Here is a 46127-nt window from a genome sequence, read left to right on the forward strand (position 1 = left end):
CGACCATGGCGGCAGCTTGACAGACGCGAAGGAGCACGTTCGACGCAAATGCCACAATCCTGACAGCCGTAAAACTCGCATATAAGCACGAACCATCTCTGAACGCCCACTCAGTGGACGGTTCGTGTTCTGGTGGTCCGGTATGTCTTTGGGTGTGAGGGTTGGGCCTGGTGTGTCCGCGTCGGCGGCGGCTTGCGCGTTGTGACGAACGCCGGATCGAGGTCGTCAACGCCTTCTTCGACTTCGCGGATACCGTCATCACCGTGCGGAGCCTTATCCGCCGAGCCTGGACCACCCACCGCTGGGAGGGACGCCCCGGCGCCGACCGTGAATGACCACATACCTTCTGTGGGCGTTCAGACAATTCCCCGCCGGCGGCACCCTTCGGCTCCACGTAATTCCCCAGCTGGTTGAGGCCGGTGACGGGCCGTCCGACTGCTGAGTGTGGGGGCTGGACAGTGCCCTCAAGGGCGCCTGTGGCGGAGCTTCGCGCTGGGCATTCGCCCACCCTTGATCCGCCCTGACCAGCCCTGATGATCGGCGGCTATCAGGCGGCCCGGCAACCCTGGCGACCCTGGCCACCGTGGGGAACGAGGAGCGGCTCCGTTGTCCGCATGGCGACGCAGGCGTAGGCGCCGCGATACCCCTGGCCCATTCCGCGAAGCTTCAGGGGAGGAATTACGCGACGTTCCACACCTTCCCCCGCAGTGTGGATCGAGCTGCTGAATGGCCTCAGCGCAGTCCGCTCCGCTTGCTCTCGTTCACACCGCGCCCGGGGCGGCTTGATTCTCCTGGTTGTCTGCCAGGAAGTCGGTGATCCGGTGGTTTGTCTGGGTAGGCAGGGCGGTGGGCATAGCGAAGTGGGTGAGTTCGGCGAGGATCTCGATCCGGGCGTCCGGTACGGCTTTGCGTGCGTAGGCTGCGACTTTGGCGGCGTCGTGGGCGTCACTGCGGCCGGCGAGAAGGACCAGGAGCGGAACGCTCAGCGCCGTGGGGTCCGGGCGGCGGCCGACGACCAGTTTCCGGTTCGCGAAGCCCGAGGCCGCCAGGGCATAGAGCCGCTTCCAGCCCAGGTCAGTGTCGGTCCCTGCGGTCTCGCGGTCCAGGTAGGCGCGTGCGCGGGCTTGCGTCGGGCGGAGCAGTACCGGCAGCGAGCGCACCAGGAAACCCGGGCGGAAGTTGGCGAAGCACTGGGTCGGGTCGAGCAGTACCAGCCGATCGACCCGTCGCGCGGCGTGCAGGGCATAGGTCAGGGCGATCCAGCCGCCGTAGGAGTGGCCCAGCAGGTGCGTGCGGGACACGGTGAGGCCGTCGAGCAGCGCATCCAACCAGGCCATCAGGTCGGTGGTTGTGCGCAGCGGGCGCCCGCCGGGGACGCTGTGTCCGGCATCGCCCAGGATGTCGACGGCCAGCACCCGGTGGTGCGTGCCAAGAGTTGGGGCATTGGCAAACCAGACCGCGCCGGTGGAACCGCCGCCGTGCAGAAGGAGGACGGGAGTAGCGTCAGCGGGGCCGTAGGCGTGGACGCGGGTGGTCCCGTACGGGGTGGGAACGTCGATCTCGGCGGTACCGGTGGGCCAGCGAGCGAGCAGTGCGTCGTAAGCGGCGAAGAACTCTTGGGATGAGGACACGGTGAACCCCCGAGGAATTGTCTCGTTGACCAAGTATCTCGCTTGGCGAGATACTAGCCCGGTGAGTGATGACATTGACCCCGCGATGCGGCTGGTCCATCTACTGCGCGCAGTGACCGTGGAACTCGATCTGCGCGGCGCCGAGTTCGCCGCGCGAAACGGCCTGCACCCGACCGATCTACGGGCCCTCATCCATCTGCTTGACGCCGACCGGGCGGGTTCCGACGTCACCCCGGGACGGCTCGGTGCGGCGCTGCGGCTCAACTCGGCCGGCACCACCGCCCTGCTCGACCGGCTGGAGCGCCTGGGGCTCGTCCGCCGCAGGCGCGATGAGAACGACCGACGACGCGTCGTACTGACGGTGGAGCAGAAAGCCGTGGAGCTGGGGCGATCGTTCTTCGGCCCGCTCATCGCCCACCTGGTCGAGGGGGCCGAGGACTTCACCCCGGGCGAACTGGACATCGTTCACCGCTACCTGACCGCCGCTCTTCGCGTAGCCACTCCCGGCTACGACGCGTCGACGCCCGCAGCCACCGCCGGGATCTCGCCAACACCACAGCCGTTCCCACAGCGGTTCAGTCAGCCATGATGGCAGCGCAGGCACAGGATCTCCGGTGGTCACGGAGCGTCGTAACTCCGTGATCACGGAACCGTGCCTGTCCCCGTCTGCCGACCGCCTGTCTGCGCGACCGCTTACGCCCTGACCCCATAGCGCCCGCTGGCCGCACCGGACGCGCTGCACGACCTTCAGGCGGAGATCGACCCCCAGATCACCGTGGCTGTGGCCAAGGCCCGGCACATGGGCGAATCGAGGCAGCAGATCGCCAACCCCCTGGGTGCTCTGGCCAGTCCGCATGGGAGAAGTGCCGGTTCGCCGGCACCACCGAGGACGTCGAGGCCGCCTACCCGAAAGCCGGACCGCCCGCCTCCTGACTCCTCAGCGCCGTCATGAAGCGGTCCGGCCCGGATTCCCCGACCGCCCCGGCCCGAACTTCGCCGCACCGTACGACCCGTGCACCTACCCGCACACCATCTGGTGCTGGGCCGGGTGCGCGTAGCGGTCGTCGTCAGGCAGTCGCACCATGCGGGCGAGGCCGGGCTCGGGCCCGGTACAGCGCCATCGCGTGGGAGGCTTCGGCCGCCCGTCGGCGCTCGGCCTGAGCGGTCTCAAGCGACGTCGGTCCGCTCCCGGAGGTCGCTTGGTTGTCGGTGAACGCGCGCTCGCGCAGCTGGCGCAGCTGGCGCAGCTGGCGCATCGCACGGTTCCGCCGATCCACTGCCCCCGTGATGGCCGGGTTCACTCGGCGTGGCGGTGCGGTTTCGCGGTGGGCTTCGAGGGCGCGGCGGTAGCCGTCCGGCGGGGTCCGTCGATGCACCGGCGCGGCGGGGCGCGGTCGGCTGCGGGTCCGGGGCGGCGGCCACCGTGGCGGGGCCGGCCTTTCCGGGCGCGGACGGCAGGACGTGCAGGGCGCGGACATTCACGCCGGGCTCCTTCGCCTTGGCCGCCGCGATCAGCTCCGACGCGCTGTAGCGCAGCTTCGTTCCGTACGCCGGGGCGTCGGGGCGTCGGGGCGACGTCCAGGCGGCCGGTGTCCGCGTCGAACACCACCGCGCGGGCGTGCCCGGCGAGTTCGGGCGCGGCCGCGGCGAGGACGCCGTCGAACTGGGCCAGGACGCTGCCGCCGGCAGCCGGGTCGGCGAGTCCGCGCTCGGTCATCATCGGGGTGATCGCGGTGACGAGTCCGAGCGGCCCGCGCCCGTCCCGTCGGCCCTTCGAGGACTGCACCCACTGCGGCCGGCCTCTTCCCGAACGAGAGCCCGGCCTGTGCCGGCAGCGCGGGCAGACGTGCCAGGACGCCTCCGATCAGCGCGAGCGGAAGACCGCCGCCGCCCGCGCGAGGGCGGAGCGCCTCCGACGCCCGGCTCTTGTGGCTGAAACCGGGCGCAGCAAGGAGGGAGAACGAGGGTGCGCCCGCAGTCGAACTCGGCGGCCGGGCCGGCACAACGCTGGAAGCCGGTCGGCACCGGGCCGGCCCGGTCGGCGGGGCATGGCCGACGTCGGCGGCCGGGCGACGACGGTCCAGCAGCCGAGCAGCACAGGACCGCGGCGCCCGCCCGGACAGCACGGCGCGTCCGGCGCCAGTCCGCGGGGGCCTCCGTCGGCGTGGGCCACGGCCTCGACGTACCCGGCTTGCTGCTGCGCACCCGGCCGTAGCGCGGCGTTCGAATTCGCACGCCGTCCTGAACGCGCGCTGCTCAGGACAGCGGTACCCAGCCGGGCAAGATGTGGCCGGCCGCTCCGTGGCGCAGGACGTCGTTGGGGCCGGTCGCGGAGGTCGGCTCGCGCGCGGTGGAGATGCCCACACCGACTGTCCGCGTGCCCCACGGGCAGCGTCCGGACCGCACAGCGACCGGACATGGTGGCCCGTGGCCTGGGGGGGGACCACAACCGGGTCCACGACGCGTCCGGCACAATCTGGACCTACGCTGGCCCGCCGGACTGCCACACGGCCGACCGGTGCACGCCACGTGCCGAAGGCCCGGAAGCACTCGCGGCTGAGGGGAAGGCGTTCGGGTTCGGCGGGGGGCGAGGCCGTCGACGGTGCCGGGGACGTATCGACCACGGCGTCGGTGGTGGCCTCCAGGCATCTTCGGCGGTCCTGCTCGGTGACCCACATGTGCGCTGCCCGGCCGCGGTGGCCGGGCTGGGTGGGCAGGTAGAGGGGGACGTACCCGCCAGCGGCGCAGGCGAGGTCAGCCGGTTGGCCACCAGCGCCTCGATCACCTGCCCGTGGGTCAGATCCACGCTCGCACCCCCAGGACACGCCCCGTCGACAATTCCGGCGACATCCAGCCGGCGCAGAAACTCGGCAGCGACAGGCAGAGCGCCCAGAGGCTTCTCCACCAGGGACGTCACCACCACATCAAGGCGCTGACGGACAGACCGTGGCCGCGGGGACCGGGAAGAAGCCGACGCACCCCACCCGACGCCACGCCCCGGCCCCGGACACCCCCAAGCCCGGTCACACCATGCGAATCAACAACCCCGCGAAGTACGGCACTAGACCGCGGTGAAGCCGCCGTCAGCGGCGACCACGGCACCTGTGATGAAGCTGGAGCGTGGTGAGACGAGGAAGCACAGGACTTCGGCGATCTCTTCGGGCTGCGCCACTCGGCCCAGGGGCTGCGCGTTGGCGAAGGACGCCAGGTACGCACGGCTGTCGGACCGGATCGTGTCGAGGAAGTCGGTCTCGACGACGCCCGCAGCAACGAGGTTGGCGCGGATGCCCAGTGGCCCGCCCTCGACGGCGAGCACCTTGGTCAGCTGGGCCAGAGCACCCTTCGACGCGCTGTAGGCGGCGCCTTCGGGCAGGGCGACGGTGCAGGTGTAGGAGCCGGTACTGACGATGGCGCCGCCGCCGCGGGTCTTCATGGCCCGGAAGGCTTCGCGGGCGCAGAAGAAGGCGCCGCGGGCGTTGACCGCCATCACGGCGTCCCAGTCCTCGGCGGTGGTTTCGGTGACGGGCTTGTTGAGGGTGCGTCCGGCGTTGTTCACCAGGATGTCCAGTCCTCCGAAGGTGTCCAGGGCCGATCGCACCGCGCGGGCGGCGGTCTCTTCCTGCGTGATGTCGCCACTTATCGCGAGGACGCCGGGAAACTCGTCCGGCAGAGTCATGGTGTCGGGGCGTAGGTCGATGGCGACGACGCGGGCGCCGCGGGCGTGGAGGAGCGCCACGGTCTCCTTGCCCACGCCGCGCGCGGCCCCGGTGACGAGGGCGGCCTTTCCGGCGAACTCGGCGAACTCGGCGGCTTCGGCGGCTTCGGCGGCTTCGGCGGACGGAGTTGCAGGTGTCATGGTGCGTTCCGTTCCCTGGAGAAGGTGCGTGCAGGCGCCGGTGCGGGGCACCTGAAGTGCTGTGCAGTGGCGCGGTGAACGGGCCAGGTGGGCGAAGCCGTTGACGCGCTCACGGGGGCGCGGCGTTCACGGCAGGCCGTTGTGGACGTCGCACGGCCGGGCTGTTCAGTACGCGGTGAGCCCGCCGTCGACCACCAGCTCCGAGCCGGTGACGAACGAGGAGTCGTCGCAGGCGAGGAAGAGGATCGCGGGTGCGATCTCGTCGGCGCGGCCGGCTCGGCGCATGGGGGTGCGTCGGATGTCCGGCTGCTGGTCGCCCTGGTCGTCCAGGAGTTCCTGGATCATCGGCGTGGCGATCACCCCGGGATGCACCGAGTTGATCCGCACTCCCTGCCGGGCGTACTCGACCGCGGCGGTCTTGCTCAGCAGGCGCACGGCCCCCTTGGACGCTTGGTAGGCCGCGGCCGCACCGCTTCCCACCAGGCCGAGCACCGACGACGTATTGATCACCGACGCGTTGCCGCTCGCACGCAGGAGCGGCATCGCCGCCTTCATGCCGAGCCATGTGCCTTTCTGGTTCACGTCGATGACGCGGTCCCAAGCCTCTTCCCGCGTGTCCTCGATACCCGGCCAGTCCAGGATGCCGGCGAGGTTCACGAGCACGTCCAGCGTTCCGAACCGGTCGCGTACGACGGTGATCACTTCGTCCCACTCCCGCGCGGAGGAGACATCGAGGCGGGCAGCGACGACCTCCGCGCCACGTGCCCCGATCCGGTGGGTCAGGTCCCGCAGGGGACCTTCGGCGACATCGGTGATCACTATCCGGGCGCCTTCGCGGGCGAAGAGTTCGGCGGTCGCTGTGCCGAGGCCGCCGGTCGCGCCAGTGATCAGCGCGACCTTGCCGTCAAGTCGTTGTCCTGCCATGGATATGGTCCTTGATTCTCGTCGGTGCTGACTGCTGCATCGGGACTTCTTCGTCCGCCGACGGCGAATTTCGCCCCCGGTGACCAGGGCGACCGCGGCGGTCTCCGTTACGACGACTTCTGCTCCCGGTAGAGCACGAGGTGCTCGTGATAGAGCACTCCGTCCCGGATGTCGCCCGTGGCGGTGAACCCGGTGTCGTCGACGTAGTCCAGGTGGCTGCCGGTCACCGTGTACCGGCCGGTGTACGCGCTGGGTCGCTCGCCGCGGGCTTCGTCGTAACGGCCGTCCGGCAGCAGCTCCTGACGGATGTGACCGTCCCTGGTCACCCACATACCGATCACGTCAACGTTGTCGTCTCCAGTGGTCCCGGTCATGGCGGACTCCTTTCCCCGGTCGGCGCGGTTCTGTCCCGCTCCAAACGAGTCTGGGCAGGCCGGCCGCTGTCAACCAGGACGCGTGCTGCCTGGGTGGGGCACACCCAGGCAGCACACCGAGCCACCGCCTGGCCTGAACGCATGGACGACAACCACCTGGGAGACTTCCTGCGCGGACGCCGCGCCGGCCTGCGGCCGGAGGACGTCGGCACGGCGGGCTACGGCGCCCGCGGAGTTGCTGGACTTCGCCGTGAAGAGGTCGCCGTCCTGGCCGGAGTGAACGCCGACTGCTACCCCCGCCTGGAACAAGGGCGCGAGCGCCACCCCTCACCCCAGGTGATCGACGCCCTCAGCCGCGCGCTGCGCCTCGACGCGGACGCCCGCGCGCACCTGTACCGGCTGGCCGGGGCCACGCCGAACGACCGGCCCTCCGTCCACGCCGCCGAGCGGGTCAGCCCGGCGCTGCGACAGCTGATGGACGGCTACCCGAACACTCCAGCGTTCGTCATGAGCCGGACCCTGGACCTCCTCGCCGTCAACGCCCTGGCCGATGCCCTCTACGCCCCGTTCGGGCCGGCGGACAACCTGGCCCGCATGACCTTCCTCGACCCCGCGGCCGACACTTCTACCCGGACTGGGACCGGGCAGCACAGGCCACCGTCGCCAACCTTCGCGAGGCCACCGGATTCGACCCGGACAACCCACGGCTGCGCGAACTCGGGGGACGCGGGCGGGCCCCCGGCTGCTCGGCGCGCACCGGGACGGATTCTGGCTGCGGCGCCTGCTGGAGGACGAGGGGGAGCTGTCGGCGGCCGCCGGCAAGCCGGTCATCGACCGCAGCGGCACGCACCCCTCGGTGGACTGGAACACGACCAGGCTGCTGATGCGCTCCCGGCCCGGGGCGCTGAAGTGCTCCCGCAGCGAGATGGCCGTGCTGGAGGCCGCCGCGTCGCTGGTGTCCCGCTGCGTGGTGCAGCTCGGCGCGGTCGTCCAGGCCGCCGACGAGGAGGAGCTCCGGCTGATCCTGCGGGCGGTGGAGGAAGCCGCGTACGGCGAGGCGCTCTGACGGCGGCAACCGGCTGGCTACCGGGGCGGCAACGCAGGTCGGGCAGGACGTACGGACTTTGGCCGAGTGGATGGGCCCGGCCTTGTCAAGCTGACGGGCATGCGGGAGTGCCCCGCTGTGGGGTACTTCGCCGGGCGTGGGGCGAGCATTCTGTCGCTGTCGGCGATGACGGCGACGGCCGGGCAGCGGGCACCGACATCCCGTGGAGCAGTCCGTCGGACCAGGTTTGCCGTGCGTCGCCGGCTTCCTTTCCCGGCCTCCGGTGGCTCCCTCCAGCGGCGGCCGGGAACGCCCACCGCCGTGGACGCGGCGGCCGGCCGGCCTGGGGTGGGGGTGGCTACAGGCAGATGCCGAACGGGAGGTAGTCCCGGTTTTCCCTGGACGAGCGAGAGAACACTCTGCATGATCAACTGGTGACCACCCCAGAGACCATCGTCGAACGCCAGCTCGCCGCCTACAACAGCCATGACCTCGAAGCCTTCGCGGCGACGTACGCACCCGACGTCTGCATCAACCGCCGCAGCGGCGACCGCCTGCTCGGGCGCGACGCCGTGCGGGAGGCGTACGCCGACATGTTCGCCGAGGGCCGCTGCCGGGCCGAGATCGTCGGCCGACTCACCGAGGGCGATTGGGTGGTAGACCACGAGATCGCCCACGGCATCACGGACGACCCGCTCCGCGTGCTGGTCGCCTACCGGGTCCGCGACGGCCTGATCGACCACGTCGACTTCCTCGGCTGACCGGGCACGGCCGGTGATGGCGCCGGCGACCAGGAGCCGGCCGCCACCGTCTACGAGCGGATCCAGCCCGGCCTGACCGGCCGCTCCCCGCACGGCCGGCCGGTCACCATCACCCTGGACGACCGCTCCGCGCCCACCGGCACTGTGTCCCCCGGCGACGCCCCGGCACCGGCCACGGACTCTGCGGCACCAGCCGATGACCGTGAAGACGAGCGTCAGGCGGAGCCGCCCGGCGAGCACCCCGCGGGAACCGGACCCGGCCGGTGCCGGCAACCGTCCGGCCCGCCCCGTCGGGGAACTCCTCGGAGGCGAGATCAGGGGTGTTCGGGTCGGGCACGACCGCGAGTCGAGGACGTGACCGACCCGCCGCGGGGTCTCGCCCCCGAGGCGGGAGCGGTCGCACTCCGGCCCGCCCTCGTTCTCCACGCTGGCCAGCACGCCTGGCCAGCGCGGGTGCCGGTCGGTCACCGGCACCCCGCAGCCGGCACGCGAGCGAGCGGACAGGCCGTGCTCGCGGAACAGGGCGAAGGTCTCCTCGGGCAGCGGTTCACAGATCCCGCCGGGGCCGTCGGCGAGCGGTGCCAGGTCGAACAGCACCAGTTCCTTCTCCGCCAGGCGCACGTCCTCCCAGGTCCGCATCCCGGCCACCACCGAACGGACCGGGCAGGGCCCGGTTCAGCGCACAGGGCGAGTCGACTTCGTGGATCGCGTCCCGCTCGGGGCCGGGTGCCGCGTACGGTCGTTCCACAGATGGCGACCGGGCGGTGACGCCGGGTCAGGCGTGGGAGGGGATCCGAGGATGGTCAATGCCCGTACGTACCCGCTGTGGCGGGAGCTTGCGATGAGCGAGGACCTCCCCAAGGAAGCCCTCAAGACGGTGATCGAGGCCCTGTGCACACCGGCAACGAGTCCGCACGGCTTCGACACCCGGGCCGACCAGTGGCGGGAGGAAGCCCTCCGGGCCGCGCTGCCCGCGCTGCTGGCCCGGACGTCCGCCAAGCGGCTGCGCAGCCGGCTCCTGGTGCATGCCGACGAGAAGTCGCTGGCCGCCCTGGCGGCCGAAGGCACGGTGACCGCCGCCGACCTGCCCGCCATCCTGCGAACCCGCCGGGTCTGGGCCGGGCTGATCTCTGCTCTGGCACGGCACCCCGGCCAGGTCGAGGCAGCGATCGCTCTCCTGCCCCGCCTCCCCAGCCACGAAGTGGAACGGGTCGTCCGAGACTGGGATCCCGACCGCTACACCCGCGCCGAAGGGGCCGCGCCGGCACCGCCCCTGCCGCAGGCACTCTTCGACGCCGTCCTGGAAGCCTGCCTCACCCCGCTCGCCGCGTACCTGCTCCTCCCGGAACCCGAAGAGGGGGGGGCGGCCGTGTCCGCGTTCTCGAAGGACTGGTCGCTGGAGCTGGGAGGCCACAGCGGCTGGGCGATGCTGGCCAGGTGCCCCGGGCGGTGGGCGGAACTCACCGCACACCCCACTCTCGGGGCGGCCGTCCAGCACCTGCTGCTGGACCAGGCCGAGACCCATGCTCTCGAAGACGCCCGACTCCACGCCGCCACCGCCGACCCGGACGGCGAAGAACTTCCCGCCGAAGACCCGGCTCCCGCCCTCAACGAGAACCTGCTGCTGGCCTGCCTCCCGGCTCTGTGCCTTCCCGAGCTCGCTGAGCTGCCCAACCCGCAGGTGGCGGCGCGCAGGACCCTGCACCACATCGCCCACCGATTCCACAAAAACCCGCGCCTGGCCGACCTCGCCGCCGACCGGCTGCACGCGGCCGCCGACGCTCTCGTGACCCGTGGCCAGCTGCTCGGCCTGCCCGAGAAGCAGGCCGACGACCACGAATTCGACGGCCGTGTCCTGCGCCTCGCCGAGGACCTGGCCCTCCTCAGCGCCAACCCCGGCCATCTCGCAGGTGCCTGCGCTCAGCTCGCCTGTCTGGACCAGCCGGCCGTCGTCTCCCCCGCGCCGAGCCGGACCCTGATCCGCATCCTCGACGACAGCCTCGACGCCGACTACAACCGTCCGGCCCGGCTCCTGGAACGCCACTCGGAGCACCGCCGGGTCCAGGCCCTGGCCGCCCTCGCCGCGAACCCGCACACCCCACACGCTGCCGTCAGCGACGTCCTCCACGTGCTGCACCCCGCCGAGCTGGCCTGGATCGCCGAGAAGGCCGGCGGCCCCGACTGGTTCCTGGACACGACGGCGGCCGTCCCGGCCGACGAGGACGAGGACGACGGTGTGCTGCGGCTGCTGAGCGACGACGAACTCGGCAAGCACCCCGATCCCGCGGCCGTCCTGCAATCCTGGCTCGACTCCCCCGCCGTCGGTGAGATCCTCTCCCGCTCCGAGGTCTACCGGGCAGTCGTCAAGTCCCGTCACCACACCCCGGAGCACCTGCGCCAGATCCCCGCCGACGAGATCCTTTCCCGCCACGAACCCGAGGTCGCGCTGAAGATGCTGCTGGACCACTGCGGACGCAGCGCCGACCGGTGGGCGACGCTCGCCGCCGCCATGACCTTCGAGTACGACGAAGAGACGGTCACCTTCGGTGAGCTCCTCGACTCCCTGGACAGCGCGCCCACCCGAGCGCAGACATCGGACGGCCGCCTCCCCGCACTGCCAGGAGAACCCTCTGTTCAGATCTGTCGTCTGTCCAATTGCAAGAGCCCCACCCCTCCGCGCCACCTCAACCCACCGCGCCAGCCGTGGAGTTGACCGGGCTGGTGGGCGAACAGAAGCCGCCACCCCGCGGGCCGGGCCGCGGACAGCCGAGTAGCGCGTCCAGAACTCGATCGCTCCCTGCGCCCGGGAACCGGACGACGACCGTAATCGGCAGGATGGCCGAGCGGTTTGGGCGCCAGGCGAGGGCGGGCGTTGACGCAGTCCGTCAGGCCGAGCGCCCGCTCACCGATCTCAAGACGCTGGTGATGCTTGCGGATCGGCCCCGTTCTCGGATAGCTCGGATAGCTACGACGAACGGACATGTAGTGCAGGGTGAGGCTCTGGGTTTGTTGGGTTCTGGTCGGAGTCCCGCGTTCGTGAGCTGGGACGCGATAGTTGGTGCCTGGCCGCGCATGCGGGAACCGGCGGATCGGGTTGCTATCGATCTCCGTTCCGCTCACCCAGCACCGTGGCCGCTCGCGTCGGTCTTCTCTGCGATCTGGTCCGGGCTTCGAGCCGGCCGGGCACCGTGTGCACCTGGAGTGCTCGGAGGCAGGGATTGTGGTTGCAGGGCGCGCCCGGAGCGTCTCTGTCGCGGGTGTCAGCGGTGGCTGTGCTCGCTCGGCGGGTCGGTCAGGCGGTCGCCGTCGACTCGGGTTCCGGCCTGCTTGATCTGGCGGAAGACGGGGCTGATCTCCATGCCTTCGACACCGGGCAGGGTTCCGACGCGGTCGGTGGTGAACTCGAACAGTTCGTCGAGATCGCGGCACTGTACGACGGCGTGGAGGTTGTACGGTCCGGATACCGCGGCGGCGAATCCCACCTCGGGCATCTGCGCCATGGCCCGCCCGACGGCCTTGATCTTGCCCGGGTGGGCTCGCATCCACAGGTTCGCCCGAGCTCGGTATCCGAGTGCCATCGGTGCGATAGGACAGCATTCCTCGGCTGGTGAACGTCATGCTCGCTCAGTTCGGCACTCCCGGCGTGCAATTCCTTGACTACCAGGGCCGAACCGTTCCGACGCGGTTGTCACCGATCCGTGATGACCACGCCTGGTACTTCCCGGACATCGATGACCACCGGACGCACGTGCGGCTGCGGGGGTGGCCGACGAAGGGCGGCGGGCACCTGACGATCGCCACCGATCTTCAGCTGGGCGCCGGGCTGATCAACGCGGCCGAAAGCCTGGTGCGGGCGTGTGTGCGGGAGTTCGGTGAGCCGGTGACGGTGGTGCGGCACTACCCGCCGTACGGGCTGCCGGCAGCCCATCACGACAGCTTCGACGTGCTGCCGCTGGACGAGAAGGGTTGGTACCACTCGTAGGGGCGATGACGACCAGCTGGAAGAAGGCCGAGAGTGAGCGGGCCGCCACCGAAGCCGCAGCAGCCGCAGCCGCCGAGGCGAACCGCTCAGCTCCTGGTGGCGACGCGCCCGACCCCACCTCACCGCCCGAAGCGGCGGCCCGTGCGGTGATCGTCCGCGGGGGTCCGTCACAGCAGGTGCTGCGACCGAAGGTCCGCCACGTACTTGGTGATCAGGTCCTGCGACAGGTGGGGGATGTCGTTCTCCTTGTTGAGGGCGGCGGCTCGCACTGCCGCGCGGAATCGGTCCGCCGGCAGGGCGGACCCGGGCAGGGGGTCCTCCGGCCTCGCGAAGGCGTGCAGCAGGGGGAGCAGCGAATGCCTCCTCTGGCGGTCGGGCAGACCGCGCAGGGCGGTCTCGAAGCGGTCGAGCCACTCATCGTGGTCGTGGATGCGCGCCAGGGGGTGTCCGGCCGCCACCAGCCAGTCGACGAATGTGTCGAGTGAGATTCCGTCCTCGTGCGGGTTCACGACGTTGAAGGTCCGGTACCCCTCCCGGGTGTCGTCGCCCAGCGAGGCGATGGCCTGGGCGGTGAAGTCCACGGGGAGTGCGTCGAAGTGCCCGCTGCCGTCGCCGGTGCCCGGGGCGTAGAAACTGCCGGGGGCGATTCCGGTCGCCAGCAGGCTCAGCAAGAGGCGTGTGAACACGTCCGGGATGTTCAGCTGACCCCGGTAGCGCGGGTGCGCGAGGATCAGGTTCGAGCGGAACACGGCGACCGGCAGACCGAACGCGTCGTGCGCCTCGCGGAGCAGCACCTCGCCCGCCCATTTGCTGGCCCCGTAACCGTTCGCGTAGCCGCTGTCGAGGTCGCGCGTGCCGCAGGCCGTGCGGATGTCCGCCGCCTCGTCGGCCGCGGCCTCGGACCCGAAGACAACGGCGACCGTCGACAGGTAGGTGAACTGCTTGATCCGGGAGGTGACCGCGAGCCTGATCAGTTCGGCGGTACCCAGCACGTTGGGGCCGAACAGCTGGTCGTACGGCAGGACGTGGTTGACGAGTGCCGCCGGGTGCACGATCAGGTCGACGGTGTCGGCCAGCCGCTGCCAGGTCTCCTTGTCGAGCCCGAGGCCGCTCTCCCCGACGTCGCCGGCGACCACCTCCAGGTGCTCGGCGGCCAGATCGTGGTAGTGCTGGAGGAGTTCCGGGTCGCCGCTGTCGAAGGCCGCGTCGAGCCGTGTCCGGGCCAGCTCGTCGGTGCTGCCGCGGACCACGCAGACCAGTGTGCCGCCGCGCTCTGCGACGCGCTCCAGCCATTCGAGGCACAGGAAGCGGCCCAGGTAGCCGTTGGCACCGGTCAGCAGGACGGTCCGCGCCTCCGGCAGCGGGCCGGTCGGCCTGCCGGTCCTTGCCATGGTCTCCGTGTCGAGGAACGCGTCCAGCCTCAGGTCGCCCGCCAGCAGCCGCGTCGTGCCCGGACCGTGGACGCTGTCGGCGGTCGGGCGCCGGTGCCCCGACGCAAGGGCCTTCTCGATGTGATCAGCCACCTGCTGGAGTGTGTTGACCGGGTTGATGACGATGTCGACGGGGACGTCGACGTGGAAGACCTCCTTGAGCAGTTGGGAGAACGACAGCGCGGAGAGGCTGTCACCGCCGAGTTCGAGGAAGCGCGTGCCGGGGTTCACGTCGTCCTGTCGGTGTCCGAGAAGCGCTCGGGCGGCCCGGAACACGGTTTCCCGGATGGGCCTGGCCGTCCCGGCCTGGCGCAGTGCCCGGAGTTCGTCGGTCTCGCGCTCGGCCAGCTCGGTGTACAGCGCTTCGAGGCGCTCGCCGTAGCGCTTCGTCAACGCGGGGCGCAGCAGCTTGCGCACTCCGGAGAGCAACCCGTTCTGCTGGCTGAACGGCTCGGTCTCGATGAGGAAGTCCCGTGGAATCTCGTACGAGTTGAGACCTGCCTCGGTGGCGAGGCGTTGCAGGGATTCGCGCAGGATCGACCCGAGAAGCCGGGTGTCCTCGCCGACGCGGTCGAGCGCCTCCTGTGTGGGGACGATGACCGCGAGCAGGTAGGCACGGGCACTGTTGCCGTACACGAAGACTTGCCGGACGACCGGACTGCCGGTGAAGAGGGCTTCCAGACGGGAAACGGCGACGAACTCGCCCTGTGACAGCTTGAGGACGTGGGAACGGCGGTCGACGTACACCAACGTATCGGGACCGGTGCGGGCCACGATGTCGCCCGTGTGGTAGAAGCCGTCCTCGTCGAAGACCTGGGCGGTGGCGTCCGGTCGCTGGAAGTAACCGGGAACGAGCCGGTCGGACTTGATCAGCAGTTCGCCCCTGGGGTGCGGCGAATCAGTGCGGAAGTATCCCAGCTCGGGCACGTCCGCCAGTTTGTGATCGGTCACCGGCGGGCGCAGCACCCGGCCGTCGAGCGAGACGACGCCAGCTTCCGTGGACCCGTAGCCGTCGAGCACTCTGACGTGCAGACAGCTCTCGACGAACGCCGTCATCTCCGCGCTCAGCGGGGCCGAGGCGCTGGCGGCCCACAGGAGGCGGCCGCCCAGGGTCTTCTCCCGCAGCTCCTCCTTCACGCGGTCTGCCTGCTCGGCCGCATCGTCCCCCACCTCGTTCCGGCGGGTCGACTCGCTCTGGTAGCGCTGGAAGAGCATGTCGCCGATGCGGGGCACCATGAGGAACTCGGTGGGGCGGACCAGGGAGAGGTCCTCGAAGAGGGTCGACAGGTCGCTCGACGCCACGAAGTAGGCGATACCCCCCTTGGCGAGCGTGCCGAACAGCACACCCCGTCCCATCATGTGGCTCAGCGGCAGGTAGTTGAGCACGATGGACGGCTGCATCTCCCGGCCGGGTACGAAGTCGACCCAGAACTGGGTGACGAGACGCTCGGTGTACATGGCGCCCTTGGGGGTGCCCGTGCTCCCCGAGGTGTAGATCAGCGTGCTGAGCGCGTCGGCCGCCGATCCCCCGGGGCTCCGGGGAGCCGGCGGCAGGCTCCTCCCCCGCTCGATGACCGACGCCAGCGTGTCCAGGGTGACGCCTCGGCCCTGCGCCGCGAGTCGGCCGCGCGCGGAGTCCAGCCTCTCCTGGTGAACGGTGATCTCGGGGCGGTGGCCGAGAACGACGATCCTGCCCAGCGACGGGGCATCCGCCGCGACCTGGAGCGCGACCTCCAGGTGTGCCACGTCCACCGCGAGCAGGCGCGGTCCGGTCTGCGCGACGACGGGGGCCAGCTGCCCCGCCGAGGCACCGGCCTGGAGAGGAACGCTCACCACGCCGGAGCGGACGCACGCCAGGTCCACCATGGTGTACTCGGCGCTCGTGGGACCGAGGACCGCGACGAAGTCACCCCGGCCCATGGCGTGGTCGGGGTGGTGACGCCACTCGGAGGCCACCGCGCCGACATGCTCCCACAGTTCGCCATAGGTGATCGTGTCGAAACGCTCCAGGAGGCGCAGCGTGGTGCGGCCCGTTTCCGGGTCGGTGACCGGTTCCGTGGCACGCTCGCCCAGGGCCGGCCGGTCCGCGTACCCCTCCATCACCGTGGCCACGAGGTCGGCGAGCGGCAGGCCCGGCCGCCGGATCGCCTCGGTGACGGCGTCCAGCGGCGCGGCGCCGTGGAACTGCGGATCCGTCGCGTGCAGATGAGCGCTGCGCTGAGCGGTACGTGCGCTGAACTCGTCAGCAGGGGGCGGTAAGACGGACATGAGTGGTCTCCTCTGTGGGCTTGAATGCTTGTTCATGTGGTGGGAGGGTCTTCACTTTTCAGGTAGGGCAGGCAGGGGCCGGTGGCTTCCGGCGACCTGAGTGCGTGCGTGCCAACGGGCCGAACAACGCACTTGGCGGTTCTGCCCTGCGCCGTATCCGGCACCTGCCATGGCGAAACCGAGGACGGCCAGGACCATGAGCGGCCGTGTCCGGCTGCCCGTGGTGTCGTGCAGGACGCCGAGGAGGCGGTGTCCGGCCGCCGCTACGAGGCAGATCGCGAGGACGGGCCCTATCGACATGGCGGGCCGGGTGCTGTCGGCGGCCGGTGACCCGGAGGTGGAGCGCTGACGGGACACCGAGGACAACTGCGGACTCACTGTCCCTCCGCCACTCGTGGCACCTCGGCCTCGTGGTCGCGGGTGAGCTGGACGATCGCAGCCGCCGCGGCGCGGGCGCCGCTCTCGTCCTGGGCCTCGATCGCGTCGACGAGTCGCCGGTGCAGGCCGGCGTGCTTCTCGGCGCCGGCGGCGTCCCAGGGCAGGCCGCCCAGGGAGGAGGTGAGAGCCGTACCGAGGTAGTCGTACACCTCGATGAGGAGGTCGTTCCCGCTGGCCCGGACGACCGCCCGGTGGAACAACGCGTCGACACTCGTGGCCACGGATATGTCCTCACCGGCGCAGGCCGTGTCTGCGTCGTCCAACAGCTCCCTCAGTTGGTGCAATTGGTCCTCACTGCGACGCAGGGCGGCGGCCCCTGAGGCGTACTCCTCAAGGACGGTGCGCAGTTCGAGAACGTTGTCCCGCTGCGCGGAACTCGCTCGCCGCACCATGACCGACTGGAGCTCACTCGACGCGCGGACGTAGGTGCCGTCCCCGACCCGGGCTTCCAGCAGGCCCAGGTGCACGAGCGCGCCGAGCGCCTCCCGCAGCGTGCTGCGTCCGACCCCGAGTTCCTCCATGAGGGCCGGCTCCGGCGGGATTCGCGTTCCCACCGGCCATCCGCCTGCCTCGATATGCGAGCGAAGACTGTCCACGAGCTGCGAGGACAGGTTTGCCATCCTCCGCGGTGCACTGATGCGCTTCATGGAGGCAGCATATACAAACATCAGACGTTTGGACATCGTGTGATTGCAGGTCTGGGTGGGCCCTCGGCCTCGTGCTTGCGTCCCATCTGCCCGGCGACTATCAGCGGATGCTGACGATCGCGCAGGTGGCGGGTGGGCCGGTGATGGTCGAGGAGGTCGGCGTCGAGCTGGGGGATCGAGGTCGCGGTGCCCGGCCGGCTTGAGCCTCTGCGTGGGAAGTTGTCGAAGCCGGCCGACCGGGGCTGGCTGCGCAAGCTGCCGAACGGCACCTTCACCACTCGGCCGCAGATCTCCCTCTGGGGCCGTAACCAGGCGGCCTCCGGGGCGAGTTGATGATGTATGCCTACAAACAACACCCCGGCTGGGGACCACATCGAGCTTGTCTGCCAGTGCCGGCTGCCGCTGTCCACGCAGACCCTCACCTTCCTGACCGGGCTGCTGAGCACCCATCTGAGGAAGATCCACTCCCGGTGGCGCAAGCTCCCGGCCGGGCGGATCGCGGTGATCGTGCTGGCCGCGTTGCGGCATGACCAGCGCCTTGCCGACCTCGCCGGCGGCAACAGCGTCTCGCGCACCACGGTGGACCGGTGGCTGAAGGAGATGATCGGCTTGCTGGCCGCGGGGGCCCCGCGTCTGGAGCGGGAGCTGGCGAAAATCGCCCGTGAGGGTGGCAGCGTCGTGCTGCTCGACGGCTCACTGATGCCCACCCGGCGCCAAACGGGCCTGCCCATGAAACGTCGCTGGTCGGCGAAGCACAAACGGCACGGGCTGCTGGTCATCGCCCTGACCGACATCAAGGGGCGGCTGTTGTGGACCTCCACCGCCCGCCCGGCACGCGGTTCGGAGATCACCGCCTGCCGCCACGACGACCTGGTCGGCCGACTGCGCGCGGCGGGCCTCAAGGCGATCGCCGACCTCGGGTTCGTCGGCCTGGATGACGAAGACGCGACCCGGCGGTCATCACCGGCTGCAAGAAGCCCGAGAACAAGAAGCTCTTGCCCGCGAAGAAGCTGGTCAACCAGCTGATCGCGGCGGAACGGGCAGTGTGTGAGCACGCGTTCGCGCACCTGAAGAACTGGCGCGTGCCGACCAGGCTCCGCCTCGACGTGAAGCAGGCCACCCGCCTCGTCCGCGCGCTGCTGCTCCTCACCCAGCACGAGATCGCCCGCTGACCGACGACCTTCACACCACAGACAGGTCCCGACGACCGGCACGCCCATGCCACCCCCCGTGACCTGCACGTCAAGATGAACACAACTCAGTGCACGGACGGTTCGACATCACCGCGCGCACAACCGGTCCAATGCCGACCGGCTCTCGTCGTCCACGGCGCGGTAGATCACCAATCGCTGGTCCGGATCTTGAAGTGGCATCAGCACTTCGAAATCTACTGCGATCACACCGACGTCAGGATGCCGCATCACCTTGCGTCCGCGGCCGCTGACCTTGATGTCTCGCTCGGCCCACAGCCGCGCGAAGTCCTTGTCGCGAGTGGTGAATTCGGAGATGAGGTCGGTCAATGCCTGATCCTCCGGATGCGCGGCCCACGCGGCGCGCAGGTGGGCGATTCCCTCCCGCACGACGCGTTCGCGGTCGACGTAGAAATCGCGCAGCTCCGGATGCATCAGGCACAGCCACATCGCATTGCGCTGTGAGGGTGGCAGGGTGTCGAAATCCACGAGCAGCCTCGCTATTTCGCCGTTCCAGGCCAGGATGTCGTAGCGGTGGTTCATCAGCATGGCCGGCAGCGGCGACAGGTCGGCGACCAGCCGGGCCAGCGGCGGCGCCGCAGTGGTGGCAGGCTTGCCGGCGTTGCGGGGGCGCTGCTGGGCCAGGTCGAAGAGGTAGGCGCGTTCGTCGGGGGCCAGGCGCAGTGCCCGGGCCAGCGCCTCCGTCGCCTCCGCCGAGGGCCGCAGCCCGCGGGCCTGTTCCAGCCGCACGATGTAGTCGGTGCTGACCCCGGCCAGATCGGCGACTTCTTCGCGGCGCAGTCCGGGGGTCCGCCGGGACCGCCGATGCAAGGGCAGGTCGAAATCGTGCGGATTCAAGCGTTCGCGTCGGGTCCGCAAGAACGCGGCCAACTCCTGTGTCCTGTCCACGGTGCGGGGCATCATGGTCGGTCCAACAACCAGGGTAGGACTGGCGTTCCCAGGAATCTTCTTCCCTTACCTCCGGCTCTCGGCGGTCACAGACTCGTTCCCGGCAACGGATCACAAGCGCAGGAGGACATGATGTCGCTCACCCTCGACACCTACCGGCTTCTTGGCCGCTCCGGGTTGCGGGTCTCACCGCTGGCACTGGGCGCGGCGACCTTCGGCACCGAGTGGGGCTGGGGTGCCGAGCAGGACGACGCACGCAAGCTGTTCGACCTCTACGTCGAGCGCGGCGGCAACTTCATCGACACCGCCGACACCTACACCAACGGCAGCTCCGAGCGCCTGCTGGGCGAATTCACCCGCGACAACCGCGAAAGCCTGGTCCTTGCGACGAAATACTCGACGCTGCGCCGGCCCGGCGATCCGAATTCCGGGGGCCCGCACCGCAAGAACCTGTTCGCGTCGGTGGAATCCAGTCTGCGACGGCTGAAGACGGACTACATCGATCTGCTCTACCTGCACCTGTGGGATTTCACGACGCCGGTCGAGGAAATCCTGCGTGGCATGGACGATCTGGTCCGGCAGGGCAAGGTCTTGTACGTGGCGATCTCCAACGCCCCGGCCTGGCAGGTGTCACGCATGCAGGCGATTGCCGACCTGCGCGGCTGGTCGCCCCTGATCGCCCTACAGATCGAATACAGTCTGATCCAGCGCGCCGGGGAACGTGACCTGATCCCCATGGCGGGGGAGATGGGCCTTGGGGTGGTCCCGTATTCACCGATGGGTGGCGGGTTGCTCACCGGCAAGTACAGCCGCGGCGATCTGACCGGGACGAGCACCAAATCCGGGGAAAGTACCCGCAAGAGCCACAACCACACCTTGGGCTGGGTGACCGAACGCAACCTCGCCGTTGCTGACATGGTGAAGGAGGTCGCCACGGAGCTGGGCCGCACACCCGCCCAGGTCGCGCTGGCCTGGACCCTGCAGAACCCCGGCGTGACGGCACCGATCATCGGCGCCCGCACCCCCACGCAACTGGAGGACAACCTGGGCGCCCTGGAGGTCGACCTCACCGCCTCCCACCTGGTCCGCCTCGACGAGGCAAGCGCGATTCACCTCGGCTACCCGCACACCGTTCTCGCCGGCGACTTCGCCCGCACGCAGACCCAGGGCGACCTGAAGATCGAAGCCCGCGGCTGATGCCCGATCGAGCCCCGAGGGCAGCCCTGCGGCTACCCTCGGGGCGATCATTTCCGCACAGGAAGCTCTAGCCCGCGAAGAAGCTGGTCAACCAGCTGATCGCGGCGGAACGGGCAGTGTACGAGCACGCGTTCGCGCACCTGAAGAACTGGCGCGTGCCGACCAGGCTCCGCCTCGACGTGAAGCAGGCCACCCGCCTCGTCCGCGCGCTGCTGCTCCTCACCCAGCACGAGATCGCCCGCTGACCGACGGCCTTCACACCACAGACAGGTCCCGACGACCAGCACGAGTATCACATCACCCACCCACGCCACCCCCGTGACCTGCACGTTCAAAATGAACACAACTCACTGGCAAGCAGGTATCCGAGGGGTGCCCGGGAGCCGACCGGATTGGTGCGTAGAAGGCAATTGGAGAGTCGAAAGCCCTTCTCCTTCAGCACGTTGCGCCACTCGCGCTGCGTCTCAGCAGCAGGAAGAGCTCAGTAATAGGGTCCGGGCTGGAGCCAATCGAGCTGGGGATGCGGCATGGCGCAGTTGGTGCGGCAGCAGGAGTTGCAGGTGCGGGTGGCCTACCACAGCTTTGCGCTACAGGAGTCGGATGATGCTTCGCTTCCTGTTCCTTACCCGGACGAGGGTGAATTCGGAAAGTACCTGAACGTCTTCCCGGGGCGCCTCGACTTCTACAGTGCCGGGCACACGCACACCGCCGCCGTCACGGTGGAGGTATGGGATGGCCCGCCCGGTATACACGACGCGGAGGAATGGGAGGAACAATAGGAGGCCGTGCTGGAGACCGCCGGCAGCGAGCTGGCAGTGTGGGGCATGCAGCGTACAGACGACATAGTGCTTCTGGGGAATACGGGGAGACGTTGGCAGGTACGTGTGGGGTCGGCCGGGCGATCCGAGGTGCAGCGGATGACCGAGGACGTCGGTGTGGTCCACGGGGTGGAGCGGTGGCTCGTGCAATTCTGGCCTGACCGAGAGTGAGGCGGTGCGGGGCCGTCCCGCACCACCGTCCCGTCAGTCGATCTGGACGAGGAAGCTGTCGTCCAGTCCGTCGATAATCCGGTTCAGAGAGCGTTGCGGACCGGAAGCGGACACAGCTGGATGAAGACGTGCATCAGGGCTGCCGCGCGCCAGGCGCTGTTGACGATGATGCCGACCTTTGGGGTGTTCACGCGGTGCCGGGCGACGGCAGTCACGAGGGCGGAGAAGTCGTGGATGACCGGCGTCTTGGGGAGGACTTCCGCCTGGCGCTCCAGGAGCCAGCGGATGTCGGTGTAAAGCTCCACGGTCAGGCGGCTCGTCCAGGAGCGTCCAGCCGGCCGGGGGCGTCGGCGGGGAACGCCGCATCGAACGCCTCCGCGTCGGCGGCGAGGAACTCAGGAAAGACCTCCGCGGCGCCTTGCGAAATGGCAGGGGCCCAGACGCGACGGGACCTCTACATCGGTCCCCTCGTAGAGACGATGACGACCGGGGTGCCGCTTCGCACAGACCTCGCAGGTGACGCGTTGGTACCCCTCATAGAGGCGATGACGACTTTCGCCGGCAAGTGCGGTGCGCGCCAGAACCACTTGTGGGTACTCAAGGGGCGACGACGCCCGACAACTCGTGTCCAGGCACGCTCGGCATCCGGTCGCGCCCGGCGCGATCCGTCCACGTTCCCGGCCAGGCGAGGTCCCCCGGGGTGAACCCAGCAGCATGCATGCGCACGATGATGTCGTTCTCGGCGAGGTGGGGGTAGGGCACCTCCGTCAGCGACCTTCCCTCGACACCGGCGGCGCGGTCCCGAACGGCGACGGTCTGCATACCAGGCCCTCTCACCAGTGGTGATTCAGGCTTCGCCCCTTCGAGCAGTCGGAAGCCGGCTGCCACGAACTCCCGCAGCCCGCCTGTCTACTTCTGCTTCTACTTCTACTTCTGCTTCTGCTTCTGCTTCTGCTTCTGCTTCTGCTTCTGCTTCTGCTTCTGCTTCTGCTTCTGCTTCTGACGGATCGTCATTCATGACGCATCAGGCCGCGTTTGACGCTGGACGTCACGACTGCCCGAGCTGTTACGCGCCCGCCAGCAGTGCCTGCCGCACTCGGGGCGTCCTACAGCGCTCAGAGGAAAAGCAGCAAGCAAGATCAATGTCGGCGTCAACCACGCTTCCGTCGATCCCCGAGGCGGCCTTCCTCCGCGCCGGTCGAGATCACGGCATTCGGTCACGTAGCCCCACCTGCCCAGGAGGGGCGCCTTGGCAGCGCGGGGACGGGGAGAGCCACCATGAGAACCATGGGAACTACATCAGTTTTCAAGTTTCCGACAGTGGCGAGCAGCGCGCTGACGTGATCGTGGAGGCGATCGGCCGACTGTTCCTCGCCCCGGGTTCCCGGCGGGTCGGCATGGACGATCTCGCCCGTGAGCTGCGGATGAGCAAGAAGACGCTCTACCGTCACGTCCCGGACAAGCGCAGCCTGCTGGCCGCGGTGCTGGATCGGCAGTTCGCGGCGGTGGAGCGCACGGAGCGCACGCTGGTAGCAACGGCCGAGGGCGCGGCAGGACAGCCCTTCGATGTGTGGGCACACCATCGGACTCGGCAGGGCACTGCTGTCCCGGCTGACCGACGGCACCCCGTGGGTCGCACTCAATGTCAACGCCCACCACCCGCTGATCTGGTTCCTCGCCCGCCCCGGCCTGACCTCCCTGCCCTACCTGGCCGGCCAACGGCTCGCGGTCCACGCCCCCCACACCCCACCCGGGTGCTTCGCCCGGATCGTGCTGCGCCAGGCCGGCCTCGACCCGGACCGCGACGTCCACACCGTCGTCCGCTATCCCGGCGACTACGGCATGGACCTGGGCCACCTGCACAACGGCAGCATCGACGCCGCTTACGTCGGCAGCACCATGGCACCTGAGGCGGTCGCCGCCGAGCACGGCTGGCAGGTGCCGGCCTGGGTCGGCGACCATTTCCAGATCCCCACCGTGGGTGTGGCCGTCGACCCCACCTACATCTCCCCGGACGACCCCGCGGTCCAGGCCGTCGTACGAGCCCACCGGCGCGCCCTACAGGTAATCCACAACGACCCCGACACCACGGTGCGGCACATATGGACGTTCCTCGGCGGACAGACCGAGGATGAAGTCCGAGCCCATTACGAGAGGTTCATCGCACCGTACGTCGCCATTGACGGCCAAGCCGACCTCGCCGTCGGCGACAGCGCGATCACCGCGGTCGCCGCCGAACTCGGCGTCCCCGCCACCGTCACCGCAGCCGAGTTCTACCGCACCGCAACCGCCACACCCTGGAAACCCGGCGACGCCGGCGCTGCCAAAGCGCGGGCAGTGCCTCCGGACCACCCCCGCAGAGACCCCCGCGGCCGCTAGTCGGCCAGGCGCTGGAAGCGGCCGTGCGTCCCCGAGCCGACACTCAGGCCGCGCCACCCACACGGCAGAACACACCCATCCGCACAAGCCCGGAGCCCGCGTCAGCGAGCTGTCACAGCCTCATGGACGATCAAAACCAGCCCTGGGTCAGGTCTTGGCGATATTCCTGCCCGGCATCGGCTCCGCGAGTGCTGTCCGCCATTCCGGCGCACCGAAGGCGTCCGCGAAGTACTGCGTCTCGTGCACCACATGCCCGTGGGCAAATTCCATGATGCTCACTGAGTAGGTGGGCACCCCGTCGTACGTGATGACACACTCGCTCACCCACAGATCCCCGCTGCCGACGATCCGGTGGACAGTGAAATGCCGACTGGCAGGGTGTCCGCCACGTTGCGCCGAAATCGTCGCGCGGCCCCGGAAGCGTTCACCTGACTGGGGGTAGTCGAGGATCGCGTCCGCGGCGTAGATGGCGTGCTCGGCTTCGGTGTCCCCACCTTCCGATGCCCGCCAGTGTTCCTCGACTGCGGCCCTGGTCCGGATGTCTGCTTCCATCGCACTGTCCTCTGCGCAGGCGGCCGGAGCGATCCGGGGACCTGGGAACACTTCGAGGCTTCCCCCAGGACGCCGGGCCGTTGAACGTAATGGGCAACGGTGACAGCGTAGATCGCCGAGGCGGCGACTCAGCTTCAGGACACTGTGGATCAAGATCGGACAACTCGTGATGCGTGGAAATCCTTGGCGCTCAGGCCGGCGACGGGATCGTCGGTGGTCACGGTTCGCAGCGGCCGGTGACCGCGTTCGCCGAGCTGGGCGAGTTCGCGCTCGTAGTCGACGGTGGTGGAACGGTAGTAGTTGACCACCGAGCTGCGGGCCGGGACACGTACGCCGGCACCTCGCCCTCCGCCTCGCGTCCCGCACCGTGCAACTCGTCCACGGCCAGGCCCAGGTACTCCGTGTGCCGGCAAATGACGGCATTCGTTACGACGGTCAGACACCACGCCTGCTCGTTCTGCTGCTCGGGCTGAGGCGGGTGATCTTGCCCTCGCGGGCGTGGTGAAGCCGGCGCCGCCGGGCGTGGCTGGATTCGCCCTTGTTCAACTGTCGAGCGATCTTGGGACGGTAGCCCTCATCCGACGAGTACTTCGCCGCGTAGATCGTGCGGCAACCGCCCCTGCCAGAGGGGAGTTGGGCGTGCGGGTTGCTGCCGCTCCGGGCCACGTCAGTCTCCCGGGTCGGCCTCGGACTCTGGGGCCGGCATCACCCGTCTGCGAACTTAAGTGATCATTCGAATGAAATTTCAATCGAACGGAATTACCCGGCTATTCGGGTGATATGTCAAAAGAGCCACGGGTAGAGCATCTTCGTCCCATCACAACGCGCAAGGAGACAAAGATGCGCAAGCTCGTAGGACGCGCCGTCGCTTCGGCAGTTCTCGCAACGGCTGCTCTCGTCCCCCTGTCCGGCGTCGCGGCGGCTGCCGCTCCGACTCACGCTCCCGTCCAGCCGGTTACCCGGGCCGCGGACCCCCACTGGGGCCACCACGGTTGGGGACACAACGGGTGGGGGCACCATGGCTGGGATGGCTACGGCCACCGGTGGCACCACGGCATCGGCTTGGGCCTTGGACTCGGCTTGGGCCTGGTTCTCTGACCGCAATCCGGACAGCCGCCATGCGGCGCGCATGAGCGCTCGACTACTGCCCGGCTAGCTGTCCACTGACCCACTTCTGGGGCCGGCGCCGTTCCACCGCCAGGCTCCGCCTCTGGGTACGACGAAGGCCCCGATCAACCCTGGTCGGGGCCTTCGTTGTGCCGGGGATCAGTAATACGTGTGCACGCTGAAGACGCCGCGAGTGCCCCGAGTCCTACTCCCGCACGCGCGGGGACCACACCTGGAGGCGGCCGGCGGAGAGCACCTTCAGGGGACCACCCCCGCACCCACGGGGACCACCAGCCGCCACCTGCGGTTTCACCACCGGCTGACGCGGGTTCTGGGCACATTCAGAGAATCGGACCAACAGGGTCTGGCGGATACGTCTGCCCCTCCCCCACCCGCCCCGACCAGCAGAGCAGGTACGCCCGAGCCAACCCGGAATGCATGCACCGGCCCTATCCCTGGCCCGGCCAGGGCGCGGGTCGGGTTCCGGACTCGGCGGCGGGCCGGCCTCAGCGCAGCAGGAACAGTGATCGGCGACGATGGGGGGGCACAGCCGGACGGCTGTGCCCCCGTTCACCGCGGGTACAGGTGCGGCAGCATGTCAGGCGTTCTGGGCGCCGTTGTAGACCTGCCAGGCCGCGTCGCGGTAGTAGGCCCAGTAGGCGTCGCCCCAGGAGCCGAAGTAGCTGGCGGTCTGTACGGCCGAGCCGTCGGACTGGTAGTTGACGACGAACGGGCCGCCGCTGGCGCCGCCCGAGAGGCCGCCGCAGACCTTGAGGCTCACGCCGCCCTGCTGGGAGTCGTAGGGTGCGCCTTCGCACCAGACGGCGTAGTCCTTGTCGCCGGGGATGCCGAGGGCGTGGGCGTAGTTGTGGGAGTCCCAGTTGAAGCCGATGCCCGTGCCGCCGACCACGTCCTGGACGTGCCGGCCGTCGTTGCCGCCCGTGCTCAGCACGATGAAGGCGTTGTCGCCGCCGGGGGACTTGTCGTCCACGCGCCAGCCCATGGAGCGCCAGTTCCACCAGCCGTGGGGGGCGTTACCGCGGTCGTAGGTGGGCGCGAAGCGGAAGTTGGTGTAGGTCTGGCCGGTGTCGATGTCCATGACGCAGTGCCGAGCCGTGGCGAGCACGTCGTGGTTGTTGCTGTTGACGACGTTGGCGGTGCAGATGTAGTCGCCCTTGCCGGGGACGCTGAAGACCAGCCGTCCGACGGTGGACCAGACGCTGGTGTCCGCGGCGGTCTTGGTGTTGGCCGCGGCCTTGGCGCGCAGGTCCGGCTTGCCCTCGGGAGCGGCGGCGGGGACGAGTCTGGGCTTGCCCGGCTTGGCGTCGGGTCTCTCGGCCGACTGGGCGGCCTTCGGCTTGGGCGCGACGAGTGGCTTGGCGTTCTTGATGCGCTGCGGCGTCCAGTAGGCGTCGGTCTTCGCGTCCGGCACCTGGTTGGTGGCGGTGGCGACCGTCGAGGGCGGGGCGGTGCGGGCGGGGGCGGAGCCGGCCGGGGCCGCGTTGGCGGTGGTCTGGCCGAGGACGACCACCGCCGTGGTGGCCGCGCAGACGGCGGTCAGTGCTATTCGGCGCATGAGTTTCCCTGCTTTCCGTACGGAAGAGGATGAAGCGAAAGGAGATACGAGCGGAAGGGATACGTACTGGAACGCCGTGAGTATCAGCAGAGTTGTGCAACTTCCGATAAACGAGCGATCAACGCCGTGAACTGCACACACCTGATTGCCGGTTCAGGCTGACTGGCTCATCGGTCGCCGCTGTCTGGAGCCCGTACGAGGTGGTGGCGGCAGGGGGTCGGCGTCGGTGACCGAAGCCCCGTGGGCCGAAGTCCCGTGGGCCGAAGGCGCTTTGGCGCGATGGGGAGTGCTGGGTGGCGGACGGGCTCGTCGGGTGCGGGAGTCGTCCAGTACCTGCGGGTGGGGCGGGGAAGGTGTGGGTACCGGCCTGCCCCCTGGGACCGTACGGACGGCACCGGCCCGTCACCCGATTCGCTCGGTCTCGCAGGCCGAGTCACCTACCCGCCCTGCCGGTTCTACGGCGCGGTCGAAGAGGTCCTCAACGGTCCACGGCTGACAGCCGGGACGGCGGGAGGGGGAGAAGGAGAACGGGGCGCAGAGGAGACCCCCGCGCCGCCCGTAGACGTGCCCCGCCCCCGTGCGCTGTCACGGGAACGGGGCCAGGTCCGAGTAGCGCCAGCAGCTCGGACAGTGACGGGAACCACGGTACGGGCGACCACTGACAACGGCGGGTCAGCGAGGGGCGGAGGTGTGGGAGGTGTGGTGGAGGAGGGCCGGTACGACGGTGTCCCAGAGGGACGGCGGGAGCTCGTGGCCGGTTCTGGGCATGATCAGCAGTTCGGCTCGCGGGAGGCGGCGGCACAGGGCTTCGCCGTGGGCGAGCGGGAAGACGGGGTCCTGTGCGCCGTGCACCACCAGTGTGCGGATGGCGATCTCGTCCAGGCGGAGGCCGGTCAGCGCGCCGAAGTCGATGACGAAGTGGTTGGTCAGGCACGAGGCGAGGTCGCGCGTCCGGGCGACGTCGCGGGCGGCCAGGGCCCGCACGCCGGCCTCGTCGTAGTGCGGTGAGCCGCCCGCGTAGATCCGCAGCAGGCCGACGATGAACTCCACCACGGCCGCGGGGTCCGCGGGGTCCGGGCCGCCGGCATCGACGTAGTCGGTGAACTCCTTCGACATCGGTGGCAGGTCCGGGCCGCCCGGACTGGTGGAGACCAGGGTCAGGGACGCCACCCGGTCGGGGTACCGCTCCGCGGCCAGCAGCGCGATCCCGCCGGCCATCGACCGCCCCACGAGATGCGCGTAGTCGATACCGAGGGCGGTAAGGATGCCGATCGCGTCGTCCGCCATATCGGCCAGCGTGTACCCCGGCCGGCCCGGCGGGTAGCTGACCGATCTGCCGGTGTCCCGGTTGTCGAAGCGGATGACGTACCGGCCGCCGGACGCGATCCGCTCGCAGAGTGCCTCCTCCCACCACAGCATCGAGGCCGACGCACCGTGGATGAGCAGGATCGCCGGATCCGCTGGATTGCCGAATGCCTGCGTGCAGAGGTCGATGCCGTTGGCCTCGATGGTCTTCTCGGCGCTGTTCGCCATGCGTACGCTCCTTCTCTGGTGGGGACCAGCCTGCCCGGACGGCGTGCCTGCCGCGTCCGGCGCGCCGGACGGTGGGGTGTGTCGTGGCGGCGCGTCGCGAACAAGGCGGTGCGACGCCGCGAACGACAGGCCGGCAGGGCATGGGGAGAGACGGGCCCGGCGGTCCGTCCGGGTGAGGGCGAGGGGAAGGGTGACGAGGGCTGATGACGAGGGGTGGCGAGGTGGCGGCAGGCGGGCCACGGTGCGTGCTGGCGACGGTGGTCGTGGACTGTCCGGACGCGCAGGCGCTCGCGGACTTCTACCGGCGGCTGCTGGAGTGGGAGGTGAGGCGGAGCGAACCGGACTGGGTGCTGCTCGGGCCGCCGGAGGGCGGCACGGGGATGTCGTTCCAGTCCGAGCCGGACCATCGGCCCCCGGCGTGGCCGGAACGGCCCGGGGAGCAGCAGAAGATGCTGCATCTCGACATCCGCGTCGACGATCTCGACGAGGCCGAGGCGTACGCGGTCGGGCTGGGTGCGACGCGGGCCGGGCACCAGCCGCTGGATGACGTACGCGTCCTCTTCGACCCCGCGGGGCACCCGTTCTGCTTCTTCGTCCCGTGACCGCTCGCGCTCCGCGCCCGGTCACCGCCCCGTGGCGCGGGGCCGAACGCGGAGCGTGTGGGACTGAACACATGAAGGCAGGGCAACCGGACCGAATGCCCGATGATCTCCGCAGGTCAGAGAGGTGAGAAGGCGTCAGGGCCGCAACCGGGCTGCGTGCCGGGGGTGTTCGGCGGGCGCACGGGACGGCGCATTGTCAGTGGCTGCCCCTAGCATGTCTCACATGTCCCCAACTCCTTCTGCCCCTACAACTACGGTCGTTCCGGCCTCCGAAGCGAACGAATCGATCCGGCGTTTTGTGCGCACCCGGCGCGGTGCGGCGTGGACGGCGCAGGACATGGCGGAGTACGCGGCACTGCTGGAGGTCTGGACGCGCGCGGTGCGTAAGCCGGTCCTCAAGGCGGCGTAACGCGCCACGGCGATGCCCGGACAGGCGATGCCCGGACAAGCGACGGGCGTGGCGGGGTGCGGGTCCACCGACGGAGCCGGGGTCGGGATCGGGGCCGGTCCGCAGACTCCGGCGGACCGGGCGGTGCCCGGAGAGCGGCCGGCCAGGGGTTCCGCCAGGGTGTTGCCCGGCGGCTGCGTTAGCCGGACGTTAGGGAAGCGATCGGCCGGGCGTTAGTGGATCAACAGTGGCTCCGCCCAGACTGATGCATGTACAGCGCACGGAGATGGCCGGAAAGACACCGGGTCTCCGAAAGCCACCGAACCGTCATGCAGTCGCCTGCGTGCAAGGGGGATCCCATGTCCTGGAAGAACGCCGCCACCACTGATACCGCCGTCGGCACCACCACCGCCCGCTCGGCGGTCCGGCGGGGGCGCCGGATCGCCGCCGCTTCGCTGATCGCCGCCGCCGCACTGTCGCTGACCGCCTGCCAGAACGGTCAGGACGGCCTCAAGGCGAGCCCGGATGCGTCCAGCCCCGGCACTCCTGGTCGGGCGCCGTCCGACGAAGCTCCGGCCACACCCGCCAAGAACGGGTCCGACGGCGGCGGCAAGTCGTCGGAGGGAGGGCAGGGCCACGGGGGCAGTGCGGGCGCCACAGGTGGCGGCAGTGGTGCGCGGCACACCGAGGCGAGCGGATCCGGTGCGGGGACGGGGTCCGCGAACGGTGGCGGGTCCGCGTCCCGGGGCAAGGGCGTGCGCGGCACCTGGGAAGGCGTCCTCTCGTACCTGGCACCGGGCAAGCTGACGGTCACTCCGGCGTCCGGCACCGAGCAGGCGTTCTTCGTCGGGCCACAGACCAGGACCCTGGGCGCCGCCGGGATCTGCGCCGCCAACGGCAACGTCACCGTGGACAGCCACGGCTACGGCACCTCACCGTGCACCGAGGCCCAGTTGGAGAAGGCGTCCAAGATGAGCGCCATACGGGTCCGGGTGACGGTCCGGGACGGTGTCGCCACCGAGATCGCGGAGCGCTACCACCCCTGAGCACACGCCCCGGGCGGGCCGTCACGGCCCGCCCGGTCGGCTGCCGTCGCGGAAGCCCCCGTCCGCGGCGGCAGCGTCGGATCAGGATGCCGGACGGCCCGCCCGGCCGCCCGGGGCCGCAATCGGTGTCGGTACCCGGGCCGGTGCCGGTGTTGCCGATGCCGCCGCCCGGGGTGCCGCCGGGGTCGCGTAGGCAGTCCCGAGCCAGCTCTCGTCGATGCGCAGCCGCCGGTAGCGCTTGGTGTCGGTGGCGGCCGCGTGGGTGCTGAGGACTTCCAGTCGCAGGTGGCGGGTGGTGGTCGCGGGAAGGTCGATGAAGGAGACGCCGCGCCGGCTCGGGAGGGTGCCGCTCGCCACGGGGCTCCCCCAGTGTCTGCCGTCCTGGCTGACGTACACCCGGTAGTCCTTGATCCGCGCGGACTGTTCGGTGTCCGAGCGCGCGTAACTGACCGAGTCCTCCCGCTGGTTGAGGCCGAGGTAGCGCACCTTCCGGGCGGCGCCGAGGTCATAGTCCAGGGAGACCGGCAGGGTGCGGTCGTTGTCCCAGTACGTCAGGTAGTCGCCGTCCGCGGCCGCCGCGGCGGGGTGTCCGCTCGCCGCGGCCCCGGCGCTCATCGTGTACGAGGAGGCGGGCAGGATGCCCTGGCGTCCCGCGGTGCCGACCTTGAAGACGGTGTCGTACGGATCCCAGTCGCCGAGGCCGGTCAGGGTGAGGTGGCCGCCGGACTGGGTGAAGGGGATCCGCGCGCCGGTCCGCAGGTTGGTCACTTCGGCCACCCGGTATCCGTTGTCGCGCAGCCGGAGGGTGGGCGTCGACGGCGGGGTGATGACGTGGACGTAGTGGCGGTCGGGGTCGGTGGCGCTGACGGTGGTGACGCCGTGCGCGCCGTCGTTCCAGAAGCCGGGTGCGAGGCCGCCGTGGAGGTAGCCGCCGCCTTCGGTGCCGTGCAGGGACTCCCAGATGGTGTCGAGATAGCCGTCGGCGAAGGTGTTGAAGGCTTCCTGTTTGGCCGGGAAACGGCCGTTGACCTGCGCGGTCTCCGCCATCAGGGCCTTGATCGAGGAACCGGCGTTGGTGACCAGGCGGCCCAGGGTGAGCTTGCGGTCGACGTCCGGGTCGGATCCGTCGTACCACCAGGCGCCGGTGGCGGGGAGTTTGAAGTCCGCCTCGGTCAGCCGGGGTGCGGCGGTGTAGATGGCCTGCGGATAGTCGTAGGACGGGGACATTCCGGTCTTCTGCTCATTGCTGATCATGTCCATGATCGGCGTGTCCTCGTTGTTGTTGCTGAGGGTGTAGTCCGGGCGCTTGCTGTAGATCTGCTCGTAGAGGTGGTGCGTCAGCCAGTAGTCGTTGTCGTTGTCGATCCAGAAACCGCCCAGCCGGGGGTAGCGGTCCATGACCTCGAAGAAGTTGTCGTAGGAGAACTCGCCGAAGCCCTCCCGGGTGGTGAGGTCGATGTCGCGGCCCTTGTGGCGGGAGTAGCCGGCCGAGTCCAGCCATTCATGGCCGCCCTGGTCGTGCCACTGCGGGTCGTCGGTCATATAGAGCATGACCTTCAGACCGCGGGCACCGGCCGCCGTGATCAGCTCGCCGAGGAAGTCCCGTCGGGTGTGGCAGCTCCCCGGGATGTCCGACGGCCAGGGCCTGGCGTAGCCGAGCCGGCTGTGGAAGGTCGCCAGCACCAGGTACTGAGCGTGCAGCTTGCCGGCCTCCCGCACCCAGTAGTCCGGATTCCATCCGCCGTCGGTGACGTCCTTCTCCCAGCCGGCACAACTGGTGTGCTGCGGCGCGGTCCGCTCCCCCCAGTGGAGGAAGAGCCCGGAGACCGAGCCGCGCAGAAACTCCTGGCGCGGGTGCTGGAGATCGGCGTGTGCCGTGCCGGGCAGCGCGAGCGCGCCGAACAGCAGGGCCAGTACGGCCAGGAGCACCGTGGCCGCTTTGGTACGCGGAGCCGCGAGGGCCGTCCCTCGTCTCATGTGCGTCACCTCGCCCGCAGTTGTTCCGACATGATCAGGAAGGCGCCCAGACCGTGGAAGTCGTTGGTGGCCCGGGAGCGGTCGATGTAGTAGGCGTAGTCGCCGACATTGGTGCCGACGGTGATACCGGTGAGGTCGGTGCGCCCGTCGGCGCCGAGCGAGACGCTGTGCAGCACACCCGTGTACGCCCGCTGGGCGACCTTCGCGTAGTGCGGGTCCAGATAGCCCTGCTGCGCCCCACGGGAGAGCGCGAAGGCGAACATGCTCGTACAGGAGGTCTCGGTCCAGTTGCCGGGGCGGTCCCCCTTGTCCATGACCTGGAACCAGCGGCCGCCCGCCGGGTCCTGGGTGCGCTCCAGGCCCGCCGCGAGCTTGCGCAGGATGCCGGTGAGCCGGGCGCGGCGCGGATGGCCGGCGGGCAGCGCGTCGAGCACCTCGACATCGGCCATGGCGTACCAGCCGACGGCACGGCACCACTGTTCGGGCGCCTGTCCGGTCTTCGGGTCGGCCCAGCCGGCGGTCCCGGACTCGTCGTAGGCGTGCCGCAGCAGTCCGTTCGGGCTCTGCAAATGCGTCCCGTAGACGTCGAGCTGGCGGGCCGCCTCGTCATCGGCGGAGGGCGCGTCGCCGAATTCCCTGCCGTATTCGACGAGGAAGGGGGTGACCATGTAGACCCCGTCGCCCCAGAGCTGGTGTGCCCTGCTGCTCGTGGTGGCGTGCCAGAAGCCGCCGTCGGCGGTGCGCGGATAGCTGTCCAGGCGCTTGCGGATCTTGTGTGCGGCGATCCGGTAGCGGTCCGCGCCGGTCTCGTGGTGCAGGATGACCAGCAGCCGACCGGCCTGCATGCTGTCCAGGCTGTTGAAGCTCTGGCCGATGTTGCCGGCGCTGTCGACGAACCGGTCCACGTACTCCTTGAGGTAGTCGAGATAGCGCTGCTGATGGGTGCGCAGGTAGACGAGGTACTGGCCGTAGAGGTAGAGGCCGACCGGGTAGGACCAGCCGCCGATCGTCTCCGGCGTGTAGCGGGCGAGGGTCGAGTCGGTCAGCGCCACGGACCAGTCGGTGGCCGCGCCCGGCCGGGCGGTTGCCGCCTGCCGCGAGGGGGTGCCCGGCTCCGGACGTGCCGCCGCGGCGGGCGGGCCGGGGAGCACGAGGGCGGCGCAGGCGAGGAGCGCGGCGGTCAGCGCTCCGCGGAATCCGGCGTTCATACCGCTCCTTCGGGGGCCGTCGGGGCCCCGCGGGTGCGCCGGGCGGGCTTGCGCGGCAGGCCCAGGCCCGCGGGTGCCCCTTCGGGCGGGGCGGCCACGAGGTCGCGCACGAGGGCGTGGTCCGGGGACAGCCGGCAGGCCGGGTCGGTCGCCGCGGCGTCGCCGGTGAGCGCGTACGCCTGGCAGCGGCAGCCGCCGAAGTCCTGCTCACGCAGCGCGCAGCCGCGGCACGGTTCGCGCATCCACTCCGTGCCCCGGTAGCGGGTGAAGGCCGGGGAGTGATCCCAGATCCAGGCCAGCGGCCGGTCCCGGACGTTCGGGGCGTCGAGTCCGGGGAGCACGGCGGCGGCCGGACAGGGCAGCGTCGTTCCGTCGGGGGTGATGGTGAGCGAGACGGCTCCCCAACCGCCCATACAGGGCTTGGCGTTGCCGTCGAAGTAGTCGGGGACGACCCAGACCAGCTCGGGCCGTCCGGCGAGCTCGGCGCGCCGGCGCCGCACGGTCCGCTCCGCGCGGGCAAGCTGCTCGCGAGAGGGCAGCAGTTCGGCGCGGTTGCGCAGCGCCCAGCCGTAGAACTGGGTGTTGGCGAGTTCGATACGGTCCGCGCCCCAGGCCGTCGCGAGATCGATCAGCTCGTCCAGCGCGTCGAGGTTGTGGCGGTGCAGGACGACGTTGAGGCCGAGCGGCAGCCCGGAGTCCCGGACCAGGGCGGCGGCCCGTTCCTTGGCGGTGAAGGAGCGGCGCCCGGCGATCCGGTCGTTGGCGCCCGGGTCGGCGTGCTGGACGGACAGCTGCACGCTGCGCAGTCCGGCGTCGGCGAGGCGGCCGAGGCGGTCGCGGCCGAGGCCGACGCCGCTGGTGACGAGCTGGGTGTGGATACCGGCGCCGTCGGCCGCCGCGACGATCTCCGCCAGATCGGTCCGCAACAGTGGTTCCCCGCCGGAGAGATGGGCGCTGACCACGCCGAGAGCGGCGGCCTGGCGCAGTGCGTCCGTCCACTGCTCCGTCGTCAGCTCGGCTGATCTTCGGGTGAGTTCGAGTGGATTGGAGCAGTAGGGGCAGTGCAGCGGGCAGCCGTGGGTGAGTTCGGCGAGCAGGGCCCAGGGGCGGGGCGGCAAGGGCACCTCAGGGGGTGCGGCGGGGCTCGGCACGGGCTCCGGCCGCGTCGGCGGGTGCTCCCCGGGCGCGGTCATCGCAGCCAGCCTTCGGCGCGTATCCGGCCGAGGAACGCCGGCACCTGGGCCGCCACCGGAGCATCCGGGTACCGCAGGGCCAGCTCCGCCACGATGTCCGGCACGGCGCGCACCCCGTCGCACAGCCGCAGCACGGCGCCCGCGCTCCCTTCGAGGACGACGACCCGCTCCGGCAGGAGCAGCAGATCGGTGTCACGCACCCGGTCGTGGCGCAGCTGGACGGCGGGGGCCAGGGCGGGGCACCACCGCGTCATGGCCGCTCCCCGCGCTCGACGGCGTCCAGCAGCGACCAGAGCACCTGGCATTTGAAGGTCAGCGCGGCGACCGCGAGGTCCTGTTCGGTGTCGGTGCGCGCCCAGTCCAGGACGAGGGCCAGCGCTTCCTTGCTGTCCCGCCGCCCCTGGGCCTGCCGGCCCCGGAAGTAGGCGAGCCCTTCGGCGTCGATCCAGCCGTAGTGCCGTTCGAAGGCGTCGATCCGGGTGCGCATGATGTCCGGGGCGGACAGCTCGGTGAGCGAGGCGGCGACCGCCTCCAGCGGGGAGCGCAGCCGGCAGAAGTTGACATAGCCGTCGACGGCGAGCCGTACGCCCGGCAGCACGCCCGCCTCGTCCAGGAGCAGTGCCCGGTCGAGTCCGGCCGCCTCGCCGAGCCGCAGCCAGCGCTCGATGCCGCCCTCGCCCTCCCGCTGCCCGTCGTGGTCCTGGATCCGGCGCAGCCACATCCGGCGCAGCTCCGGCGTGCCCAGCTTCGCGGTGATCAGGGCGTCCTTGACGGGGATGCAGCGCTGGTAGTGGAACCGGTTGCGGATCCAGCGGCGCAGCTCCTCCGGCGTCAGCTCCCCCGCGTGCATACGGAGGTTGAAGGGGTGCCGGTCGTGGTAGCTGTCGCGTGCCACGGTCCGCAGCCGCTCCTCGAAGGGCGTGCTCATAGGGCGATCTCCATGCCTTCGGCGGCCACCGCGAGTCCCTGTTCCGCCAGCCGCTCGTGCTGCGGCGCTCCGGGGTCCACGAGGGGGTTGGTGTTGTTGAGGTGGGTGTAGAGGCAGCGGGCGGCGAGCGGGGCGAGCCGGCGGGCGGTGCCGGCCGGCCCGTCGATGGGCAGATGGCCCATACCGGTCGCGGTCCGGGTGGAGAATCCGCTGCGGCGTGGTTCGTCGTCGTCCCAGAACGTGCCGTCGACCAGGACGCAGTCGGCGTCGGCCAGCGCGTCCTGGAACGCGTCGGACCAGGCGGCGAGCGCGGGCGCGTAGACGGCGGTGCCGCCGGTGCGGCGGTCGTGCAGCCGCAGGGCGACGACCCACGGTTCGGGGCCGGCGTCGGGTGCGGGTCCGGGTCCGGCCGGATCGGGGGCCGCGGCCGCGTAGCGGGGGCGTTTGGCGGAGACGGGGACGGCGCTGATCTCGACGTCGGACCCCTCGCTCAGCGGAACGGGCCGCGCGTCCAGCTCCCGCCATACGAGGTCCGCATACGGCGTGAGGACGGCGTCCAGGTGCGCTTGTTCGCACAGCGCGGCGCGGACCCGGCCGGTGGCGAGGACCTCGATGCGGTCGGCCTCGCGGAGCCGTGCGATGCCGAGGGTGTGGTCGAGTTCGGCGTCGGTGAGGACCACGCCCGTCACCGGGGTCCGGCGCGCGGCGGGGCCCGGGTGCAGGGCGGCCGTGCTCTCGATCTGGTCGGCGATATCGGGGGTGGCGTTGATCAGATACCAGTGGTCGTCGTCGGCTCGTACGGCGAGCGAGGCGTGGCGGCGGCGCCGGTCGGGATGGGCGCGTGCCCCGGCACACCCGGGGCACGCGCAGTTCCACTGGGGCAGGCCGCCACCCGCCGCGGTGCCGAGCACCCGCAACAGCATGGCGGGGCGGTCAGCGGGCGTTCAGGGAGTAGGCGGTGACTTCGAGCGCGGTCTCGACGACCGTGTAGTCCGGGGCCTGCCAGGCGGTCTGCTCACCGTGCGGCGCGGCCGGGCCGGGGGTGTGCGACGGCTGCGAGTTCCGCGGGGGCTGCTCCATGGCGTCGTTCATGTGGGGTCCAGCCTTTCGTGTGGGGGTCGGTCGCGGTCGCACGCCCCGCGCCCGTCCGAGGGTCGTCGCCCGCCCGGTGGCGGGGAACGGCGGACCGGGACGGCCGACGCCGCCCGGTCCGCGGAGGGAGCGCGTTCCGCTTTCGCGGACGTCGGCCCGGTCCGCCGACGGCCCGGGGGCGCCGGCCGCCGGCGGATCGCCGACCATGTTGCGTGGCGGTGCGTTGTCGTAGCGTTGCCGTGCGTTGCACGGTGTTGCTTTGCAGAATCCCGAGCTTGGGGGGCGCGGTCAATGGGGCGGGACAAAAATGATCCGACCTATGGAGCGATCACACCTCTGCGGCGAACTCCCCACAATGGCAATCCGCCTGTTCACCCCGCACTTCAGCAGCATCTGCCACGACACACACCCGGACCGAAGATCTTCGGAGGCCAACTCGCCCCGACGCGCGGGGAGATACGTCCTACCTTCCCGTCCCTTGACCCCTGCCCATGGGCGCAGTAGTTTCCGGGCCGGACCATTAGGAAACTTTCCTATCAGCCTGGCGCCGCTGATGCCCGCCCCCGAGGGAACACCCCGTCACATCTGCCTGACCGGAGGACCCCCCATGCGCATGCGCACCACCACAGCCCGGCACGCCTCCCTCACCGCGGTGACCGCCGCCGCCCTGGCCACCGGCCTGCTCATCGCCGCGGCCGGCACGGGCGGCGCCGCCACCGCCCCGCACCGTGCCACCACGAGCAAGACGAACAGCGCCACCGGAGGCGCCGCCGCAGCGACGGACCGTGCGGCCGCCGGCTCCGCGGCACCCGGCCTCACCTCGGTACCCGGCTCGATCAGGACCATCTCGTCGGGCTGGTCCATCCCGTGGGGCCTGAGCTGGCTGCCCGACGGCTCGGCCCTGATCACCGAGCGCGATACGTTCAAGGTCTTCACCCTCGCCCAGGACGGCACGAAGAAGGAGATCGGCAAGGTACCCGACGTCGTCACCACGGGCGGCGAGGGCGGTCTGCTGAGCATCGCCGTATCGCCGTCCTGGAAGACCGACCACTACGTCTACCTGATGCACACCGCGTCGGAAGGCAACCGCATCGCGCGGATGACCTTCAACGGCGGCAAGCTCAGCGGCTACAAGGTGCTCGTCGACGGCATCAAGAAGAACAAGTACCACGACGGCGGACGCCTCAAGTTCGGCCCCGACGGCTACCTCTACGCCACTACGGGCGAGGCCCAGGACGGAAAGCTGGCCCAGGACAAGTCGTCGCTCAACGGCAAGATCCTGCGTATGACCACCGACGGCAAACCGGCCCCCGGCAACCCCTTCGGCACGCTGCTCTACTCCTACGGCCACCGCAATCCGCAGGGCATCACCTGGGATGCCCAAGGCCGCCTGTGGGAGGCGGAGTTCGGCGATGCCAAGTACGACGAGCTGAACCTCATCGAGCCCGGGAAGAACTACGGCTGGCCCACCTGCGAAGGCACCTGTTCCGTCGCCGGGATGACCAACCCCAAGCAGCAGTGGCCGGTCAGTGAGGCGTCGCCCAGCGCGGTCGCCTACGCCGACGGAGCGGTCTACATGGCGGCGCTGCGCGGCCAGCGTCTGTGGCGCATCCCGGTCGACGGCACCACCGCCGGCACCCCCAAGGCGTACTACACCGGCGACTACGGACGGCTGCGCACGGTCGAGGCCGTGCCCGGTACGAACTCCCTGTGGCTGACCACCACCAACGCCGACAACAACGGCAAGGCCGGGCCCGGCTCCGACAAGGTGTTCCAGGTCGATCTGAAGTAGCAGCGGTTCGGTCTGCCGTTGGCACCGGTTCCGCACGAAGCCCGTACGGCGGTGCGGCGCGCTCTCGGCGCGCCGCACCGTGGCGTCCGGTGGCGCACCGTGGCTTCCCCCGACGGACCGGCCGACCGCCCACCGTGACGTCCGATTTCCGCCAGCCGGGCCGCCCCCGGGCCCGCAGACTCGAAGAGAGCCCAGGCGACCGCCGGAGCCGACCACCAGGCAACCGACCGCGGCAGCGCGGACCACGACCGGGCCGCCGCGCACAAGGACGCACCATGACCCACCACCCGACCACGACGATGACTACGACTACAACTACGACCACTGCCGGTGCCACTCGCACCGGCACCACCCGCACCGGCACGACGATCATGACCGCGACCGTCGACAGCCCCGTGGGCGAGCTGCTGCTGGTCGGCGAGGAATCGGCGACCGCACCGGGCGGCCTCGTCCTGACCGCCCTCACCATGCCCGAGCAGCGCGGCGCCGCCCCCGTACGGATGGGCCGGCGGCACTCCCCCGGCCTCTTCGCCGAGGCGGTCCGGCAGCTCGACGCCTATTTCGCGGGCGAGCTGACCCGCTTCACCCTCACCTTCCGCACCACCGGTACGGAGTTCCAGGAGCGCGTCTGGCAGGGCCTGGAGGCGATCCCGTACGGCACCACGACCACCTACGGCGAGCTCGCCGACACCCTCGGCGTGCCCCGTGGTGAGGTGCGCGCCCTGGGCGCCGCGATCGGGGCGAATCCCCTGCCGATCCTGCGCCCCTGCCATCGCGTGATCGGCGCCGACGGCACGATGCGCGGCTACGCGGCGGGCGTCGAGCGCAAGATCACGCTGCTGACGCACGAGGGCGCCCTGCAACCCACCCTCGGCTGAGCGGCCGCCCGGCACCCGGCGGCCACCGCCCCTCGGGCGTCTTGGCCCGGACCGCCGCCCGCGTGGCACGCTGAGATGAGCAGCGGGACGCGAGCGAACGTGACGCGGCGGACCGGTACCCGGCAGAACGGGACGAGAGCGACGGACGAGAGCGACGGACGAGAAAGACGAAGCGGGTGAGTCACGTATGAGCACACCACTCCCCGGTTTCGAGGACTTCGGGGGATCCATGGGTTCCGCACCCCCCGGCGAGGGCCCCCGCGATAGTTCCGGCGCGGGCACCGGCGGCCATGCCGACCCGGCGGCCGTCGGCCACGCCCCGGGCCGTCGGCAGCCGGCTCCCGGCGCCGTCCACGTCCCCGGCTGGCTGACCCTGGCGCAGCAGCGCGAACTCGTCGCCGCCTGCCGCGGCTGGGCGCGCGGCCCGGTTCCGATCCGGCACACCAGACTCCCCCGCGGCGGCACGATGTCCGTCCAGACGGTGTGCATCGGCTGGCACTGGCAGCCGTACGCGTACACCCGCACCGCCGACGATGTGAACGGCGCCCGGGTCGCCGCGTTCCCTGACTGGATGGTCGGCTTGGGCCGCCGCGCGGTGGCCGAGGCGTACGAGGACGCGGCAGCGGGTGACCGCTACACGCCGGACACCGCGCTGATCAACTTCTACGACGGCCAGGCCAGGCTCGGCATGCACCAGGACAAGGAGGAGCGGTCCGACGCGCCGGTGGTCTCCCTGAGCATCGGCGACACCTGTATCTTCCGGTTCGGCAACACGCGGACGCGTACCAAGCCGTACACCGACATCGAGCTGGCCTCCGGTGACCTGTTCGTCTTCGGCGGGCCGTCCCGGTTCGCGTACCACGGGGTGCCCAAGGTCCGGCCGGGCAGCGGCGACCCCGCGTGCGGCCTGGCCGGCGGCCGTCTCAACATCACGATGCGGGTCACCGGGCTGGGCTGAACCGCGCCGCCGCCGCCCACGGGCGCGGCCGCGCCGCACCCGGGCCCGGCGCCCCCGCGTCCGGCCGCCGGGAGGGAGACTGTAGGCATGTGCCGAAGCATCAAGACCCTCCGTCCGCCCGTCACGCCCGAGGTCACCGAGGAGGACATCCGGGCCGCGGCCGTGCAGTACGTGCGCAAGGTCTCCGGATTCCGGATGCCGGCCGCCCACAACCGCGAGGTGTTCGACCACGCCGTGGACGACGTGGCGGCCGCGACCCGGGAACTCCTCGACGGCCTGCATGTCCGCGGCTCCACCGCCACCCGCCCGTGACCCGCTCGCCCGGCCCCGCGGGTCACCGGTCGAGCAGCGCCTGCACCGGCAGGTGATCGCTCGGGAACCGGCCGTGCTCGGCGAAGGTGTTGATGGTGGCGCGGCGGGTCCGCACCCCCGGTGAGGTCAGGATCCAGTCGACCCGGTCGCCGTCCGGAACCAGGGGCCGGTAGCCATGAAAGGTGCCGTACTGCGCGCTGCGCCGCTCGGCCGTGTCCCAGCTGTCCACGAGGGTCCCGCCGCCGAGCATCGCGTCGTAGACGGGGTTGTGGTGCGCCGCGACGTTGAAGTCCCCGGTGACGATCCGGGGCAGGGCGGGATCCAGGGCGGCCAGCCGTTCGGTGATCAGCGCGGCGGACCGTTCGCGCGCGTACTGGTGGGCGTGGTCGAGGTGGGTGTTCAGGGCGTAGCACTCGCCGCCCGCGCGCAGGTCCCGGAAGCGGACCCAGGTCACCATCCGGATGACGGTGTTTCCCCAGGTGGCCGACCCGATCAGGCGTGGTGTACCGGACAGCCAGAAGTGGTCGTACTCGACCGGTACGAGTCGGTGTACGTCATAGAAGAGCGCCACGAACTCATCCCGGCTCCCGCCGCCCCGCCCCGTCCCCACCCAGTCGTACCGCGGGCCGAGATCCGCCGCGATATCGCGCAGCTGTCCGTACAGCCCCTCCTGCGTCCCGAGCAGGTGCGGGGCCTCGCGGCGCAGCAGCGCCCGCATCACGGGGCGGCGCTCGGCCCAGGAGTGCGGCGGGGTGTCCGCCGCGTACCGCAGGTTGAAGGTCATCACCCGCAGCCCCCGCCCGCGGCCGGCGGCGTACGCGGGCCCGGCTCCGTACGCCGCCACCGGCGCGGCCACCGCAGTGGCGGCCACCGCAGTGGCGGCCGCCGCCCGTAGCGCGGACCGCCGGCTGACCGGCGCCGCCGGAGCGGAATCGGGGTGATCTTCCGGTGCGGGAGCGAGGGCGAGAGCGATCACGGCGACTCCAGGGATCCGGTACCCGGCGGGCGCCGGCGACCGCCGGCGCCCGTCCTCCCAGAGTCCCGGATACCGCGATGAGCCGGAAGCGACCTCCGGGCGAAGCCGATCGGAACAACCGGCCGGCCCCGCTCCTCCCGCTCACCGGGCGCCGGCGGGGCCCTGCCAGTCCGCGTGCCGGATCCGCGCCAGCTCCCGTACCTCGCCGAGCGTGCCCCACTCGTTCTTGCCGAGCCGCGACAGGGGCCGCAGCCGGGTGATCTCGGGGTGCCCGTCCACCAGCACGTCCTGCGACACGGCCGCGTGCACCACCCGCCCGAACACGACCGTCGAGTCACCGATCCCGAGCGTGCTGTACGCCTCGCACTCCAGCGCCACGGGCGAGGCCGCGACCCGCGGCGGCCCGACCCGCAGGCTCGGCTCGGCGGCGATCCCGGACGCCTCGAACTCGCTCGTCCCGTGCGGAAAATCGACGGCGGATTCGTTGATCTGCTCGAACATCTCCTCCGGCGCGAGGTTCACCACGAACTCCCCGGTGGCCTCGACGTTCCGCAACGAGTCCTTGCGGCCGACAGAGGTGAACTGCACCACGGGCGGCGCCACGCTGGCGATGGTGAAGAACGAGTGCGGGGCCAGGTTCGCGACTCCGTCCGGACCGATGGTCGATACCCAGGCGATGGGGCGCGGCACGACCACCGCGGTCAACAGCTTGTAGAACTCGTTGCGGGACATGTCAGCGGGATCAAAGTCGATGCGCATGGTGATCAGTGTCCATGAGCGAAACCGCGGATTCTACAAAGGATCCACGGCACCGCCCAATCGCGAGTTCGACGGAAAGTGCCTGGTATCGGGACCATCGAGCACCAGCAGCCGACACCGTGCCAGCCACCGCCCTCGCCACGGCTTGGGAGGACTTCGAGGTCCCCGCCCACACCCGCGGCGGACAAGTCACCCTCAACCTCCACGACCACTTGGCCTCGTACGTCCCGAAGCGCCCCGGTGCCTTCCTCCGCATCTCCTCCGACCGCTTCGGACTGGAGACCGGCGTGGACCGCCGGCTTGAGGACGCCGAAGACAGCCGGGCCCGGCTCCGCTGGGGGCCGTTCGTCAAGGTCTACAAGGAGAACGGCACCTCCGCCTTCAAGAAGCGCAAGATCACCAAGCCCGACGGCACCCTTCGACTGGGTCGTCCTGCGACCCGAGTTCCGTCAACTGCTCGCCGACCTCGCCCTCGGCGTGATCGACGGCGTCATCTTCTACGACCTCGACCGGCTCGTCCGTCAGCCACGCGACCTCGAAGACCTCATCGACATCGCCGAGTACGTCCAACGCCCCGTCACGGGAGCCACCGGCGGGCGGATGCACCTGATCAACGACAGCGACCGTCACATGGCCCGCATGATGTGCGTGATGGCGCTGAAGTCCTCCGAGGACACCGCGCGTCGCGTCGCCCGCCAACATCTCCCGGCTGCCCAAAACGGCGAGGCCCAAGGGCGGATCGCCCACGGATGGATCCGCAAGGGAGAGCGTAAGGGGCAGCTGGTCGCTGAAGAGGCCGATGTCGTCACCCGCATCTTCCAGGGCTTCCTGGCCGGCGAGTCCGCCTACAGCATCGCCAAGGCATTCAACGTTGAGGGAATCGAGATCCGCCTGCCGCGAAGACTTGGTCCGCCACCATGGTCGCGAAAATGCTCCGCAATCCGCGCTACGCGGGCATGGTCTCGTACGCAGGCAGACACCGCGCCAACGCCGTCACGGCAGGTGATGGTTGGAGCCTGGTCCTGTCCGACGAGCAGGGGCATCCTTTGCTGGGGTCGTGGGAACCCATCGTCGCTCCCAAGGTCTGGTCGCAGGTCCAGTTTGAATGGCAATCTCGGCGACAGAAGGCCGGCATCAAGCCGGGCGAGGCCGGTGTGACGCCGGTGGTCCGGTACTTCCTCTCCGGCATTCTGCGTTGCACCAAGTGGCAGCGTGGTCTCATCGGGCACCGTTACACGCAGCGCAGGACCGGCAAAATCATCCGTAACTACGTGTGCCCACCGTCCGATCGAGGCGGGTGCGGAGGCACCGCCATCTCGGCACCGACTGCCGACCAGGCGATCGAAGAGGCTATGACCGTCTGCCTCCGCAACCAACTGGAGTGCGCGAAAACCGAGCTGCACCAGTCTGCATCCAACATCGCCGACCGGCAGGCGCAACTGGACCAGGAGCTCGCACGCAAGGGCGACCTGATTCGCCGTTGGTCCGAGGGGACGCCTCAGAAAATCGAGCTAACCGAGGAGGACTACTCCACCATGCTGGCCGCCATCAACCGCAAGATTTCGGTGCATCGGGAGAGCATTGAGGCCGCGGAGGGCATACCAGCTCCTACCGTTTCGCCGGACGAACTCCTCAAGAATTGGACAGCGGGCACTCTCCGCCAACGACGCGCCATCGTCAAGCACTATCTGCACTTCATCGCAGTAAAGCGGCCAGCGCCTCGATCCAAGTACAAGAGTTCTCAGCCCGTGAGGGAACGTATGACTCCCCATTAGAAGCAGACTGCAGAGCTGGCGGCTTAGCGATGAGTCGCCCCAGAATCCTGGGGCGCCTCATCCTTGACGATTGATGTTCATCAACATTCCACGCACGCGAAGCGCCTCGTGTTCGGACACCCTCGGGCTGGCCACAAGGAACCTCTCAATCCAATCATCCAGGAGACCTACCTCCGCCTTGGCCGCACGCTCACTATCTCCAACGACTCGCGCCTCGACACCATCCCGCTGCACAAATATCTCCCCTGGACCCGAAAGATCAACGCGATCTTCTACGAAGATCGTTGTCTACCGTTCACTTCCAGCGCATCCACCCGCCGGTCGCAGTCGTGGACAGTAGATGGGAATTCCGGCCCCACCAAACCGATTTGATTTAGCTGATCCGTCGCGTACGGCTGGGACATTGGGCGCGGCCACGACACAGGAAACGTTGCACATCGTCCGCAGCCAGATGTTCTCGAACTGGAATGAAGGCCCTTGGCAGACACGTGGCCCGGCGGCAAACATACAGGTCAACGGCTTGGGCTCGTTGGCGGCGAACGAGCCCAAGCCGAACCGTGCTGACTTCGTGCTGACTTCCGCTGCCGTCCCTTCCGGTCCGGGCGGTGGCGTTGCACTGGATCGGTGCTGGTTTCCGGCGCTGAAGCGTGGAAGCGCGGACAGACCAGGACCGCGACTCGCCGACCCTTCGCTGTGTGCCGCCTCGCCCCCAAGACCGTCTCCCCCGCTAAGGCCGGCCGCGACGGGCCCACGAAGGTAAAGAGACGTTGCAGGGGGCCGTTTGGTGTGGCCGCGATCCGTCCCTATCGTGTCGCACTCCCGCCCTACGGAAGTGGACAGCTATGGACCAACCGACGTGGACCGTATCGACCCTGGCCGGCTTTCTCCGGAAGTCCGTCTCATGTGTTTACGACAATCACGAGAAGCAGGCCATACCAAGCTTCCGCATTGGACAACAACTGCGGTTCCGGCCCAGCGAGGTAAAGCACTTGCTGGAAAGCGACTGCCGCGACCAAGAGGCTTCATGAACGCCAAGTACAAGGAGACGGCCCGGGGCAGGCTGGCGGTGGGCATCATCGAGCGCTGAGGCCGTGGGACCTGACCAGCGCGTTCGTTTCTTTCGGCGCTGTCAGGACCTTCCCTGATTACACGGCGGAAAGTACCTGAACTCTCCCTGGGACAGACGTGAAAGTCCCTGAAAAGTCCCTGGGATTTCCCCATCAGGAGTGCTTCCCGATCGTTCTTCGCAGGGGCATGAACACGATCATCTACCTCGCGTGGGCCCATTTGACCGCCGCTCTGCTCAGCACGGTGTCCTGGCCGAACTCAGAGGGCATTTGATCTAGGCAGATTGCCCTTTCTGCCCTAGTAGGTCCCTCGCCAGGTAGGGGTGGCTTCGTCCGTTATGCGCTTGGCGAGGTTGTCGATCGACGCGATGTGGATCATGGCTTTGGA

At 69.9% G+C, this 46127-nt stretch carries 44 protein-coding genes and 7 pseudogenes; 24 read left to right on the forward strand and 27 right to left on the reverse strand.

What is annotated here, in order from left to right; all coding sequences use genetic code 11:
* Positions 1-188 precede the first annotated feature (188 nt).
* A pseudogene (locus ACLJWH_RS39320) lies at positions 189-335 on the forward strand (IS5/IS1182 family transposase); the annotation flags it as partial.
* A gap of 426 nt (positions 336-761) precedes the next feature.
* Here the strand turns inward: ACLJWH_RS39320 and ACLJWH_RS39325 are convergent.
* On the reverse strand, positions 762-1631 hold the full coding sequence (locus ACLJWH_RS39325) for an alpha/beta fold hydrolase (protein ID WP_411146620.1): 870 nt from the start codon (positions 1629-1631) through the stop codon (positions 762-764).
* A gap of 85 nt (positions 1632-1716) precedes the next feature.
* Between ACLJWH_RS39325 and ACLJWH_RS39330 the strand changes: the two genes are divergently transcribed.
* Positions 1717-2220: a MarR family winged helix-turn-helix transcriptional regulator gene (locus ACLJWH_RS39330; RefSeq protein ID WP_411146661.1), complete on the forward strand. Its 504-nt coding sequence runs from the start codon at positions 1717-1719 to the stop codon at positions 2218-2220.
* A gap of 708 nt (positions 2221-2928) precedes the next feature.
* Here the strand turns inward: ACLJWH_RS39330 and ACLJWH_RS39335 are convergent.
* From ACLJWH_RS39335 to ACLJWH_RS39350, 4 genes are all read right to left on the reverse strand, one after another.
* Positions 2929-3417 (reverse strand): hypothetical protein, encoded by a 489-nt coding sequence (locus ACLJWH_RS39335; protein WP_411146621.1) that lies wholly within the window; start codon positions 3415-3417, stop codon positions 2929-2931.
* Positions 3418-4692: 1275 nt separating this feature from the next.
* Positions 4693-5487 (reverse strand): SDR family NAD(P)-dependent oxidoreductase, encoded by a 795-nt coding sequence (locus tag ACLJWH_RS39340; RefSeq protein ID WP_411146622.1) that lies wholly within the window; start codon positions 5485-5487, stop codon positions 4693-4695.
* Between the two features lie 165 nt (positions 5488-5652).
* The gene (locus tag ACLJWH_RS39345; protein WP_411146623.1) at positions 5653-6411 is read right to left on the reverse strand and encodes an SDR family NAD(P)-dependent oxidoreductase; all 759 of its coding nucleotides are present in this window, start codon (positions 6409-6411) and stop codon (positions 5653-5655) included.
* 107 nt (positions 6412-6518) lie between these two features.
* On the reverse strand, positions 6519-6785 hold the full coding sequence (locus ACLJWH_RS39350) for an Atu4866 domain-containing protein (RefSeq protein WP_411146624.1): 267 nt from the start codon (positions 6783-6785) through the stop codon (positions 6519-6521).
* Positions 6786-6926: 141 nt separating this feature from the next.
* Here ACLJWH_RS39350 and ACLJWH_RS39355 point away from each other — a divergent pair.
* The 4 genes and pseudogenes from ACLJWH_RS39355 to ACLJWH_RS39370 form a co-directional block, all read left to right on the forward strand.
* Positions 6927-7504 (forward strand): annotated as a pseudogene (locus ACLJWH_RS39355) (helix-turn-helix transcriptional regulator); the annotation flags it as partial.
* Between the two features lie 137 nt (positions 7505-7641).
* The gene (locus ACLJWH_RS39360) at positions 7642-7851 is read left to right on the forward strand and encodes a hypothetical protein (protein ID WP_411146625.1); all 210 of its coding nucleotides are present in this window, start codon (positions 7642-7644) and stop codon (positions 7849-7851) included.
* A gap of 413 nt (positions 7852-8264) precedes the next feature.
* Positions 8265-8591 carry a nuclear transport factor 2 family protein gene (locus ACLJWH_RS39365; RefSeq protein ID WP_411146626.1) on the forward strand — a complete coding sequence of 109 codons (327 nt, stop codon included), beginning with the start codon at positions 8265-8267 and terminating at the stop codon, positions 8589-8591.
* 841 nt (positions 8592-9432) lie between these two features.
* Positions 9433-11304 (forward strand): hypothetical protein, encoded by a 1872-nt coding sequence (locus ACLJWH_RS39370; RefSeq protein WP_411146627.1) that lies wholly within the window; start codon positions 9433-9435, stop codon positions 11302-11304.
* Between the two features lie 547 nt (positions 11305-11851).
* Here the strand turns inward: ACLJWH_RS39370 and ACLJWH_RS39375 are convergent.
* Entirely contained in the window at positions 11852-12169 is a 318-nt protein-coding gene (locus tag ACLJWH_RS39375) for an Lrp/AsnC family transcriptional regulator (protein WP_411146628.1), read from the reverse strand.
* Between the two features lie 38 nt (positions 12170-12207).
* On the opposite strand from ACLJWH_RS39375, the gene ACLJWH_RS39380 reads away from it, so the two are divergent.
* A complete protein-coding gene (locus ACLJWH_RS39380) occupies positions 12208-12573 on the forward strand; it encodes a hypothetical protein (RefSeq protein WP_411146629.1) in 366 nt (121 codons plus the stop codon).
* A 167-nt stretch (positions 12574-12740) separates the two neighbouring features.
* Here the strand turns inward: ACLJWH_RS39380 and car are convergent, their stop codons facing one another.
* Positions 12741-16271 (reverse strand): carboxylic acid reductase, encoded by a 3531-nt coding sequence (car, locus tag ACLJWH_RS39385; protein ID WP_411146630.1) that lies wholly within the window; start codon positions 16269-16271, stop codon positions 12741-12743.
* Between the two features lie 374 nt (positions 16272-16645).
* Positions 16646-17392: a FadR/GntR family transcriptional regulator gene (locus ACLJWH_RS39390; protein WP_411146631.1), complete on the reverse strand. Its 747-nt coding sequence runs from the start codon at positions 17390-17392 to the stop codon at positions 16646-16648.
* A 35-nt stretch (positions 17393-17427) separates the two neighbouring features.
* Here ACLJWH_RS39390 and ACLJWH_RS39395 point away from each other — a divergent pair, with 35 nt between their 5' ends.
* From ACLJWH_RS39395 to ACLJWH_RS39405, 3 genes are all read left to right on the forward strand, one after another.
* Positions 17428-17559 (forward strand): hypothetical protein, encoded by a 132-nt coding sequence (locus tag ACLJWH_RS39395; RefSeq protein WP_411146632.1) that lies wholly within the window; start codon positions 17428-17430, stop codon positions 17557-17559.
* A 136-nt stretch (positions 17560-17695) separates the two neighbouring features.
* Positions 17696-18382, forward strand: a complete 687-nt coding sequence (locus ACLJWH_RS39400) for a transposase family protein (RefSeq protein WP_411146633.1) — start codon at positions 17696-17698, stop codon at positions 18380-18382.
* On the forward strand, positions 18352-18528 hold the full coding sequence (locus tag ACLJWH_RS39405) for a hypothetical protein (protein ID WP_411146634.1): 177 nt from the start codon (positions 18352-18354) through the stop codon (positions 18526-18528). The genes ACLJWH_RS39400 and ACLJWH_RS39405 overlap by 31 nt, the downstream gene beginning before the upstream one ends.
* Before the next feature lie 108 nt (positions 18529-18636).
* Here the strand turns inward: ACLJWH_RS39405 and ACLJWH_RS39410 are convergent, their stop codons facing one another.
* Entirely contained in the window at positions 18637-19455 is an 819-nt protein-coding gene (locus ACLJWH_RS39410; protein ID WP_411146635.1) for a helix-turn-helix transcriptional regulator, read from the reverse strand.
* Positions 19456-19587: 132 nt separating this feature from the next.
* On the opposite strand from ACLJWH_RS39410, the gene ACLJWH_RS39415 reads away from it, so the two are divergent.
* The 3 genes from ACLJWH_RS39415 (at position 19588) to ACLJWH_RS39425 (ending at position 21431) form a co-directional block, all read left to right on the forward strand.
* On the forward strand, positions 19588-20652 hold the full coding sequence (locus ACLJWH_RS39415) for an aldo/keto reductase (protein ID WP_411146636.1): 1065 nt from the start codon (positions 19588-19590) through the stop codon (positions 20650-20652).
* A 116-nt stretch (positions 20653-20768) separates the two neighbouring features.
* Positions 20769-20897, forward strand: a complete 129-nt coding sequence (locus ACLJWH_RS39420) for a hypothetical protein (protein WP_411146637.1) — start codon at positions 20769-20771, stop codon at positions 20895-20897.
* Positions 20898-21179: 282 nt separating this feature from the next.
* Positions 21180-21431: a hypothetical protein gene (locus ACLJWH_RS39425; RefSeq protein WP_411146638.1), complete on the forward strand. Its 252-nt coding sequence runs from the start codon at positions 21180-21182 to the stop codon at positions 21429-21431.
* Between the two features lie 293 nt (positions 21432-21724).
* Here the strand turns inward: ACLJWH_RS39425 and ACLJWH_RS39430 are convergent, their stop codons facing one another.
* The 3 genes and pseudogenes from ACLJWH_RS39430 to ACLJWH_RS39440 form a co-directional block, all read right to left on the reverse strand.
* A complete protein-coding gene (locus ACLJWH_RS39430; RefSeq protein WP_411146639.1) occupies positions 21725-21946 on the reverse strand; it encodes a hypothetical protein in 222 nt (73 codons plus the stop codon).
* 301 nt (positions 21947-22247) lie between these two features.
* Positions 22248-22463, reverse strand: a pseudogene (locus ACLJWH_RS39435) (alcohol dehydrogenase catalytic domain-containing protein); the annotation flags it as partial.
* Between the two features lie 25 nt (positions 22464-22488).
* The gene (locus tag ACLJWH_RS39440) at positions 22489-22659 is read right to left on the reverse strand and encodes a hypothetical protein (RefSeq protein ID WP_411146640.1); all 171 of its coding nucleotides are present in this window, start codon (positions 22657-22659) and stop codon (positions 22489-22491) included.
* Between the two features lie 124 nt (positions 22660-22783).
* Between ACLJWH_RS39440 and ACLJWH_RS39445 the strand changes: the two are divergent.
* Both ACLJWH_RS39445 and ACLJWH_RS39450 read left to right on the forward strand, forming a co-directional pair.
* A pseudogene (locus ACLJWH_RS39445) lies at positions 22784-23113 on the forward strand (TetR/AcrR family transcriptional regulator); the annotation flags it as partial.
* A 94-nt stretch (positions 23114-23207) separates the two neighbouring features.
* Positions 23208-24020 (forward strand): ABC transporter substrate-binding protein, encoded by an 813-nt coding sequence (locus ACLJWH_RS39450; protein ID WP_411146641.1) that lies wholly within the window; start codon positions 23208-23210, stop codon positions 24018-24020.
* Between the two features lie 147 nt (positions 24021-24167).
* Here ACLJWH_RS39450 and ACLJWH_RS39455 read toward each other — a convergent pair whose 3' ends face one another.
* The 5 genes from ACLJWH_RS39455 to ACLJWH_RS39475 form a co-directional block, all read right to left on the reverse strand.
* The gene (locus ACLJWH_RS39455; protein WP_411146642.1) at positions 24168-24572 is read right to left on the reverse strand and encodes a nuclear transport factor 2 family protein; all 405 of its coding nucleotides are present in this window, start codon (positions 24570-24572) and stop codon (positions 24168-24170) included.
* Positions 24573-24721: 149 nt separating this feature from the next.
* Positions 24722-24880: a hypothetical protein gene (locus ACLJWH_RS39460; RefSeq protein WP_411146643.1), complete on the reverse strand. Its 159-nt coding sequence runs from the start codon at positions 24878-24880 to the stop codon at positions 24722-24724.
* 127 nt (positions 24881-25007) lie between these two features.
* On the reverse strand, positions 25008-25238 hold the full coding sequence (locus tag ACLJWH_RS39465; protein ID WP_411146644.1) for a Tn3 family transposase: 231 nt from the start codon (positions 25236-25238) through the stop codon (positions 25008-25010).
* Between the two features lie 1039 nt (positions 25239-26277).
* On the reverse strand, positions 26278-27255 hold the full coding sequence (locus tag ACLJWH_RS39470; protein WP_411146645.1) for a peptidase: 978 nt from the start codon (positions 27253-27255) through the stop codon (positions 26278-26280).
* A gap of 672 nt (positions 27256-27927) precedes the next feature.
* Positions 27928-28788 (reverse strand): alpha/beta fold hydrolase, encoded by an 861-nt coding sequence (locus tag ACLJWH_RS39475; protein WP_411146646.1) that lies wholly within the window; start codon positions 28786-28788, stop codon positions 27928-27930.
* A gap of 203 nt (positions 28789-28991) precedes the next feature.
* On the opposite strand from ACLJWH_RS39475, the gene ACLJWH_RS39480 reads away from it, so the two are divergent.
* From ACLJWH_RS39480 to ACLJWH_RS39490, 3 genes are all read left to right on the forward strand, one after another.
* Positions 28992-29390: a VOC family protein gene (locus tag ACLJWH_RS39480; protein WP_411146647.1), complete on the forward strand. Its 399-nt coding sequence runs from the start codon at positions 28992-28994 to the stop codon at positions 29388-29390.
* Between the two features lie 223 nt (positions 29391-29613).
* Positions 29614-29799, forward strand: a complete 186-nt coding sequence (locus ACLJWH_RS39485; RefSeq protein ID WP_411146648.1) for a hypothetical protein — start codon at positions 29614-29616, stop codon at positions 29797-29799.
* Between the two features lie 338 nt (positions 29800-30137).
* The gene (locus ACLJWH_RS39490) at positions 30138-30824 is read left to right on the forward strand and encodes a hypothetical protein (RefSeq protein ID WP_411146649.1); all 687 of its coding nucleotides are present in this window, start codon (positions 30138-30140) and stop codon (positions 30822-30824) included.
* Positions 30825-30905: 81 nt separating this feature from the next.
* On the opposite strand, the gene ACLJWH_RS39495 is transcribed toward ACLJWH_RS39490, so the two are convergent.
* The 7 genes from ACLJWH_RS39495 to pqqA are packed head-to-tail and all read right to left on the reverse strand — an operon-like array spanning position 30906 to position 37222.
* Complete coding sequence (locus ACLJWH_RS39495) at positions 30906-32801, reverse strand: discoidin domain-containing protein (RefSeq protein WP_411146650.1); 1896 nt, start codon at positions 32799-32801, stop codon at positions 30906-30908.
* Between the two features lie 5 nt (positions 32802-32806).
* On the reverse strand, positions 32807-34009 hold the full coding sequence (locus ACLJWH_RS39500; protein ID WP_411146651.1) for a glycoside hydrolase family 105 protein: 1203 nt from the start codon (positions 34007-34009) through the stop codon (positions 32807-32809).
* Positions 34006-35202 (reverse strand): pyrroloquinoline quinone biosynthesis protein PqqE, encoded by a 1197-nt coding sequence (gene pqqE, locus ACLJWH_RS39505; protein WP_411146652.1) that lies wholly within the window; start codon positions 35200-35202, stop codon positions 34006-34008. Before pqqE ends, ACLJWH_RS39500 begins: the two co-directional genes overlap by 4 nt.
* Positions 35199-35456: a pyrroloquinoline quinone biosynthesis peptide chaperone PqqD gene (gene pqqD, locus ACLJWH_RS39510; RefSeq protein WP_411146653.1), complete on the reverse strand. Its 258-nt coding sequence runs from the start codon at positions 35454-35456 to the stop codon at positions 35199-35201. The genes pqqE and pqqD overlap by 4 nt, the downstream gene beginning before the upstream one ends.
* Positions 35453-36130, reverse strand: coding sequence for a pyrroloquinoline-quinone synthase PqqC (gene pqqC, locus ACLJWH_RS39515; RefSeq protein ID WP_411146654.1), 678 nt, complete (start codon positions 36128-36130; stop codon positions 35453-35455). Before pqqC ends, pqqD begins: the two co-directional genes overlap by 4 nt.
* On the reverse strand, positions 36127-37053 hold the full coding sequence (pqqB, locus tag ACLJWH_RS39520; protein ID WP_411146655.1) for a pyrroloquinoline quinone biosynthesis protein PqqB: 927 nt from the start codon (positions 37051-37053) through the stop codon (positions 36127-36129). The genes pqqC and pqqB overlap by 4 nt, the downstream gene beginning before the upstream one ends.
* 10 nt (positions 37054-37063) lie before the next feature.
* On the reverse strand, positions 37064-37222 hold the full coding sequence (pqqA, locus tag ACLJWH_RS39525) for a pyrroloquinoline quinone precursor peptide PqqA (RefSeq protein ID WP_411146656.1): 159 nt from the start codon (positions 37220-37222) through the stop codon (positions 37064-37066).
* Positions 37223-37835: 613 nt separating this feature from the next.
* On the opposite strand from pqqA, the gene ACLJWH_RS39530 reads away from it, so the two are divergent.
* The 4 genes from ACLJWH_RS39530 to ACLJWH_RS39545 all read left to right on the forward strand — a co-directional run bounded on the left by ACLJWH_RS39530 (position 37836) and on the right by ACLJWH_RS39545 (position 41162).
* A complete protein-coding gene (locus ACLJWH_RS39530) occupies positions 37836-39014 on the forward strand; it encodes a PQQ-dependent sugar dehydrogenase (RefSeq protein WP_411146657.1) in 1179 nt (392 codons plus the stop codon).
* A gap of 299 nt (positions 39015-39313) precedes the next feature.
* A complete protein-coding gene (locus ACLJWH_RS39535) occupies positions 39314-39892 on the forward strand; it encodes a methylated-DNA--[protein]-cysteine S-methyltransferase (protein WP_411146662.1) in 579 nt (192 codons plus the stop codon).
* Between the two features lie 187 nt (positions 39893-40079).
* On the forward strand, positions 40080-40850 hold the full coding sequence (locus ACLJWH_RS39540; RefSeq protein WP_411146658.1) for an alpha-ketoglutarate-dependent dioxygenase AlkB family protein: 771 nt from the start codon (positions 40080-40082) through the stop codon (positions 40848-40850).
* A gap of 87 nt (positions 40851-40937) precedes the next feature.
* On the forward strand, positions 40938-41162 hold the full coding sequence (locus ACLJWH_RS39545) for a DUF2277 domain-containing protein (RefSeq protein ID WP_411146659.1): 225 nt from the start codon (positions 40938-40940) through the stop codon (positions 41160-41162).
* A gap of 22 nt (positions 41163-41184) precedes the next feature.
* Here ACLJWH_RS39545 and ACLJWH_RS39550 read toward each other — a convergent pair whose 3' ends face one another.
* Positions 41185-42135 carry an endonuclease/exonuclease/phosphatase family protein gene (locus ACLJWH_RS39550; RefSeq protein ID WP_411146663.1) on the reverse strand — a complete coding sequence of 317 codons (951 nt, stop codon included), beginning with the start codon at positions 42133-42135 and terminating at the stop codon, positions 41185-41187.
* A 144-nt stretch (positions 42136-42279) separates the two neighbouring features.
* Positions 42280-42897 carry a flavin reductase family protein gene (locus ACLJWH_RS39555; protein ID WP_411146660.1) on the reverse strand — a complete coding sequence of 206 codons (618 nt, stop codon included), beginning with the start codon at positions 42895-42897 and terminating at the stop codon, positions 42280-42282.
* A 477-nt stretch (positions 42898-43374) separates the two neighbouring features.
* Between ACLJWH_RS39555 and ACLJWH_RS39560 the strand changes: the two are divergent.
* Positions 43375-43563: pseudogene (locus ACLJWH_RS39560) on the forward strand (recombinase family protein); the annotation flags it as partial.
* A 236-nt stretch (positions 43564-43799) separates the two neighbouring features.
* Positions 43800-44672 (forward strand): annotated as a pseudogene (locus ACLJWH_RS39565) (recombinase family protein); the annotation flags it as partial.
* A 1365-nt stretch (positions 44673-46037) separates the two neighbouring features.
* Here ACLJWH_RS39565 and ACLJWH_RS39570 read toward each other — a convergent pair.
* Positions 46038-46127 (reverse strand): annotated as a pseudogene (locus ACLJWH_RS39570) (IS5/IS1182 family transposase); the annotation flags it as partial.

The organism is Streptomyces sp. x-80 (genome assembly GCF_046549095.1).
Classification (GTDB): Bacteria; Actinomycetota; Actinomycetes; order Streptomycetales; family Streptomycetaceae; genus Streptomyces; species Streptomyces celluloflavus.

Excerpts from the sequence above, each read along its gene's own strand:
- ACLJWH_RS39440 (WP_411146640.1), bottom strand. The coding sequence starts at position 22,659 with ATGAATGACGATCCGTCAGAAGCAGAAGCAGAAGCAGAAGCAGAAGCA.
- ACLJWH_RS39555 (WP_411146660.1), bottom strand. The coding sequence starts at position 42,897 with ATGCGCATCGACTTTGATCCCGCTGACATGTCCCGCAACGAGTTCTAC.
- ACLJWH_RS39415 (WP_411146636.1), top strand. The coding sequence starts at position 19,588 with ATGTCGCTCACCCTCGACACCTACCGGCTTCTTGGCCGCTCCGGGTTG.
- ACLJWH_RS39390 (WP_411146631.1), bottom strand. The coding sequence starts at position 17,392 with ATGTCCAAACGTCTGATGTTTGTATATGCTGCCTCCATGAAGCGCATC.
- ACLJWH_RS39535 (WP_411146662.1), top strand. The coding sequence starts at position 39,314 with ATGACTACGACTACAACTACGACCACTGCCGGTGCCACTCGCACCGGC.
- ACLJWH_RS39375 (WP_411146628.1), bottom strand. The coding sequence starts at position 12,169 with ATGGCACTCGGATACCGAGCTCGGGCGAACCTGTGGATGCGAGCCCAC.
- ACLJWH_RS39540 (WP_411146658.1), top strand. The coding sequence starts at position 40,080 with ATGAGCACACCACTCCCCGGTTTCGAGGACTTCGGGGGATCCATGGGT.
- ACLJWH_RS39370 (WP_411146627.1), top strand. The coding sequence starts at position 9,433 with ATGAGCGAGGACCTCCCCAAGGAAGCCCTCAAGACGGTGATCGAGGCC.
- ACLJWH_RS39500 (WP_411146651.1), bottom strand. The coding sequence starts at position 34,009 with ATGAACGCCGGATTCCGCGGAGCGCTGACCGCCGCGCTCCTCGCCTGC.
- pqqD (WP_411146653.1), bottom strand. The coding sequence starts at position 35,456 with ATGACGCGGTGGTGCCCCGCCCTGGCCCCCGCCGTCCAGCTGCGCCAC.
- pqqB (WP_411146655.1), bottom strand. The coding sequence starts at position 37,053 with ATGCTGTTGCGGGTGCTCGGCACCGCGGCGGGTGGCGGCCTGCCCCAG.
- ACLJWH_RS39545 (WP_411146659.1), top strand. The coding sequence starts at position 40,938 with ATGTGCCGAAGCATCAAGACCCTCCGTCCGCCCGTCACGCCCGAGGTC.
- ACLJWH_RS39490 (WP_411146649.1), top strand. The coding sequence starts at position 30,138 with ATGTCCTGGAAGAACGCCGCCACCACTGATACCGCCGTCGGCACCACC.
- ACLJWH_RS39495 (WP_411146650.1), bottom strand. The coding sequence starts at position 32,801 with ATGAGACGAGGGACGGCCCTCGCGGCTCCGCGTACCAAAGCGGCCACG.
- ACLJWH_RS39330 (WP_411146661.1), top strand. The coding sequence starts at position 1,717 with ATGCGGCTGGTCCATCTACTGCGCGCAGTGACCGTGGAACTCGATCTG.
- pqqA (WP_411146656.1), bottom strand. The coding sequence starts at position 37,222 with ATGAACGACGCCATGGAGCAGCCCCCGCGGAACTCGCAGCCGTCGCAC.
- ACLJWH_RS39470 (WP_411146645.1), bottom strand. The coding sequence starts at position 27,255 with ATGCGCCGAATAGCACTGACCGCCGTCTGCGCGGCCACCACGGCGGTG.
- ACLJWH_RS39450 (WP_411146641.1), top strand. The coding sequence starts at position 23,208 with ATGTGTGGGCACACCATCGGACTCGGCAGGGCACTGCTGTCCCGGCTG.
- ACLJWH_RS39475 (WP_411146646.1), bottom strand. The coding sequence starts at position 28,788 with ATGGCGAACAGCGCCGAGAAGACCATCGAGGCCAACGGCATCGACCTC.
- ACLJWH_RS39425 (WP_411146638.1), top strand. The coding sequence starts at position 21,180 with ATGGCGCAGTTGGTGCGGCAGCAGGAGTTGCAGGTGCGGGTGGCCTAC.
- ACLJWH_RS39350 (WP_411146624.1), bottom strand. The coding sequence starts at position 6,785 with ATGACCGGGACCACTGGAGACGACAACGTTGACGTGATCGGTATGTGG.
- ACLJWH_RS39340 (WP_411146622.1), bottom strand. The coding sequence starts at position 5,487 with ATGACACCTGCAACTCCGTCCGCCGAAGCCGCCGAAGCCGCCGAAGCC.
- pqqC (WP_411146654.1), bottom strand. The coding sequence starts at position 36,130 with ATGAGCACGCCCTTCGAGGAGCGGCTGCGGACCGTGGCACGCGACAGC.
- ACLJWH_RS39485 (WP_411146648.1), top strand. The coding sequence starts at position 29,614 with ATGTCCCCAACTCCTTCTGCCCCTACAACTACGGTCGTTCCGGCCTCC.
- car (WP_411146630.1), bottom strand. The coding sequence starts at position 16,271 with ATGTCCGTCTTACCGCCCCCTGCTGACGAGTTCAGCGCACGTACCGCT.
- ACLJWH_RS39380 (WP_411146629.1), top strand. The coding sequence starts at position 12,208 with ATGCTCGCTCAGTTCGGCACTCCCGGCGTGCAATTCCTTGACTACCAG.
- ACLJWH_RS39530 (WP_411146657.1), top strand. The coding sequence starts at position 37,836 with ATGCGCACCACCACAGCCCGGCACGCCTCCCTCACCGCGGTGACCGCC.
- pqqE (WP_411146652.1), bottom strand. The coding sequence starts at position 35,202 with ATGACCGCGCCCGGGGAGCACCCGCCGACGCGGCCGGAGCCCGTGCCG.
- ACLJWH_RS39455 (WP_411146642.1), bottom strand. The coding sequence starts at position 24,572 with ATGGAAGCAGACATCCGGACCAGGGCCGCAGTCGAGGAACACTGGCGG.
- ACLJWH_RS39480 (WP_411146647.1), top strand. The coding sequence starts at position 28,992 with ATGACGAGGGGTGGCGAGGTGGCGGCAGGCGGGCCACGGTGCGTGCTG.
- ACLJWH_RS39345 (WP_411146623.1), bottom strand. The coding sequence starts at position 6,411 with ATGGCAGGACAACGACTTGACGGCAAGGTCGCGCTGATCACTGGCGCG.
- ACLJWH_RS39400 (WP_411146633.1), top strand. The coding sequence starts at position 17,696 with ATGCCTACAAACAACACCCCGGCTGGGGACCACATCGAGCTTGTCTGC.